Raw genomic sequence first — 41,905 nt, forward strand, 5'->3', positions numbered from 1 at the left:
TCGTCCAGCGTGGCCTTGGGCACGGTGGCGATCACCTCGCCGGTGTACGGGTAGGTGACCTCGATGGTGCGGTCGCGATGGACTTTCTCACCCGCGATGCGCAGGGCTTCGCGGTACACGGTGCCGGGCTTCAGGGCGGCATGGTCAGACTTGCTCATGGAATGCTCCGTCAAATAAGTTCAGGCGGCGGCCACCAGTGGGCCTTGGGCGTGGTTCAGTGCGAGGTCGAGCGCGTCGAAGTTGCGCAGCCGGCGCGTGCTCGCCACGCCCGCGACGGGGCGGTTGCAGATCAGCGGCACCTTCTGCTCCGACACGCCGCCGTGCGAGCGCAGCGGCACTTCGAGCGCCGTGAGGTCGTGGCGCGTGGCCGAGGTGCCGATGACGCTGCTTTGCTCGCTCACCACCACGATGTCGCCGATGCGATCGGGCGGCAACTCGAAGCGCTGCGCGGCCTCCTTGCGCGAGAGCACGAGCTGCATGCCGGGGATGCGCTGGATGCGGTCGATCCAGCCGGGCACCTCGTCTTCGCTGGGCACGTACACGGTGGCGAACGAGCCGAGCGCGCCGTGGTGCACCACGTACGGATCGGTGATCGGCAGGATCACGCGCGCGCGGTCGGGGCCGTACCAGCCGTCGAGCACGTCCTGCAGGTAGATCACGTTCGGCGAACCGTCGGCGCCGTGCTTGTCGTTCATGCCGTGGTCGGCCGTGAGCACGATGGTGGCGCCGAGTGCATCCAGCTGTGCCAAGTAGCCGTCCATCATTTGATAGAAGGCGTTCGCCGCGGGGCTGCCCGGTGCGGCCTTGTGCTGCACGTAGTCGGTGGTCGACAGGTACATCAGGTCGGGGCGGCGCGACTCCATGAGCTTCACGCCGGCGGCGAACACGAACTCCGACAGCTCCGCGCTGTACACCGAAGGCACCGGCATGCCGACCATGTCGAGCACGTTGTCGATGCCGTTCTCTTCCATCGTCACCTGGTCCGACTTCTCGGACGAGAAGCAGATGCCCTTCATCTTGTGGCCCAGCAGCTTGCGCAGCTTGTCCTTGGCCGTGACCACCGCCAGCTTGGCGCCCGCATCGGCAAAGGCCGCGAGCACGGTGCCGGCGCGCAGGTACTTGGGGTCGTTCATCATCACTTCCTGGCCCAGCTCGCGGTCGAAGAAGTAGTTGCCGCAGATGCCGTGCACGGCCGGCGGCGCGCCGGTCACGATCGACAGGTTGTTGGGGTTGGTGAACGAGGGCACGACGCAGTCGGCGAGCAGGTCGGCGCCGCCCTTGCGCATGGCCTCGAGGTACGGTGCCACGCCGGCGGCAATGGCCGCGTCGAGGTACGCGGGCTCGCAGCCGTCGACGCAGACGACGACCACCGGGCGGACCATCCAGCGGTAGCTGCGGCCGTTCACTTCGAGTCGATCGGATTTCATGAAGAGATGCTCCTTGGCAAGTTGGGTGTGTCGGTGCGCGGGCTTCAGCGGCGGATGAACAGCGCGATGAAGGCACTGATGAGGCAGCTGGCCGCGACGATGGGGAACACCACCGAGGTGCTGCCCGAGTGGTCCAGCATCCGGCCGATCAGCGGTTCGCCCAGGCCGGCCAGCAGGTACGAGAAGAAGTTCATGACACCGGTGGCGGTGCCAGCGCGCTTGGCGCCCACGAGGTCGGGGCACAGGGCCCAGAACGAAGAGGCCGGGCCGTAGACGAAGAAGCCCGCCAGGAACAGCAGCCCCAGGCCGAGGATGCTGGTGGGCAGCAGGTACATGCCCATCGAGGCGATGGCGCCCAGCAGCATGTACAGCACGATGGCCTTGTAGCGCTTGGAGCCGAACACCTTGTCGGAGATCCAGCCGTTGGTGAGCGCGCCGAAGGCCATGCCCACGGGCAGCGCCACCGAGATCCAGGCCGGGTCGATCATGCCGTCGGCGGCCTTGGCCCAGTCCTTGCCCAGGAAGTGCACGGGCACCCAGACGATGAGGCCGTAGCGTGCGGCGTTCTGGAAGCCGATGGCCAGCGCGGCGATCATCAGCTTGGGGTTGCTGAGCACGGCCTTGTAGCGCGACCAGGAGCTTTCCTGCGGCTCGCCGTCGGCCACGCCGGCCTTCTCGGCTTCCTGCGGGTTGTTGTTGGCCACGCCGGTGTCGGGCGACTTGAAGCCCAGGTCTTCCGGCCGCTCACGGGCGATCAGATAGAAGGCAATGCCGCCCACCAGCATCAGCAGCACGGGGAGCCGGAAGATCCAGCGCCAGTCCAGGTGCAGCACGTTGACGACGATGATCGAGGTCACGAACGACAGCACCGAGGCGCAGCCGGCGGCGAACACGTAGAAGCCGTAGACCTTGCCGCGCTCGCCCGCGCCCCACCAGTTCGACAGCAGCCGGCTGCCCGGCGCCCAGCCCAGGGCCTGGAAGTAGCCGTTGATGCCCCAAGGAATCGCCAGGCTCTTGAAGCCGACCGCGAAGCTCACAACCCAGTTGGCGGCGCACGAGAGGATGGCGCCGGCGGTCATCACGCGGCGTCCGCCGAACTTGTCGCCCAGGTTGCCGTTGATGGCCTGCCCGACGGCATAGCACCACAGCAGCGAGGTCGAGGCCCAGCCGAGCATTTCCTTCGAGAGGCCGAACTCCTTCTGGATGCCCGGGATGGCGAAGCCGAAGGTCTGGCGCCCCGTGTAGAAGAAGAAGTAACAGAACATGGCCGCCAGCAGCATCCGCCACTGCGCCTTGCGGAACGAATTGTCGAGGGGGCGTGCGTAGGTGCCCGCCTGCAGGATGGGATTGGCCGCTTGCATGGTATGTCTCCTTGTCTTGACGGGCGTGGGGCCCGTGGGGCCGGCTCGATGGCCGGCATGCTGTCTGTCTTGTCTGGCTGTCTTGTCTGGCTGTCTCTGTCTTTTCTCGCTGCGCAGTCCCTGCCTGTCAGGCCAACGCCGCCGCGCCGATGAAGTTCTTGCCGCGCGCCCCGTCCATGGCGCGCGCGATCATGGCCGCCGCTTCGCTGTCCGCCACGCCATAGTCGGCAAACTCGGTCTTCACGCCAAGCCCCTGCAGGAAAGCCCGCAGTCGCTGCGTGGCGGTCGCCAGGTCGGCGCCGAACAGCAGCTGCAGCGTCCGGTCGCGGTCGGGCGAGCGAGCCCAGGCTTTCTCCAGCACGAGGGGCAGCGTGAACGAGCACGCGATGCCGTGGGCCAGGCCATGGCGCAGCGTCATCTCGTAGGAGATGGAATGCGCCAGTGCCGTCTTGGTGTTGGAGAACGCCATGCCGGCCTTCAGCGCGGCCAGCGCCATGCGCTCGCGCAGGTCGAGGTTGCCCAGGTCTTTCAGCAGTGCCGGCAGGCAGTCGAAGATGTCGCGCACGGCCGAGACGGCGAAGGTGTCGGAGACCGGGTTGGCATTCACGTTCCAGATCGCTTCGAGCGCGTGCGACAGCGCATCGAGCCCCGTCGAGACGGTGGTGCCCGCCGGCACCGAGAGCATGAGCTCGGGGTCGACGATGGCGGCCTCGGGCCAGGTGGCGTCCAGGTGCAGCGAGTATTTCTTCTGGTTGCCGGCGTCCCAGATGGTGGCCCAGGGCGTCACCTCGCTGCCGGTGCCGGCGGTGGTCGGCACGGCGATCAGCGGCTTGACGCTGGCGGGCACGAAAGGCTTGCCGGTGGCCAGCAGCGCAACGAGCTCGTCGAACTGCCCGTTGGCCGTGCCCACCATCAGCGCCTTGGCCGTGTCGATGGCGCTGCCGCCGCCGACCGCCACGATGGCGTCGCAGGGCGCGTCCGATTGCCAGAAGCGGTTGTACAGGTCGCGCAGGTGGGCGACGTCGGGGTTGGGACGCACGTCGTCGATCACGGTGACGAGCGCGTCGCCCAGCAGCGCCTGCAGGCGATCGACCAGGCCCAGCCCGCGGGCCTCGGGGAAGGTGACGAGCGCGACGCGGCGGCCCGCCAGGAGCGCGGGCAGCCGTGCGAGGCTGCCTCGCCCGGAATGAATGGACACGGGGTTGCGGTAGGCGTGGGGCATGTTTTTTGTCTCCGGTTTCTGTCTGGGCCGCAGTGTCGAAGCGGCGCACCGGGGCGTCCAATCGCATTTCGCGCGTGCACTCGGTCCAAAACCGATGGATGCCTTCGGGAAAGCCTGCATAGGCGCCGGCGCCGCATCTGAGGGAGGCTCGGCGCACGCCCCTCACGATCGACCCATGTTTCACCAGTACTACAAGTGGATCCGCTGCTTCCACGCCGTCGCCAAGACCGGCGGCTTCACCACGGCCGCGCGCTACCTGCACATCGGCCAGCCCACCGTGACCGACCAGGTCAAGGCGCTGGAAGAGCGCTTCAACGTCGAGCTGTTCCTGCGCAGCGGGCGCGCCGTGCGGCTCACGGCCGCGGGCGAGCAGCTGTATGCGATCACGCAGGGCCTGTTCGGGCAGGAGGAAGAGGCGATGCAGTTCCTGCAGCGTGCCCACAAGCTGCGCACGGGGCTGGTGCGCGTGGGCGCGGTGTCGCCGCCCATTGCGCTGGAGCTGGCGCGCAGCTTCAAGCGCAGCCACGCCGGGCTCGACCTGACGGTGTCGATCGGCTCCGAGGCTTCCACGCTCGGCGGGCTGCAGGACTTCGACATCGACGTCGGCATCCTCGTGGAGCCGCCCGAGATCGAAGGCCTGCACCAGGTGCCGTACCGCGTGGAGCGCATCGTGGCCGTGGTGCCCGCGAAGCACCCGTGGGCCCGCAAGCGCACCATCGCCACGCGCGACATCGCGGGCGAGCCGGTGATCCTGCGCGAGCCCGGCTCCAAGACGCGCCACCGCGTGGAACGCGCCTGTGCGCAGCAGGGCGTGCAGATGAATTGCGTGATGGAGATCAACAGCCGCGAGGCCATCCTGCACGCCGTGGCCAACGGCATGGGCGTGGGCTTCGTGACGCAGATCGAGTGCATTCCGCTGCCCGGCCTGAAGATGGTGGAAATCGATGACGACGAGCTGTCGATCAGCTACTCGCTGTGCTGCCTGGCGGTGCGCAAGGACCGGCCGCTGATCCGCGCGCTGTTCGAGGTGGCGCAGCAGGGCGACGACACGGCCGACTGAGCAGGGTTTCGTCGCGGGCGGCACACCCCGCGGCGGGCTTCTTCGCTATCCTGCCGTCTGGCCTCAGACGAAGGATCGACCTTGAACTTGCACCCCGCCCTCCAGGACGCCGCCGCGCGCGACTTCGGCACCCTTGCCGACCTGGTCCGCCTCCACGCCCAGCACACCCCCGAGCGCCCCGCGCTGGCCGATGCCCAGCAGACGCTGGACTACCGCGCGCTCGACGCGCTCATGGACCGCATCGCCGCCGCCCTGCAGCGCGACGGCCTGCGCGCGGGCGACGCCATCGCCGTCTGCGCCGCCTCGTCGGTGCCCTACGCCGCCGTGTTCCTGGGCGCACTGCGCGCAGGCGTGGCGGTGGCCCCGCTGGCCCCCGGCTCGGCGCCCGCCAGCCTGGCGCGCATGATCACCGACGCCGACGCGCGCCTGCTGTTCACCGACGCCTCGGCCGCCGAAGTGGTCGGCGCCGCGCAGGCCACGGGCCTGCCGCACATCGCGCTCGACGGCTCCAACGTCGGCCGCGCGCTCGACGACTGGCTCGCGGCGCCCGGCACGAAGCCGGAACCCGTCGAGGTGCAACCCGACTGGGCCTTCAACATCATCTATTCGTCGGGCACCACCGGCGAGCCCAAGGGCATCGTGCAGGGCCACGGCATGCGCTGGTCGCACATCCAGCGCGGCGCCAAGTACGAGTACGGGCCCGAGACGGTCACGCTGCTGTCGACGCCGCTGTACTCCAACACCACGCTGGTCGTGTTCTTCCCCACCCTCGCCTTCGGTGGCTGCGTGGTGCTGATGCCCAAGTTCGACGCGCTGGGCTACCTGCAGCTGGCCGAGAAGCACCGCGTGACGCACACCATGCTCGTGCCGGTGCAGTACCAGCGCCTGATGGCGCACCCGCGCTTCGACGCGCACGACCTGTCGACCTTCCGCCACAAGTTCAGCACCAGCGCGCCCTTCAACGCGGCGCTCAAGGCCGACGTGCTCAAGCGCTGGCCCGGCGGGCTGGTCGAGTTCTACGGCATGACCGAAGGCGGCGGCACCTGCATCCTGGAGGCGCACCTGAACCCGACCAAGCTGCACACCGTGGGCCAGCCCGCGCCGGGCAGCGACATCCGCCTGATCGACGAGGAAGGCAACGAGCTGCCGCGCGGCGACACCGAGGTGGCCGGCGAGGTGGTCGGCCACTCGGCCGGCATGATGACCGGCTACCACCGCCAGCCCGCGAAGACGCGCGAGGCCGAGTGGTTCGACGCCACCGGCAAGCGCTTCATCCGCACCGGCGACGTGGGCCGCTTCGACGCCGACGGCTTCCTCACGCTGTTCGACCGCAAGAAGGACATGATCATCAGCGGCGGCTTCAACATCTACCCCAGCGACCTCGAAGGCGTGCTGCGCGGCCATGCGGCGGTGGCCGACGTGGCGGTGGTCGGCATTCCGTCTGAGCAGTGGGGCGAGACGCCCGTGGCCTTCGTGGTGCGCCGCGAGGGCGACGCCACCACCGAAGAGGCGCTGCTGCAGTGGGCCAACGCGCAGGTCGGCAAGACCCAGCGGCTGGCGCGCCTGCGCTTCATCGACGAGCTGCCGCGCAGCGCGATCGGCAAGGTGCTCAAGCGCGAGCTGCGCGACCTGAGTGCCTGAGTGAGCGCATCGCCGGTTGCTGACAATGCCGCGCCGCCCGAACACGGCGGCGGCAACGGCCTGCTGTGGGTGCTCGTGGCCGTCGCGATCGTGTTCGCCTTCGTGCGTCCGCGCGCGCCGATGGACTGGCTGCGGCTGGTCGACTGGCAAACGGTGGGCGCGCTCGCAGGCCTGCTCGCCATCACGCAGGGCGTGGAGAAGAGCGGCATGCTGCAGGCCGCCGCGCGGCGCCTGCTGGCGCACACGCACAGCCAGCGCGGGCTGGCGATGGCGCTCACGGCCACGGCCGCGCTGCTGTCGGCGCTGGTGACCAACGACGTGAGCCTGTTCCTGCTGGTGCCGCTCACGCGCGTGCTGGCCGTGCAGGCGCACCTGCCGCTGGCGCGGTTGGTGGTGCTGCAGGCGCTGGCCGTGAACGCGGGCTCGGCGCTCACGCCCATCGGCAATCCGCAGAACCTGTACCTGTGGCACCGCTCGGGCGAGAGCTTCTTCGGCTTCATGGCCATGATGGGTCCGACCGTGGCGATCATGCTGTTCTGGCTCTTCGTGGCCGTGTGGTGGCTGGTGCCGCGCACGCCGATCGCGCTGCGCGAGGAGACCGAGGCCGCGCCCGTGCAGCCGCGCCTGCTGGCGCTGGCCGGCGTGCTGTTCGTCGGCTTCGTGGTCGCGCTCGACCGCCACTGGCTGCTGCCCGGCCTGGGCGCGGTGTTCGGCGTGCTGCTGCTCACCTACCCGCGCGTGCTGCGCGGCATCGACTGGGCCTTGCTGGCCATCATCGCGCTGATGTTCGTCGACCTGCGCCAGGCCGCCGAGCTGCCCGCCATCGCGGCGCTGCTGGGCCACTGGCCCATCGGCGAGGGCTGGCGCGCCTACCTGGCGGCCATTGCCGCTTCGCAGGTCATCAGCAACGTGCCGGCGGCGATCCTGCTCGACCGCTACGTGCACGACCTGCCCGCGCTGGCGGCCGGCGTGAGCGTGGGCGGCTTCGGCTGCGTGCTGGGCTCGCTGGCCAACCTCATCGCGCTGCGGCTGGCCAAGCTGCCGCACGGGCTGCGCGAGTTCCACCGCATCAGCATTCCGTTCCTGCTGGTGTGCGCGGCCTCGGCGCTGCTGCTGCGGCTGGGGTGATGACAGGCGGCGGGGCGGCGCGGACAATCGGTTCCGCCATGCACACGCCCGCCCCTGTCCTCTCGCTGCGCGACTACACGCCATCGCGCGGCAGCCACGCGCACGACCACTTCCAGGTGCTGCTCGGGCTCGACGGCGTGCTCGAGATCGAAGTCGAAGGCCGCGGTTCGGGCATCGGCACGGGCCAGGCCCAGGTGGTCGCGCCCGGCGACCGGCACGACTTCGAGGCCCGGCGCGGCGGCAGCGTCTGCCTCGTGCTCGACACCCCGCATGCCCCGTGGGCGCGTTGCGTCGAACAGCCGCCGGCCGATGCGCCCCGGCTGCACGCGCTGGCCCGCTACCTCGCGCACTGCCTGCAGCAGCCGCAGCACGCAGCGCTCGCCCTGCAGCACGGCCCCGCACTGCTGCTCGAGGCCTGGGGCGCCGTCGCCCCGTCGGTCGCCGACACGCGCCGCCGCCGCATCGACTGGCCGGCCCTCGCGGCCTGGGCGCAGGCGAACTGGCACCGGCCGCTGGGCGTGGCCGACCTGGCCGAGGTCGCCTGCCTGAGCCCCAGCCAGTTCGCGCAGCGCTGCCGCGAGGAACAGGGCCGCAGCGCGATGCTGTGGCTGCGCACGCTGCGGCTGGCCCACGCGCGCGAACTGCGGCTCGAAGGCCTGAGCGTGGCCGAGACGGCGCGCCGCACGGGCTACCGGTCGCCGTCGGCGCTCACGGCCGCGCTGCGCCGCTGACACCGTCGTTGCGCGACGACGCACCGTCGGGCCGCGACGAGTGCTGGGCGTAGCCTCGACCGCCATGCCCGCCACCTTCTACGCCCTGCTCGCCATCGCGCTGTGGGCCACGCTCGCCACCTTCGGCACCGCGCTGTCGCACCTGCCGCCCTTCCTGCTGACCGGGCTGGCGCTGATCGTCGGCAGCGTGCCGAGCTGGCCGCTGGTGCTGCGCGACCGCCGCGCCTGGCGCGTGCCGCCGCGCACGCTGGCGCTCGGGGTGTACGGGCTCTTCGGCTTTCACTTCCTGCTGTTCATCGCGCTGCGACATGCGCCGCCGGTCGAGGCCAACCTCGTGAACTACCTCTGGCCGCTGCTGATGGTGGTACTGGCGCCGGTGCTGCTGCCGGGCGTGTCGCTGCGCCCGCTGCACGTGGTGGCGGCGCTGCTGGGCTTTGCGGGCGCGGCCATCGCGATCCTCGGTGCGCGCAACGGCAGCGCAGCACTTCCCGGCGCGCCCGCCACGTACTGGGGCTTCCTGCCGGCGGCCGGCTCGGCCTTCATCTGGGCCAGCTACTCGCTGTGGACGCAGCGCGTCACGCCCTTCCCGACCTCGGCCATCGGCCTGTTCGGGCTGGTGTCGGGTGCGCTCTCGCTGGCCTGCCATGCGCTGCTGGAGCCGTCGGTGGCGCTGTCGGCGAAGGACGGGCTGCTGGTCGCGCTGTGCGGCCTGGGCCCGCTGGGCGCGGCCTTCTTCGTGTGGGACATGGCGCTCAAGCGCGGCGACGCGCGGCAGATCGGCATCCTGAGCTACCTCACGCCGCTGGCCTCCACCGCGCTGCTGCTGGCCGTGACCGGCCGGGCGCTCACGGCCAGCATCGCGCTGGCGGCGGCGCTGATCATCTCGGCCGCCGTGATGGGCACGCGTGCGAAATGAGACAAATCAGGGCGATGCCCGACAGAGCTTGTCGTTTTTTGTGGCTAGAGTGGAGGCTCAGGAAAAAGGAGTCACCCCCATGGATCAGAAGAACAACAAGACCGAGGATTTCGAGATCACGCCCAAGCTGGTGTTCGACATGAACCTGGCGCTGTACCTCGACCTGGTGGCCGCGCTGGAGGGCGCGGGCGCCGTCACCTACCGGCAGATGGCGGCACGGGTCCTGAACATCAGCATGGACGCCCGCACCGACGGCGACACCAACCTGTCGACCGTGCTCGAAGGCATCGCCCAGGGCTTCGCAGGCCACGGCGACGGCCTCTCGATCGAACTGCTGAAGGCCGCGCGCGGCCTGCGCGAGGACGATGCGATGGGCGACATTCCGATGCGGCCCAACCTGGACGATTGAGGTCCGGGGCGCCGAGGCGCCCCTTTTTTGTTACTCCTCGGCGACTTGAAGTACGAGCTTGCCGAAGTTCTCCCCCGCGAACAGCTTGTTCAGCGACTCGGGGAAGGTGTCGAGGCCCTTCACGACGTCTTCCTTGCTCTTCATGCGGCCGTCCTTCAGGTAGCCGGCCATCTCGGCGATCGCGATCGGGTAACGGTCGGCGTAGTCGAACACCACGATGCCTTCCATGCGCGCGCGGTTCACCAGCAGGCTCAGGTAGTTCTTCGGGCCGGCGGCCGGCATGCTGTTGGCGTTGTTGTACTGGCTGATGGCGCCGCAGATGATCACGCGGGCCTTGCGCGCCAGGCGTGCCAGCACGGCGTCCAGGATGTCGCCGCCGACGTTGTCGAAGTAGATGTCCACGCCCTTGGGGCAGTGGGTCTTGAGGCCTTCGCGCACGGCGCCCGCGCCGGCCTTGTAGTCGATGCAGGCGTCGAAGCCCAGCTCCTTCACCACCCAGTCGCACTTGGCGGCGCCGCCGGCGATGCCGACCACGCGGCAGCCCTTGATCTTGGCCAACTGGCCCACGGTCTGGCCCACGGCGCCGGCCGCGCCCGAGACGACGACGGTTTCGCCGGCCTGGGGCATGCCCACGTCCATCAGGCCGAAGTAGCCGGTCATGCCGGGCATGCCCAGCACGTTGAGCCACTGGGTGATGGTGCCCACGCGCAGGTCGACCTTCACGAGGCCGTTGCGCTTGATCTGGTCCTGCGGGATCAGCATGTATTCCTGTACGCCGAGCGTGCCGTACACGGTGTCGCCCACGGCGAACTGCGGGTTCTTCGAGGCCACCACGCGGCCGATGCCGCCGGCGCGCATCACCTCGTCGATGGCCACGGGCGGGATGTAGCTCTTGGCGTCGTTGAGCCAGCCGCGCATGGCGGGGTCGAGCGACAGCGACAGCGTCTTGACCAGCACGCCGCCCTCGTCGGGCTGGGCCACGGGCTCGGTGCTGAAGCGCCAGTGCTCGCGCGTGGCCGTGCCCTCGGGGCGCTTGGCAAGACGGACCTGGTGGTTGGTGAGGGCGCTGCTCATGGTGTCTCCTTGATGGGTGAATGTGCCGGGCATCGGCGACGCAGCCGCATCGTAGTCGCGGGCCAAGACCCCGCGCGTAGCGCAGGCGACAGCCCGCGCGCACCCTTCGGGCGCCCTGCTATGGAAGCAGGAGCAGCCCGTACGCCGCCGCCGTGGCGACGCCCAGCACAGAGGCCACGGCGCCGACGCGCCGCGCCCAGCCGGGCCGGTAGCTCACGAGGCCGACCACCACGAGCGCGGCGGCCGTGAGGGCGCCCAGCCACAGCACCCAGCCCATGGCCGGCCCGCGCAGGCGCAGCGCGGCGACCAGCGACAGCCCCAGCAGCGCCGCCCCGCCCAGCTGCTGCCAGGGCCGCGACGGGCCCGGCGTGCGGCCGCGCCCGTGGGCGTCTTCGTAATGCCGGTCCATCGCCAGGCTCAGCGTGACGAAGCCGCCGAGCGCGGACGCGAACAGGGCGCACACCAGCGCGAAGGTGCTCATGGGCAGCACCCCCGCGCCGGAAGCCCCACCCTCACCGGACGACGAAGCTCAGCGTGGCGACGTGGCGCGTCTGCGTGTAGGGCTTGCCGTCCCAGGTGCCCTTGCCGTCCTTGTCGGTGTGGTTCACCTCGACCACGTACTGGCCGGGCCAGGGCGTCTGCAGCGTGACCTGGCCGGCGTCGTCGGTGGTGAACTTCTTCTCCCACTTGGGCGGGCCGAACACGACCACCTCGGCCTTGGGCAGCGGCTTGCCCGCCAGCAGCAGCGTGAAGCTGTTGCTGTTGGCGGCCTGCGGCACGAGCTCGAGCGTGTGGCGCGCGACGGTTTCGGTGCGACCGGTGCGCGCCTGGTAGAGGCTCGCCACGCCCTTGTCGCTGACGTAGGCGCCCACGAGGCGCGCGTCGCCGCTGGCGTCGGCCTTGACCACGAAGTGGTCGGCATGGCGCGTGGCGGGCGTCTGCTTGCCGTCGGCGGCGATGCCGCGCGGCGCGCTGACCAGCTTCAGGTGGCCGGCCTCGGTCTCGCGCAGGTCGTCGGCCCATTCGCCGAAGTAGGCCTTGGCCTCGCCGCCTGCGGCGGGTTCGAGCCAGACGAAGTGGGCGTGCGCGGCGCCCGAGAAAACGAACGCGGCCGCCGCGAGGGTGGCAAGGGAGAACAGGGGTTTCTTCATGGTCGATGCTCCAGGTGGTAGTGATGGCATGGTTGAGACGGAATGGGAGACGGCTTGTTCAGAACTTGGCGCGCAGGGTCAGGCTCACGTTGCGCGGCTCGCCCCAGAACACGCTGTCGTAGAAGCCCACGTTGCGGTAGTACTTCTTGTCGAAGACGTTGCGGATGTTCAGCTGCGCCGTGACGTTCTTGTTGATCTCGTAGCTGGCCATGAGGCTGAAGACCGCGTACGCCTTCTGCGAGATGCGCGGCAGCGGGTCCTTCATGCTGAACAGCGGCGGCTGCCCATACCACGACTCGCCGTAGATGCCGCTTTGCGCCGTCATGTCGCCGCCGACCTTCAGGCCGCGCCAGGCGCCACTGAAGCGGTAGGCGGTCGACAGGCGCAGCAGGTGCCTGGGCTGGTTGGGCACGGCACGCGCGCCCTTGGCGGTCTTGGCATCGAGGTACGTGTAGCCGGCGGCCACGTTCCAATCGGGCGTGATCTGGCCCGACACGTCGAACTCGAGGCCGCGCGCCGTTACGCCGTCGCCGCTGGCCACGTAGGCCTGGCCGCCGTCGGGCAGCCGGAAGCCGGCGGGCACGCTGCGGTCGAGCTCGGCGAGGTTCTTCTTCTTGACCTGGAACACGGCCGCCGACGCATTGAGCGCACCGCCGAAGTACTCGCCCTTCACCCCCAGCTCGGCGCTGGTGCCGGTCTCGGGCGCGAGGTACTGGTCGTTGCGGTCCTTCGAGCTTTGCGGGTTGAACAGCGTGGTGTAGCTGGCATACAGCGAGTGGCGCTTGTCCAGGTCGTAGACCAGGCCGACATACGGCGTGACCTCGTCCTTCGCTTCCGACTTGCCCGTGGTGCGCGTGTACTGCAACGCCGTGTTGTAGGCGTGCGTGTATCTGCGGTAGTTGCTCACGCGCGCGCCGACGATCACGCTCAGCGGGTCGGTGAGGCTGAAGCGGCCCGCCACGTAGCCGCCGTTGAGCTGCGTGAAGCCCACGGTCTTGGAGCCGTCGGCCAGGAAGATCGGGCGCGGGATGTTGCCGGTCCACGTGCGGTAGTCGGGAATCGACGCCGAATACGGCACGATCGAGCGGCCGCCCGGCGACGTGTAGGTCTGGTTGCCGCCGTTCCATCCGGCGATGAAGGTGTGACGCCGCCCGAACAGGTTGAAGGGGCCGGTGGCATAGAGGTCGAAGTTGTCGTTGACGTACTTGCCTTCGCCGTAGTTGCCGGTCCACAGCGACATGCCCTGGCCCGTGAAGCGGTTGGGGTAGCCGGCGCCGCCGTAGGCCACGGTGGTGTTGTTGGCGCTGGTGGTGCGCGCATAGCCCAGGTGCACCTTCCAGTCGTTGTCGAAGCGGTGCTGCAGCGAGACGAAGGTCGTGTGCTGCTTGTTGGCCCAGGTGCTCCAGGGCGTGCTCAGGCTGGTGTTGCGCGGCAGGTTGGCGAGCGAACCGTCGTGGTTCCAGTACGGAATGGCGCCCCAGGTCGCGCCCGTGGGCTTGTTGTCCTGGAAGTCGATGCCGGCGGTGAGCAAGGTGGAGCGCGTGAGGTCGGCCTCGACGATCACCATGCCCACGGTTTTTCGCTCGTGGTACAGGTCCATGTACGAGTCGCGGTCCTGCCAGGCCAGCGCGGTGCGCGCGCGGATGCGGCCGTCGGTGGTGAGCGGCACCGACAGGTCGACCTCGGCGCGCTTGTGGTTCCAGCGCCCGTAGCTGAGCGAGGCGCTGCCCTGGAACTCGCGCGTGGGGCGCTTGCGCACCGAGTTGATGGTGGCCGACGGGTCGCCCGTGCCGCCCATGAGGCCGGTGGCGCCGCGGATGACCTCGATGCGGTCGTACAGCACGGTGTCGGACAGCGGCGAATTCGGGCCGCGCGGCATGCCGTCGATCTGGAAGTTGTTGATCGAGAAGCCGCGCGCCGAGTAGTTCACGCGCTCGCTGTCGGCCTGCCCGACCATGATGCCGGTGGTCTGGCCCAGCACGTCGTCGATGCGGGCGCTGCCCAGGTCGTCCATGCGCTCGCGCGTGATCACGGTCACCGACTGCGGCGTCTCGCGGATCGACAGGTCCATGCGGGTCGCGGTGGAGGCCTGCTCGGCGGTGTAGGAGCGGCTGCCCTCGGTGCGACCGCTGCGGTCGCCCGAGACGGTGACCTCGGACAGCGCCGCGCCGCTGGCGGCGGGCTGTTGTTGCTGCTGCGCGCTGACGACGCCGCAGCAAAGCAGGGCGACAAGGGCCACGGGAGACCGCCGGAAGCGGGCGCGTGAAAACGAATGCTGGTTCATGGCATGAAGAAAGGGGGCGACCCGACCCGGGAGGTCGGCAACGCCCGTTGGCAAGAGATGGCTAGCGACGCACCCGCCCGCGAAGGGACCGGCAGCGACCTGGCTGCGGAGAAAAAACGCGGTGCGTCAGTAGGTGCCGCGCAAGGTCACGAGCAGGTGGCGCGGGGCGCCGTAGAAGCTGCTGCTGGTGCTGGTGCGGTAGCGCGTGTCGAAGACGTTGTTCAGCGCCACCGACACGGCGAGGTGCTTGTTGATCGGGTAGCGCGCCATGAGGTCGAGCGTGGTGTAGGCCCGCTGCGTGAAGCGCGCATGGCCCGAGGGACCCAGGCCTGTGCTGTAGGTGTCGCTCTGCCAGTTCAGGCCGCCGCCCACCGTGAGGCCGTTGCCGATGCTGGCGATGCGGTAGCTGGTGAAGAGCTTCAGCAGGTTCTTCGGCACCTGCGTGTTCAGGCGCCGGCCGGCCGCGTCGCGCGCCACGCTGTGCGCAAAGCCGCCGCCGACCTGCCAGCCGGGCAGCAGTTCGCCGGCAATTTCAAATTCGTAGCCGCGCGTGGTCGTGCCCTTGGCGGCGCGGTAGGCGGCCGAGCCGTCGGGCGCGAATTCGTTGTCCAGGCGCACGGCGAGGTTGTCCTGCTTCACCTGGAACACGGCGGCGCTGAGGTTGAGCCGGTCGTTGTGGAACGCGCCCTTCACGCCCGCTTCGTAGGCGTGTCCCTCGAGCGGATCGAGGTAGGTGCCGCTGCGGTCCTTGCTGGCCTGCGGCTTGAAGATGCTGGTGTAGCTGGCGTAGGCCGACCAGTGCTTGTCGAGGTCGAACACCACGCCCGCGTATGGCGTGACGACGCCCTTCTCGCTGCGCGTGGTGAGGGTGGCGGCGCGCTGCAAGGGGACGGTGCGCGTCACGTCCTTCCAGTCGCTCGCGCGCGCGCCGACGATGACCGAGAGCGCGTCGGTGGGCCGCAGCCGCACCGTGGCATAGGCGCCCGACTGGCGCGTGGCCGTTTCCTGGCGGCCGGTCACGGGCTGCTGCGGCTGGGCCGGCAGGTCACCGTTCCAGGTGTTGAAGTTCGCGATCCACGGATCGAAGCCCGCCACGTTCCAGCCCGCGTACAGCGGCGCGTCGCTGTGCGTGCGCGAGGCGTTGTAGCCCAGCACCAGCTCATGCCGCCGGCCGAAGAGTTCGAAGGGGCCGCTGGCGTACAGGTCGAATGCGTTCTGCACCGGCACCGCGTTCCAGCGGTTCGTCCACAGGCCGAGCCCCGCCCCCGTGGCGCGGTCCATGTAGCCGCGCAGCGCGTAGCCGATGACGTCGTCGTAGGCGCGGCGCGAGCGGTTGAAAGCCGCGTGCACGGCCCAGCCGTTGTCGAAGCGGTGGTCGAGCGCGGCGAAATACTGGCGCTGGTCCTGGTACGAGTGGGCCCAGCGCGCGGCGGCGCTGCGCGAGCGGCCGTAGTCGGCCTCGGTGCCGTCGCTGAAATGCAGCGGCAGGCCGGCGCGCGCCACGCCGTCGTTGTCGTGTCGTTGCAGCTCGAAGCCGGCGCTCAGGCGTGTGCTGCGCGCGAGGTCGGCTTCGACGATGCCGTAGAACAGGCGCTTGTTCTCGTGGTGACGCTCGATCCACGAGTCGCCGTCCTGCACGGCCGCGACCACGCGCGCGCGCACGCGGCCGTCGGCGGTGACGGGCCCGCCGATGTCGAGCTCGGCGCGCTGCCGGTTCCAGGTGCCCGCGCTGAACGAGGCGCTGGCCTGCAGCGCGTTGCCGGGGCGCTTGCGCACGAGGTTGACGGTGGCCGCCGGCGTGCCCACGCCGTTGAGCAGGCCGGTGGCGCCGCGCACCACCTCGACGCGGTCGTAGAAAGCCAGGTCACCCGTCTGCAGCAGCCAGGTGCCGGCCTGCGGGATGCCGTCGACCTGGTAGTTCTCGACCTCGAAGCCGCGCGCATAGACGGCGTTGGCGTCGGTGCCGGCGTTGCCGCTCTGCACGAAGCTCAGGCCGGGCGCCTGGCGCAGCACGTCGCTGATCTGGCCCAGGCCCTGGTCGTCGAGGCGGTCGCGCGTGAGCACGCTGACCGACTGCGGCGTCTCGCGCAACGAGAGCTCGAGCCGCGTCGCGGTGCCGATCGCGCCGTCGGTGGTGTAGGAGCCGGTGCCTTCGGTGACGGTGCCGGTGTCGCGCCCGCCGGTGACCGTGACCTCGGTGAGGGCGCCGCCGGCAGCGGGTGCTTCGGCCTGCGGCTTCGGGCCCGGCGGGCGCTGCGCCGCGACGCGCAGCGCGTAGCCGCCCGAAGCGCCGCGCACCGCTTCGAGGCCGCTGCCTTCGAGCAGCTGCAGCAGCGCCTCGCGCGCCGTGTAGCGGCCCTGCAGCGCGGGCGCGCGCTTGCCGCGCACGACCTCGGCATCGACACCGAGCAGCAGCCCCGTGCGCACGGCGAGCGCGGTCAGCGCGCTGCTCAGCGGCTGCGCGGGCTGGTGCCACTCGAAGGCCGCATCGGCGGTGGGCGCTTGCGCGGCGGCCGGCACGGCGAGCAGCACCAGGCTCGCGAGCGCGAAGGCGCGGCGCAGGCGATGCCAGCGCCGCACGCGGGCGTGCGCGGTCTCGGTCGGGTCTGCTGCAGGTCCTGTCATGGTGTGGTGAATCTCTTTTCACCACCTATGACAAGCGGGCACGGGAAACGGGTAGCGGCGCGCGCGGAAAAAGTTCGCCCGCCCGGTCACGGCGGCGCCGTGGTCGTCACGCGCACCAGCCACGGCGACAGCGTCGACACGCGCAAGCTCGGCAGCGCACTGGCGAGCAGCGCGAGCGCGGCGTCGCTCTGCTGGATCGGCAGCACGCCGGTGAAGCGCAGCGCGCCCAGGGCCTCGTCGTCGGCCAGCAGCAGGCCGGGCCGGTGCCGGCCGAGCTGGCGCAGCACCTCGGCCACCGGCGCGTCGTCGAATACCAGCCGGCCCTGCGGCCAGGCCAGGCCGCCGGGCGCGGCGGGCACGGTGTCGGTGGTGACGCCGCGGCGGTCGAAGCGCACCTGCTGCCCCGCCTGCACGTCGACCCAGCGGTCGTCGCCGCCGTCCAGCGGCTGCACGCGCACGCGCGATTCGGTGACGGTGACAAGCGTGTCGCTCGCCTCGCGCCGCACGGCATAGCGCGTGCCCAGCGCCTGCGCGCTGCCGTCGCGGTCGACCACGGCGAAGGGCTTGTCGCCGTGCGCGACCTCGACGAAGACCTCGCCGCGCAACAGCTGCACCCGGCGCACGCTGCCGGAGAAATCGATGTCGATGGCCGAGTCGCTGTTCAGCGCGACGCGGCTGCCGTCCTCGAGCGTGAGGTGGCGGATCTCGCCGGCGCCGGTGCGTTCATCCGCCAGCCAGGCCTGCCACGGCATCGCGGCGCCCGCCACGAGCAGGCAGGGCAGCAGCACGAGCGCGCCCAGCGCCTGGCGCGAGAGGCCGCGGCGCGCAGGCTGCGGCGCGGGGGTGTCGGGCGTGACCGATTCCCACATGCGGCGCATCTCGGCCAGGAGCCGCGCATGGCGCTCGTCGAGCGCGCACCACGCGGCGCAGGCGGCGCGCGTGGCGTCGTCCACGCTGTCGTCGGCGAGGGTCACGGCCCACAGCGCCGCCTCCTCGCGCAGGCGCTCGGCGGCCGCGTCAGGCATGGGCCGGGGCGTCGGCGCTTTCCGTCTCGGGCACGGCCGCGGCCATGCGGCCGTGGCAATGCGCCAGCACCTTCGCGAGGTACTGCTTCACGCGCGTCTCGGACACGCCCAGTTCGGCCGCGATCTCGCGGTACGAGCGGCCTTCGACGCGCGCCATCAGGAAGGCAGTGCGGCTCTTCACGTCGAGCTCGGTCGCCAGCAGCGCGAGCACCTGGCCCAGCAGCTCGCGCGCGCAGGCCTTGTCCTCGGCGCTGGGCGCGCAGGCGTCCTCGGCCATCAGCGCGACGGTGCGCAGCACCTCGGCCTCGACCTGCATGCGGCGAAAGCGATTGATCATCAGCCGGCTGGCCACCACCTGCAGGAAGGCGCGCGGCTGGCGCAGCACCGGCTGCTGGGGCAGCTCGATGAGGTTGAGAAAGGTGTCGTGCGTGAGATCGGCCGCGGTGAAGCCGCAGCGCAGGCGGCCCAGCAACCAGCTGCGCAGCCAGCCCTGGTGGTCGACGTACAGCTGCCGGACTTCCGGATGGGACATGGTGTGAAGGGGCATCGCGGGCAGCGACGCAATTGAGAGTTATTCTCATTATAGATTTGTAAAGTTTGTCCTGTCCCCCGAAACGTCTCATTCCGCATGAGGCACCGCGCGGGCTACCCGTTTCCGCGCCTCGCACGTCTTAGCAGCATGACCCTCGCTTTCTTCTGCAGGGACGCCCGGTGACGGCGCCCGCTTCCCGTTCGCGCGCCGGCACACGCCTGCGCATCGCCGCCTTCGCGGCGCTGGCCCTGGCCGCCGTCGCGGTGGCCTACGTTTGGGCGAGTCCGCGCGACCCCGGCTGGGACACCGCCGTGCTGCGCCGCGGCGACATCGAAAGCAGCGTGACCGCCATCGGCACGCTGCAGCCGCGCCGTTATGTGGACGTGGGCGCGCAGGTGTCGGGCCAGATCCTGCGGCTGCACGTGCAGCCCGGCGACGCGCTGAAGAAAGGCCAGCTGATGGTGGAGATCGACCCCAGCGTGCAGCAGGCCACGGTGGACGCCGGCCGCGCCTCGCTCGCGGGGCTGCGCGCGCAACTGGCCGACCAGCACGCGCAGCACCGCCTGGCGCGCCAGCAATTCGCACGCCAGCAGCAGATGGCCGCCGAGGGCGCCACGCGCGCCGAAGACGTGCAGACCGCCGAAGCCACGCTGGCCTCGGCGGCCGCGAAGATCGCGCACCTCGAAGCCCAGATCGCCCAGACCCAGGCCACGCTGAAGGCCGACGAGGCGCGCCTGGGCTACACGCGCATCTACGCGCCGATGGCCGGCAGCGTGGTCTCGGTGCAGGCGCGCGAGGGCCAGACGCTCAACGCCACCTACCAGACGCCCGACATCCTGCGCGTGGCCGACCTGTCGAGCATGACGGTGTGGACCGAGGTCTCGGAAGCCGACGTGCGCCGCGTGAAGCGCGACATGGCCGTGTACTTCACCACGCTCGGCGCCGACCGCCGCCGCTGGGAAGGCACGGTGCGCCAGGTGCTGCCCTCGCCGCCCGTGGCCGCGGGCAAGAGTGGCGGCGACGCGCCGCAGGCCCCGGCCGCCAGCAAGGTCGTGCTCTACACGGTGCTGTTCGACGTGGACAACGCCGACGGCGAGCTCATGCCGCAGATGACCGCACAGGTGAGCTTCGTCGCCGCCTCGGCGCGCAACGTGGTGGTGGCGCCACTGCCCGCGCTCACGGCCGTGAAGGGCCAGGCCGGGCGCTTCACCGCGCGCGTGCTCGGCCCCGACGGCCAGCCCGCGCCGCGCGAGGTGCGCATCGGCGTGCGCGACCGGCTCTCGGGCGAGGTGCTCGAAGGCCTGGCCGAAGGCGAACGCCTGATCACCGGCGAGCGCGCGGCCGGGGGCGGCACGCGGAAGTTCCAGCTGTGAGTGCGGCCGAGACAAAGACGCCCCCGCTGATCGCGCTGCACGACCTGCGCAAGTCCTACGGTGGCCACGACGGCGCGCCGGCCGTCGAGGTGCTGCGCGGCATCACGCTGGAGCTGCATGCGGGCGAGTTCGTCGCCATCGTCGGCAGTTCGGGCTCGGGCAAGTCGACGCTGATGCACCTGCTCGGCTGCCTCGACCGGCCGACCGGCGGGCGCTACCTGTTCGCCGGCCAGGACGTGGCCGGCATGGACGCCGACGCGCTCGCGCGGCTGCGGCGCGAGGCCTTCGGCTTCGTGTTCCAGGGCTACCACCTGATCTCCACCGAGTCGGCGCAGGAGAACGTCGAGATGCCCGCCATCTACGCCGGCGCGGCGCCCGCCGAGCGCGCCTCGCGCGCACGCGGGCTGCTCACGCGCCTGGGCCTGGGCGATCGGCTGGGCCACCGGCCGCACCAGCTGTCGGGCGGGCAGCAGCAGCGCGTGTCGATCGCGCGTGCGCTCATGAACGGCGGGCGCATCGTGCTGGCCGACGAGCCCACCGGCGCGCTCGACTCGCGCAGCGGCGAAGAGGTGATGGCGCTGCTCGACGAGATGGCCGCCGCCGGCCACACCGTGATCCTCATCACGCACGACCGCGAGGTGGCGCAGCGCGCACGCCGCGTGATCGAGATCCGCGACGGTTGCATCGTGTCGGACAGCGGGCGCGCGCCCGTTGAAGCGCTGCCAGAGCCGCGTCCCCGGCCCTCCCCTGCGAACACAGCCGACGCCGCCGACACCCCGCGCGCCCTGCTCTCCGAGCTGCACGAGGCGCTGCGCGCGGCCTGGCGCGTGATGTGGATCCACCGCTTTCGCACTGGCCTGACATTGCTGGGCATCGTGATCGGCGTGGCCTCGGTCATCGTGATGCTCGCGGTCGGCACCGGCTCGCAGGAGGCGGTGATGAAGCAGATCTCGCTGTTCGGTGCCGACAAGATGTACGTGGCCGCCATTCCCGACAGCGCGCGCGGGCGCGGCGGCAAGCTCACGCTGGCCGACGTCGACACCATCCGCGGCCTGCCCAACGTGCGCGTGGCCATGCCCTACATCGAGGGCTTCGTGGTCGCGCGGCGCGGCAACGTGGACCACCGCACCGAGGGCGGCGGCGCCACCACCGACTTCGAGCAGGCGCTGAAGTGGCCGACCGCGCGCGGCATCTTCTTCGACGAGAGCGACGAGCAGAGCCTGGCCAAGGTCGCGGTGATCGGCGAGCGCGTGCAGGCCGCGCTGTTCGCCGACGGCACCGACCCGGTGGGCCAGCGCATCCTGCTGGACAACGTGCCCTTCGACGTGCTGGGCGTGCTCGCCGCCAAGGGCGCGGGCGGCGGCCAGGCCAGCGAGGACGAGCGCGTGATCGTGCCCTTCTCCACCGCCGCCGCGCGGCTGTACGGCAGCAACCACCCGACCTGGGTGGCGGTGGCCGTGCACGACGTCGACAAGGCCTCCGAGACGGCGGCGGAAATCGTCGAGGTGCTGGCCGCGCAGCGCCACGTGCGCGACGTGCAGGTGTTCAACCAGACCGAGTCGATCAAGGCACGCGCGCAGACCCAGCGCACCATGACCGTGATGCTCGGGCTGATCGCGGCGGTGTCGCTGGTGGTCGGCGGCATCGGCGTGATGAACGTGATGCTCATGACCGTGCGCGAGCGCACGCGCGAGATCGGCATCCGCATGGCCACCGGCGCACGCCAGCGCGACATCCTTCGGCAGTTCCTCGTCGAGGCGGTGCTGGTCACCGTGACCGGTGGCGTCGCGGGCGTGGTGGGCGGGCTGCTCGTGGGCGCCGCGCTCATCGTGTGGAGCGTGCCGGTGATCTTTTCCCTCACGGCCATCGCGGGCGCCTTCGGCTGCGCCGTGCTCACCGGCCTGGTGTTCGGCTTCATGCCGGCCCGCAAGGCCGCCGCGCTCGACCCGGTCGCGGCCCTGTCTTCCGAATGACGACTGCCATGACGCGCCTTTTCTTCTCTCCCGCCGCGCTGGCCCTGGCGGCGCTGTTGCTCGCGGGCTGCGCGACGCCTTCGACCGATGCGCCTGCGCGCACACCGCCTGTCGCCGATCCGTGGTGGACCGGTTTCGGCAGCACCGAGCTGCCGGCCTTCGTCGCCGCGGTCGATGCCGGCAACCCCGACGGCGATGCCGCCGAAGCGCGTCTGCGCCAGGCCGAAGCGCAGGAACGCATCACTGGCGCCTCGGCCTGGCCCGAGCTGTCGGCCACCGCCGATGTGCAGCGCCAAGGCCGGCTCGGCGGCAATGCGAACGTGAGCGGCAACCGGCGCGCGCTCGGGCTCGATGCGCGCTACGAGGTCGACCTGTGGGGCCGCCTGCGTGCACAGCGCGACAGTGCCGGCGCCTCGCGACAGGCCAGCGCCTTCGACCGCGATGCGGTGCGGCTCGCACTGCGCGCAGGCGCGGGTGCGGCCTGGCTCGAAGCGCTGGGCCTGCGTGAGCGCACGGCCATCGCGCGGCGCAGCCTGGACGATGCCGAACGGCTGCTGCAGCTGGTCGAGGCCCGTGCGCGCGCGGGCGCGGCCTCGCCGCTCGAGCTTGCGCAGCAGCGCGGCATCGTCGCGTCGCAGCGGCGCACGGCCGCCACGCTGCACCAGCAGTCGCGCGCGGCGGACATCCGCATGGCGCGCTGGCTCGGCCAGGCCGGCAGTGAGGTGCGGATCGCGGCCACCAGCCTGCAGCAGCTCGCGCTGCCCGCGGTGGACGCCAGCCTGCCGGCCGACCTGCTCGCGCGCCGGCCCGACATCGCACGCGCCGAGGCCGCGCTGGCCGCGGCCGATGCGGACGTGGCGGCGGCGCGCGCGGCGATGTTCCCCACGCTCACGCTGAGCGCCGGCCTTTCGGCGGCGGGCCCGCGTTTCGGCACGCTGTTCGATCACCCGGTGTACAGCCTGGCGGCGGCGCTCGCGGCACCGGTCTTCGACGGCGGCCGGCGCGCGGCGGCGCGTGACCTGTCGGCTGCGCGGCGCGAGGAGCTGCTCGCGACCTACCGCGCCGCCACCGTGGCCGCCTTCACCGACGCGCTGACCGCGCTCGACGCCGTGGCCGCGCTCGACACGCAGCGCGCCGCACAGGACGAGGAACTGGCACAGGCCGAGCGCGCGCGCACGCTCGCCGAATCGCGCTACCGCGCGGGCGCCGAGACGCTGCTCACGCTGCTCGATGCGCAGCGCACGCTGTTCGCCGCGCAGGACGCACGCGCGCAGCTGCTGCAGGCACGCTTGCAGGCCAGCGTGGCGCTGTACCACGCGCTCGGCGGCGGCTGGTCTGCCGAAACGGCAGCCACCACGCGCCTCAGCCGAACCGCACGCTGATCTGCAGGCCCGGGTGCGCGTTGCGCACCGTGAGCCGGCCGCCGTGGGCTTCGGCGATGAGCCGGCACAGGTACATGCCCAGGCCGACACCGCCGGTGGCGCGCGCCCGCGCGCCGTCGGTGCGATAGAAGGGCTCGGTCAGGCGTTCGAGCTGCGCGTCGTCCACGCCGGGACCGAAGTCGCGCACCTCGAGCTCGGCACCGCCGTCGGCCGGCGCGCGCAAGCTCACGGTCGGTGGCTGCGGTGCGCCGGCGCTGTAGCGCAGCGCGTTGTCCAGCAGGTTGCGCACCATCAGGCGCACGCGCATGCGGTCGACGGCCTGCGGCACCAATCCGTCCGCGAGGTCGAGTTGCACGGCCTGTGCGCCGGGCATCTCGGCCACGATCTCGCGCACCAGCGCGGCCAGGTCGACCGGCTCGCGTTGCAACGCGGCATGCGGGCTCGCGAGGCGTTCGCTTTCGAGCAGGTCGCTGATCAGGTCGCGCATCTCGTTGAGGTCGCGCAGCAGTGCCTCGCGCTCGGCCTCGCCTTCGGGCGTGGCAGGCAGCAGCTCGGCGTTGAGCCGGGCCCGCGTGAGCGGCGAGCGCAGCTCGTGGCTCAGCGCCAGCAGCAGGCCGCGCTTGGCATCGAGCATGGCCTGGATGTCGCTGGCCATGGTGTTGACGCGCTGCGCGAGGTCGCCCAGGTCGTCGTTGCGGCGGATCGGAATGGGCTGCGTGAACTCGCCGCGGCCGAAGCGCTGCGCGCCCTCGCGGATGTCGATGAGCGGACGCAGCAGCCGGCTCACCAGCGCGTAGGCCACCACCACGAGCAGCAGCAGCACGCACAGCGTGGTCCAGCCCGCCGCGCGCGGCGCGAGCTGCCACAGCCGGGGCGCCCAGCCGAAGATGACCTTGTGCCCGTCGGCCGTGGGGCGCACGAACCAGCGCTCGGTGGAGAACATCGACTCCTCGCGGTCGCGGTCGTAGAACCAGCCGCCGCGCGCGTGCATGTCGTTGCCGGGGTTCGACTCCCAATTCACGCTGGGCCCGGTGATGCGGATGGTGATCGGCAGCCGGTCGACCAGCGCCTGCGCGCGCACCGTGTCGGGCGGCGTGCCGAGTTCGGCGACGAGGCGGTCGGCGTAGTCCATCAGCATCGGCTGCGCGGCCTCGGCCCAGGTGCTGGAGAACGAGCGCTTCATGCCGCCCACGAACACCGCCGCCATCACGAGCGCGAGCACCACGAACATCATCACGATGCGCACGCGCACCGAGCTGCGCCAGCGCTGCTGCATGTGCGCGTGCATGCGCGCGTGCCAGTGCCGGCGGCGCTCCTTGCCGGGGCACAGGCCTTCGTTGTCGGCGGGCACGGCGCCTGCGCGCCTGCGGGGAAATCTCATGAAGACGGCTCGCCCGGCGCCACGGCCAGCGCATAGCCGGCGTTGCGCAGCGTCTTGATGCAGTCGAGCGGCTCGAGCTTCTTGCGCAGCCGGCTCACCACGATGTCGACCGCGCGCGTGAAGAGCTCGGCCTCGTGGCCGCGCAGCCGGTTGAGGATGTCGTCGCGGCTGAACACCTTGCCGGGCTCGCCGGCCAGCAGCGCGAGCAGGTCGAACTCGGTGCCGGTGAGTTCCACGCGCTCGCCGTGGCGCAGCACCTGGCGCCGGTCGAGGTCGATCGAGAGGCCGTCGAACACGCGCAGTTGGGCGTTGGCGGCGGCGGCCGCCGGCGCGCTGCGCTGGCGGCGCAGGATGGTCTGCACGCGCGCCACGAGTTCGCGCGGCTCGAAGGGCTTGGGCACGTAGTCGTCGGCGCCGAGTTCGAGGCCGACCACGCGGTCCATCACCTCGCCGCGCGCGGTGAGCATCACGATGGGGATGTCGCTTTCCTTGCGGATCTCGCGGCACAGCTCGAAGCCGTCCATCTCGGGCAGCATGACGTCGAGGATGGCCGCGTCGTAGTGCCCCGCACGCAGCTTGGCGATGCCTTCGCTCGGGCGCTTGGCGCTGTCGAGCGTGCAGCCGAAGCGTGCGAAGTAGGTGGTCAGCGGCGCGGCGAGGTGTTCGTCGTCGTCGATCAGCAGGATGCGCGGCATGGCGGGATTGTGCCTCCTGGCAAAGAGAGCGCGAATGGCAAGGCTTGCAATCAATCCGGCCGGCATCGCACCGTCCAGACCAGGCCGGCGGCGAGGCCGGCGAGCAAAAGCACGTGGTAGACCACGTCGGGCACCGTGCGCGGGCCGATGCCCGCGACGATGGTGCCAAGGCCGACCAGCGTGCCCAGCAGGGCAAAGCCCTGTCCGGCGATCGCCGCCGTGCGGGCATGCGCGGGGCGGCGCCAGGTTTCGAGCGCCGCGAGCACCAGCACGGTGGCGATCACGGCTTCGGCGGTGCGCGCCTGCGGATGCGCGTGGCCGGCCCCGAGCCAGCCGCCGTGCACCGCCGATGCGACGGCGAGCGTGAGCGCCTCGCCCAGCATCACGGTGCGCGCGAGCGCAGGGCGCATCAAGGGACGCGAACGGGCCACGGCACTCACCACGGATCGGCGCGGCCGATGCGGCCGAGGTGGGTGGACGCAAAGCCCGTCGCGTACTTCAGGCCGAAGCCCAGCGCATGGTCGAGCCCGACGCGGGCCAGCCAGATCAGGCCGCCGGCCACCGCCCACGGCTGCGCAGCGAACACGCCCAGCGCCAGCAGCAGCACGGGCCCGATCAGCGCATGCGCCGCGTTGTACAGCGCGGCGCCGACACGCGGCCCCGCGAGGTAGCCGAGCAGCGAAAGGTCGGGCGCGAACAGCCAGAGCGCGAACACGCCCCAGCCCATGCCGAACTGGGCATAGCCGACCAGTGCCACCGCGAGCACCACCGCGCCTTCGAAGCGCAGCACGGTGCGCACGCCGTCCATGGCCGGCACTACCGCCAGTTCGCGGGACACCGCGGAACCCACGTGCTGCTGCGGCGCCCGCAGAGCGGGTCGATGCAGCGACACGAAGCGCCCCCAGCCCGGGGGCGAGCCCATTTCAGCCATGGCGGGACCAGCGGCGGCCGCCGCGCTCCATGAAGTCACGCACCTTCTGTTGCTGGGCGGGATTCAGGTGGTCGAAGAAGTCGGCCGCGGCGGCGATCACCTCGGGGCTGCCGGTGCGCACCACGGCGGTCTTCTCTTCGACCAGGCGCGCGGCGCCGGCCTGGTCGAGCGTGTTGCCCGCGAACAGCGCCTTGAACTGCGAGCGCGGATCGCCCGAGCCGCCCGCACCGCGCATCGCCTGGCGCTGTGCCTGCAGCTTCTCGGCCAGCACGGTGAGCTTCTGCTTCTGCGCGGCGTCGAGCTCGAGCTTGCTGCCGACACGTTCGACCATCTTGGCGCGGAACTCGGCGCTGTCGCCGCCCCAGCCGTGGCGATGGCCGGCACAGCCGGCGATGCTGCCGGCGACGACGGCCAGGCCGGCGAATCCGAACAGGGTTCGTTTGATCCAGTGCTTCATGGGGGTGCTCCTTCATGCGCCCCTGCGCGGGGCTGCTTCAGTGATGAACGTGGCGACGGCGGCGACGCATGCGCCGCAGTGGCTCAGAGGCGGTTGCCGCTGTCGCGCGCGGCGGCGGCACGCGCGTCGACGGGGTTCTGCATCGTCGAGATGACCTTGCTGTTCACGCGCGAGCCGGAGGTCACGTTCTGGTCGGGGGCGGCGGCGGTGCGCACGGCTTCGGCGATGACGCGGGCGCGGTCGGTCGACACGGCCACGGTCTCGGGGCCGCGCGAACCGCGCACGACGTTCTGGTCGGGGGCGGCGGCGGCACGCACGGCTTCGGCGTTGACATCGGCGCGGCTCATGGCCGACACGGGCGCGTGGACGCCCTCGTAGCTTTCAGCCTTGGCGCCGGCGGCGGCGAGCATGGCGAAGGAACCGACAGCGACGAGCTGCGCGAGGGAGAAGGACGACTTGACGATCATGATGCAGGCCTTTCTTTCAGGGGTTGGAAGAGGAGACCTGATGGTGCGCGTCAAGGCGCGGTGAGTCCTTTCACGCCCGTATCGCCGTATTTCGGTTTGTTTCATCCGCCCCGCGACCCACCGTTTTCACGGTGCATCACGAAGACGAAGGTATGCGAAAGCGCGGGCTCAGCCCGCGAGTGCGGCCGCGGGATCGTCCGCGTCGAGCACGCCCTGCGCCCAGGGCTCGAGCTTGCCGGTGTCGGCGCGCAGCACTTCCTGCTTCACGGCGAGGATGCGCGAGGGGTGCATCGAGAAGCTGCGCAGGCCCAGGCCCAGCAGCAGGCGCGTGAAGGCGACATCGCCCGCCATCTCGCCGCACACCGACACGCCCTTGCCCTGGCGGCGGCACTCGGTGATGGTGTCGGCCACGAGCTTGAGCACCGCGGGGTGCGCGGGGTCGTACAGGTGGGCGACGGCTTCGTCGGCGCGATCGATGGCCAGCGTGTACTGGATCAGGTCGTTGGTGCCGATCGACAGGAAGTCGAAGTGCTTCAGGAAGGTCTTGAGCGTGAGCGCGGCGGCCGGGATCTCGATCATGGCGCCGAGCTTGACCGGGCCGTACACGGCGCCGCGGTTGTCGAGTTCGGCGCGCGCGAAGTCGATCAGCGACAGCGTCTGGCGGATCTCGCTGGCGTGCGCGAGCATCGGAATGAGCAGGTGGATCTCGCCGTGCGCCGCCGCACGCAGGATGGCGCGCAACTGCGTGAGGAACATCGCCGGATCGGCCAGGCTCCAGCGGATGGCACGCAGGCCGAGCGCGGGGTTCAGGTGCTCCTGCTTGCTGCCCGACTTGCCGTCCAGCGGCTTGTCGGCGCCCACGTCGATGGTGCGGATGGTGACGGGCATGCCCTGCATGCCCTCGACCGCGCGCTTGTAGGCCTGGTACTGCTCTTCCTCGTCGGGCAGGCGCGTCTGGCGCGCCGAGTTCTCGCGGCCCATGAAGAGGAATTCGCTGCGAAAGAGGCCCACGCCCACGGCGCCGGCCTTGACGGCGCCGGCCGTGTCCTCGGGCATCTCGATGTTCGCCAGCAGGTCGACGCGCTGGCCGTCGAGCGTGACGGCGGGCTTGTGGCGCAGCCGCGCGAGCCGCCCCCGCTCGAGGTCGCCCTGGCGCTGCTTGAAGCCGTACTCGGCCAGGATGATCGGCGACGGGTCGACGATCATCACGCCGGCCTCGCCGTCGATGATGACCCAGTCGTCCTGGCGCACCAGCTGGCTCGCGGAGCGCGCGCCGACGATGGCCGGGATGTCCATGCTGCGCGCGACGATGGCGGTGTGCGAGGTGCGCCCGCCCACGTCGGTCACGAAGCCCGCGAACACGCTCTTCTTGAACTGCAGCATGTCGGCCGGCGAGAGGTCGTGCGCGATGAGCACCAGCGGCACGTCGAAGCCGTCGCCCGCGGTGGGGTCGTCGTCTTCGTCGTCGTGGTCATGATGGGCGGCGGCGCGCTTGCGCCGCGGCGGGCTCGGCGCGAGCACGGCGGCCGTGCCCTTCATGCGATGCAGCATGCGCTCGACCACCTGTTCGAGGTCGGCCTTGCGCTCGCGCAGGTACGGGTCCTCCATCTCGTCGAACTGGCGCGCGATGATTTCGAGCTGCGTGGTCAGCGCCCATTCGGCGTTGTACAACCGCTCGCTGATCCAGTGCTTCACGCCGCCGCTGAGCACGTCGTCCTGCAGCAGCATCTGGTGCACCTCGAGCAGCGCCGCAAGCTCGTGCGGCGCGTCGTTCGGGCCCATCTGCGCCACGCTGGCCTGCAGCTTGGTGAGCTCGTCGGCCACCGCGTTGCGCGCGGTGCGCACGCGGTCGATCTCGGTCTCGATCTCTTCCGGCTTGATGAAGTAGTGCGCCACGTCGATGCGGCTGGACACGACCAGCACCGCGCGGCCGATGGCAATGCCACGGGCGACCGGGAGACCGTGGACTGCGAAGGTCATGCGCGGGTCCTTATTCGCCTTCGCCGAACTTGTCGTCCATCAGTTGGACGATGGCGTTCATGGCTTCGTCTTCCTGCGGGCCGTTGGTCTCGAGCTCGACGGTCACGCCGAGGCCGGCGGCCAGCATCATGACGCCCATGATGCTCTTGGCGTTGATGCGGCGGTCGCCGCGCGACAGCCACACCTCGCAGGGGAAGCTGCCGGCGAGCTTGGTCAGCTTGGCCGACGCGCGTGCGTGCAGGCCCAGCTTATTGCTGATGGTCACGGATTTCTTGATCACTGTGCTTTCTTTTCGCCTGGTTCTGGGGAGCCGCCACCGCCACCTGCATCACGCCGGCGGTGCCGCCCGCGAGGGCCCGCTGCACCAGGGTGTCGAGCGGTTCGTGGCGGTAGGTGACGGCGCGCAGCAGCATCGGCAGGTTGACACCGGCCACGAGCCGCGAGCGCACGCCGTCCACCAGCTTCTGCGCGACGTTGCAGGGCGTGGCGCCGAACACGTCGGCCAGCACCAGCACCTGCGAGCGCGGGGCATGCAACTGCTGCGCGAGCGTGATGCGCGCGGCGGCCAGCGTTTCCTCGGGCGACACGTTGGGCAGCACGTCGAGGGCCACGACCGCCTGTTCGCAGTCGGGGAACACATGCAGCGCGCACTGCCGCAGCGCCTGTGCGAACGGGGAGTGGGCAATGATGAGGATGCTGTTCATGCGGCTCGGAGGACGACGCGTCGATTATGCGGGGGCGCCCAAAGGAAGTAGAGACATCGAGGACACAACGCGGCAACCGGGGAAAGCGGCCATGGCGGGCGCGTGGCCGGGGTGTAGGTTTGCGCCGCGGCAACAGCTATGAAAACGATAGCTGGCCCGTGCATCGCGGCCTGTCGGCCGGCCCCTGCTCATGGCAGGCGCAGGCCCTCGAAGAAGGTCTTGGTCGCCTCGGGCGAGGACGGCCGGCCGAGCACGGTGGCCTGGTAGAGCGACACGCTGCCGTCTTTCTGCGACTGCGCGAACCAGAGCACCTGGACCGGCGCCACGCCCTGCTGCGCCGATTGCCCGTCGAGCCGCCACGGTGCGGGAACGGCCGTGGCGCGCGGCAAGGTGGCCGGCCCCTGGATCACCTGCGCGACGCCCAGCTGGCCGTGCGTGGCCGTGCGCCAGGCCGTGAGCCAGGCCTCGGCCTGCGCCGGGCTGGTGGCGGCGGCATGGGCCACGGCGAAGGTCGCGCCGCCGGCTTCGCAGCCGGTCATGTCGACCTGCACCGACTCGGCGCCCAGCGGCACCGCGCGCTGGGCGCGGTCGGCCTTGCAGGGCAGCAGCGCGACCAGGCCGGCGTCGGCGATCGGCACTTCGCGCCAGTTGAAGGTGGGGCTGCAGGCGCCCAGCGCGGCGGCCAGGGCCAGCACGGGCCAGGAGGGGAAAGGAAGCGAGGGCATCGGAGGACGATTATCGAGCGGCCTTCGGGGAATGAAGCGCGTGCGCCGGCGCGTTCCGGCACGCGGAACTAAAATCGCGCCGCCTCTCTCCTTCAGGTGCCCATGAAAAAATACATCGCTGCCGCCGCCGTCGTGATCGCCCTGGCCGCCGGCGTGGGCGTGTACCTCGGTTCGGGCAGCACCGCCGCCCCGGCCTCGACCTTCGTGCTGCTCGACGGCACCACCAAGAGCACGGCCGACCTGAAGGGCAAGGTCACGCTGGTCAACTTCTGGGCCACGAGCTGCGTGACCTGCGTGGCCGAGATGCCCAAGGTGATCTCGACCTACGACAAGTACAAGGCCAAGGGCTATGACACGCTGGCGGTGGCCATGAGCTACGACCCGCCGAGCTACGTCGTCAACTTCGCCGAAACCCGCAAGCTGCCGTTCAAGGTGGCGATCGACAACACCGGCAGCGTGGCACAGGCCTGGGGCGACGTGAAGCTCACGCCGACCACCTTCATCGTCAACAAGAAGGGCGAAATCGTGAAGCGCTATGTGGGCGAGCCCGATTTCGCCGAGCTGCACAAGCTGATCGAAAAGCTCCTGGCCGAGGCCTGACCTTCGGCCCCAGAAAAGCAAAAGGCGCTCCAAGGAGCGCCTTTTTCGTGGCGAAAGCCCGCGGCTTACTGGTTGCGGAAGCTGTCGTGGCAGGCCTTGCAGCTCGCGCCGGTCGGGCCGAACTGGGCCTTGAGCGCGTCGATGTTGCCGGCCTTGGCGGCAACCACCAGCTTGCCGGTCTCGGCGATCACCTTGTCCTGGTGTTCCTTGAACTTCGCGGCTTCCTTCCAGACTTCGGGCTTGGCCTTGCCGCCTTCGGTGCCGGCGCCGAAGCCGGCCCAGGGCAGCTTGGCCATGTCGGCGACGATCTCGGCGTTGGCGGCGGCAGCGGCGGCGTCGTAGGGCGCCCGGCCGTTGGCCATGGCGCCCAAGCGGCCGAAGTGCTGGGCCATCACGAACAGCGCGCTCTGGCGGTACTTGATGGCATCTTCGGGCTTGGCAAACTGTGCCGCGGCGGGCAGGGACATCGCAGCGCAGGCGGCTGCAAGGGCGAACGAAGCAAAACGGGTCATCGTGGGTCCTTGTGTGGGGGTTTTGGGCACCGTCGAACGCGGTGCTGCAGGCAGTGTAGGGGCTGCCCGTGTCGGGCGCATAGCAACAACCCGGTGGAACGACCGGGCCGGACTTTGCTAATCTGCGCCTTCCGCAGCCTCGCGCCCCGGCGCCTTTTTCGATGACCGACACCCTCTCGGTGGCCCGCACACGCGTCTGGGACCTGCCGACCCGCCTCTTTCACTGGGCGCTCGCCTTCGCCGTGATCGGCCTGATCGTGACGGGCCTGAACGGCATCATGGAATGGCATTTCCGCCTCGGCTACACCGTGCTGGCGCTGCTGCTGTTCCGGCTGATCTGGGGGGTCGTGGGCGGGCGCTGGTCGCGCTTCGCGGCCTTCATCTATGCGCCGGGCTCGGTGATCGCCTACCTGCGCGGCAAGTCGCACCCCGACCACCTGATCGGACACACGCCGCTGGGCGCGCTGTCGGTGTTCGCGGTGCTGGCGCTGTTGATTCTGCAGGTCGCCACTGGGTTGATGGCCGACGACGAGATTTCCGCCTCCGGGCCGCTGACCCGCTTCGTGTCGGGCGCGATGGTGAGCCTGGCGACGGGCTGGCACAAGGCGCAGGGCAAGTGGATCGTGATCGCCCTGGTGAGCCTGCATGTGCTGGCGGTGCTGTTCTACGTGCTGGTCAAGCGGCACCGGCTGGTCGGGCCGATGCTGTCGGGCGACAAGCTGGTGGTCGCGGGCGCGGCCCCCAACGGGAATGGCAATGGCAACGGCGTGGCTCCGAGCCGCGACGATGCGGTGTCGCGCACGCTGGCGCTGGTGCTGTTCGCGCTGTGCGCGGGCGTGGCGTTCTGGGTGGCGTCGTTGCGCGTATGAGCGGCTTTTCCGTCTCCCGCCCGTTACCACTGTCGGACATGCCGGCCGTGGTGCTGCTCACGCCCGACGAACCGCACGAAGTCGACGCCGTGCGCGCCATCTTCCGCGACTACGCGGGCTCGCTGGCCATCGACCTCGACTTCCAGGACTTCGACGGCGAGCTGGCCGGACTGCCCGGCGAGTACGCCGAGCCGCGCGGCACCTTGCTGCTGGCGCTGGTCGATCCCGCCCATGTGAACGAAGACGCCGGCCGCGCCGCGCCCACGCTGAAGCGCGCCGACGGCACGCTCGCCCACGTGGCGGGCTGCTGCGCGCTGCGCCCGATCGACAGCACGGACTACGCGAACGCGGCGGAAATGAAACGGCTGTATGTGCGCCCCGGGTTCCGGGGGCTCGGGCTCGGCCGGCAACTGGCCGAGGCCATCCTCGATGCGGCCCGCAGCGCAGGCTATGCCTGCGTGCTGCTCGACACCCTCGACGACATGGAGTCGGCGCGCGCCCTCTACGAAGACCTGGGCTTCGCGGAGGTGCCGCCCTACTATCACAACCCCGTCGCCGGGGCTCACTACCTCAAGGTAGACCTCTAGACTCGCCCCCAGGCTGCGCGCACTTCGTGTCGCTTCGCCAACCCCCTACCGGGGGCGGGCCGGCCGCTTCGGGCGGCCGTGCGCGGCGGCCCCCACGAAAGAGCCAGGTTCAGCCGCGGGCTTGTGCGAGCAGTGTGTCGGCGTCGCTCACTTCGAACTTGCCCGGGCCTTCGACGTTCAGCGTCGCGACCTTGCCGTCCTTCACGAGCATCGAGTAGCGGTTGCTGCGCAGGCCCATGCCGCGGCCGGTCAGGTCGAGCGTGAGGCCGGTGGCCTTCGCGAAATCGGCACTGCCGTCGGCCAGCATGCGCACCTTGGCGCCAGTCTTCTGGTCGCGCGCCCAGGCGCCCATCACGAACGCGTCGTTCACGCTCACGCACCAGATCTCGTCCACGCCGGCGGCCTTGAAGTCGTCGAAGTGCTGCACGTAGCCCGGCACGTGCTTGGCCGAGCAGGTGGGCGTGAAGGCGCCCGGCAGTGCGAACAGCGCGATGGTCTTGCCCGCGGTGGCCTTGGTCACGTCGACCGGGTTCGGGCCGATGCTGCAGCCCTCGCCCTCCACTTCGGAATATTCCTGCAGGGTGGCCGAAGGAAGGGTGTCGCCGACTTTGATCATGTGAATTGCTCCTGAAAAAGAAAAACGGCCCACATTGTGGGCCGTTTCCGGATGGGTTGCCTCAAGGGCGACCGAGTGCCTGATCAGACCAGGACGGCCTTCTCGACCAGACGGGTCACGACCCAGTTCTTGGTCTTCGAGATCGGACGGCTTTCCGTGATCTCGATGGTGTCGCCGAGGTGGTACTCGCCCTTTTCGTCATGGGCGTGGTACTTGCTCGTCTTGGCCACGATCTTGCCGTAGAGCTCGTGCTTCACACGGCGCTCGACCAGCACGGTCACGGTCTTGGCACGCTTGTCGCTGACCACCTTGCCGATCAAGGTGCGCTTGAGGGATTTTTTAGCTTCCGTCATGTTCACTCCTTACTTGGCGGCTTGGGTCTCTTGCTCTTTCTGAGCAAGAATGGTCTTGGCGCGAGCGATGTCGCGACGCGTCACGCGCAGCGTCGTGGTGTTCGACAGCTGTTGCGTGGCCTTCTGCATGCGCAGGCCGAAGTGGGCCTTCTGCAGATCCTTGATTTCGGCTTGCAGGCCTGCGACGTCCTTCGTGCGCAGGGTTGCGGCCTTCGTCACCTTGGCCGAAGCCGCGGTTTCTTTCTTCTTACGTGTTGCCATGGATGTTCTCCTCTCAGGCGCCGAGCTGGCGAGCGACGAACGTCGTGCGCAGCGGAAGCTTGGCGGCGGCCAGGCGGAACGCTTCGCGGGCGAGTTCTTCGGGCACGCCGACGATCTCGAACACGATCTTGCCAGGCTGGATTTCAGCGACGTAGTACTCGGGGTTGCCCTTACCGTTACCCATCCGCACTTCAGCGGGCTTGGTAGAGATCGGCTTGTCCGGGAACACGCGGATCCAGATACGGCCACCGCGCTTCACGTGACGCGAGATCGCGCGACGAGCGGCTTCGATCTGGCGCGCCGTGAGGCGACCGCGGTCGGTGCATTTGAGACCGAAGTCACCGAACGCAACCGAGTTACCCGTGGTTGCGATGCCGGTGTTGCGGCCCTTTTGTTCCTTGCGGAACTTTCTGCGTGCAGGTTGCAGCATGTTTTGTTACTCCGTGAGGGCCCCAGGCACTTGCGTGCCCGGGAGCGACCGATTACTCGGTCTTGGCACCGTCCGCTGCTGCAGCGGGCGCGGCTTTGCGGACGCGCTTAACGGCGGGTTTCGAGTCTGCACCGGCACCGCCGGTTGCTTCTGCGGGCTTGTCGCTGCCATCGGCCGGAGCGGTGTTGCCACCGATCGGACCACGGGCACCGGCACGGGGGCCGGGACCACGACGGTCGCCACCCGGACGGTCGCCAGGGCGACCATCACGGCGGGGACCACGCGGGCGGCGCTCTTCGTCCGGACGCGGCGTTTCGACGGCCGGCAGGTCGTTGCGACCCAGCGTGTCGCCCTTGTAGACCCAGACCTTGACGCCGATGACGCCGTAGGTGGTCTTGGCTTCCGAGGTGCCGTAGTCGATGTCGGCGCGCAGGGTGTGAAGCGGCACGCGGCCTTCGCGATACCACTCGGTACGTGCGATTTCGATGCCGTTCAGGCGGCCAGCCGACATGATCTTGATGCCCAGGGCACCCAGACGCATGGCGTTCTGCATGGCGCGCTTCATGGCGCGGCGGAACATGATCCGCTTTTCGAGCTGCTGCGTGATGCTGTCGGCGATCAGCTGCGCATCGATTTCGGGCTTGCGCACTTCTTCGATGTTGACCGCAACCGGCACGCCGAGCTGCTTACCCAGTTCGCGCTTGAGGTTCTCGATGTCTTCGCCCTTCTTGCCGATCACGACGCCCGGACGAGCCGAGTAGATCGTGATGCGTGCGTTCTTGGCGGGACGCTCGATCATGACGCGCGACACCGAAGCGTTCTTCAGCTTCTTCTTCAGGTATTCGCGAACCTTGATGTCTTCGGCCAGCATGCCCGCGAAATCGCGGTCGCTTGCGTACCAACGGCTGGACCAGTTACGGGTGACCGCAAGGCGGAACCCGGTTGGGTGGATTTTCTGTCCCATATTTCTTCCAGGCCTTCTTAGTTGCCAACCGTCACGTACACATGGCACGTGGGCTTGCTGATGCGATTGCCGCGACCCTTGGCGCGCGCCGTGAAGCGCTTGAGCGTTGCACCTTGCTCGACGTAGATGGTCTTGACCTTCAGCTCGTCGATGTCGGCACCGTCGTTGTGCTCGGCGTTGGCAATCGCCGACTCGAGCACCTTCTTGATGATCACAGCGGCCTTCTTCTGCGTGAATTGCAGAACGTTGAGCGCTTGATCGACCTTCTTGCCGCGGATCAGGTCCGCGACCAGACGGCCCTTGTCGACCGACAGGCGGACACCGCGGAGGACTGCACGTGTTTCAGACATGGTCGTTCCTTACTTCTTCTGGACTTTTTTGTCCGCGGGGTGCCCCTTGAACGTGCGCGTGAGCGCAAATTCGCCGAGCTTGTGGCCGACCATCTGGTCGGTGATGTACACGGGCACGTGTTGCTTGCCGTTGTGCACAGCGATGGTCAGACCGATGAACTCGGGCAGAACCATCGAGCGGCGCGACCAGGTCTTGATCGGCTTCTTGTCCTTGTTCGTCACGGCCTTGTCGGCCTTGGCCACGAGGTGGTGGTCGACGAAAGGACCCTTTTTGAGAGAGCGAGTCATTGGCTATCCCTTACTTCTTGCGACGCGACACGATGAAGACCTGCGTGCGCTTGTTGTTACGGGTGCGATAGCCCTTGGTCAGATTGCCCCACGGGTCGACAGGATGGCGGCCTTCGCCAGTCTTGCCTTCGCCACCACCGTGCGGGTGGTCGACCGGGTTCATCACCACGCCGCGAACGGTCGGGCGAATACCCATGTGACGCTTCACACCGGCCTTGCCGAGCTGGCGCAGGCTGTGTTCTTCGTTGGCCACTTCACCGATGGTCGCGCGGCATTCGATGTGAATGCGACGGACTTCGCCCGAACGCATGCGGACCTGGGCGTACACGCCTTCACGGGCCAGCAACGTTGCCGAGGTACCGGCCGAACGTGCGATCTGCGCGCCCTTGCCGGGTTGCAGTTCGATGCAGTGGATCGTCGAACCCACGGGGATGTTGCGGATCGGCAGGGTGTTGCCGGCGCGGATCGGGGCTTCGGCGCCCGACATCAGGGTTGCACCAGCTTCCAGACCGCGCGGGGCGATGATGTAGCGGCGCTCGCCGTCGGCGTAGCAGACCAGAGCGATGTGGGCGGTGCGGTTCGGGTCGTACTCGATGCGTTCGACCTTGGCCGGGATGCCGTCCTTGTTGCGCACGAAGTCGACAATGCGGTAGTGGTGCTTGGCACCACCGCCACGATGGCGGATCGTGATGTGACCGTTGTTGTTACGGCCGGCCTTCTGGAACTGGGGTTCCAGCAGGGCTGCGTGAGGCGCACCCTTGTGCAGGTGGTCACGCGAAATCTTCACCGCGCCGCGTTGGCCCGGCGAAGTGGGTTTCATCTTGATGACGGCCATGATTAAGCGCCTTCCCCGACGAGGTTGAGCTCTTGACCGGCCTTCAGCGTCACATAAGCCTTGCGCACGTTGTCGCGGCGGCCGATGGACTTGCCAAAGCGCTTGGTCTTGCCCTTGGTGTTGAGCACCGACACGCCCTGGACTTCGACCTTGAACATCAGTTCAACAGCGGCCTTGATCTCGGGCTTGGTGGCGTCTTGCAGCACCTTGAAAGTGACAGCGTTCGACTTCTCGCCGACCATCGTGGCCTTTTCGGACACGATCGGTGCGACCAGCACGTTCATGAGACGGCCTTCGTCGAACTTACGTTGTGCAGGGGTGGGGTTCACGCGGCTCATGCGAACATCTCCTTGAGCTTGTCGACGGCACCCTTGGTGACCAGCACCTTCTTGTAGTGAACCAGCGACACCGGATCGGCGTAACGGGGTTCGACCACGAGGATGTTGACCAGATTGCGCGAGGCAAGGTACAGGTTTTCGTCGACTTCTTCGGCGATCACGAGCACGGACTCGAGATTCATTGCCTTGAAACGGGCTGCCAGCGGCTTCGTCTTGGGCGAATCCACGGTCAGCGAATCGACCACGGCCAGACGGCCTTCGCGAGCGAGCTGCGAGAAGATGGAGGCCATGCCGGCGCGGTACATCTTCTTGTTGATCTTCTGCGAGAAGTTTTCGTCAGGCATGTTCGGGAAGATCCGGCCGCCTCCGCGCCACAGGGGCGAGGACGTCATACCGGCGCGGGCGCGGCCCGTTCCCTTTTGCTTGAAAGGCTTCTTGGTCGAGTGCTTGACCTGTTCGCGGTCCTTCTGGGCGCGCGTGCCTTGACGGGCGTTGGCCTGGAATGCAACGACGATCTGGTGGACCAGGTCTTCGTTGTAGTCACGGCCGAACACGGTCTCGGGGGCGTCGTACTTCGACGCGGCCTGGCCTTGTTCGTTCAGGAGTTCGAGTTGCATTACTTCGCTCCTTCAGCCGCTTGCGGCTTGGCCTTGATGGCGGGACGCACGGTGACGAAGCCACCCTTCGAACCCGGGATCGCGCCCTTGATGAGCAGCAGCTGACGTGCTTCGTCGATGCGGAACACGTCGAGGTTTTGCGTCGTGCGGGTGACGTCGCCGAGGTGGCCCGTCATGCGCTTGCCGGGGAACACGCGACCGGGGTCTTGTGCCATGCCGATCGAGCCGGGCACGTTGTGCGAACGGCTGTTACCGTGCGACGCGCGCTGCGAGCTCATGTTGTGACGTTTGATCGTGCCGGCGTAGCCCTTGCCGATGGTCGTGCCTTGCACGTCCACCTTCTGGCCCACGGAGAACACGCTGCTTGCCGCGATCACGCCGCCAGCCTTGTGCTGACCTGCGGTATCGGCGGTGACGCGGAATTCCTGGATGATTTCACCAGCTTCGACACCTGCCTTGGCAAGGTGGCCGGCTTGGGGCTTGGTCACGCGCGATGCTTTGCGCGAACCGAACGTCACCTGCAGGGCGACGTAGCCATCGGTCTCTTGGGACTTGATCTGGGTCACACGGTTGTTGGACACATCCACCACCGTGACGGGAACTGCGTCCCCGTCATCGGTGAAGAGACGCATCATCCCCACCTTGCGGCCCAGCAACCCGAGGGAGTTGCTCAGACTCATTTGTTTTCTCCAAAAATGGAAGACTTCCTTCGCCGCTGCCACTTCAATTGGCGACAGCGTTTGGCTGGTTTCCCGGCCTGCGAGAGAAGGTTGATAAATCTCTGCCAGAACGGCGCCCGAACGGACGCAACAAGGGCAGAGCCAGAGATTATAGCCCGCAGTTGAACCGGGGCGCAAGTGGCCCTTTTCGGGCCGGATTCAGGGGGTTCCGGCCCCGTTTCGGGTGGCTTTCGGGCCTATTTCGCGGGCAGCGAGATGATGTTGTCGCCGCCTGGCAGCGACTTGATCTCGCCATTGGCCTTCATGGCGGGCGCCGCCGCGCCGGTCTGGATCGGGATGGAAATGGCACTGGTCCGACCAGCCTGCTTGATGAACACATTCAGGTAGGCCAGACCGTCACCCTGGCTGATCACCGTGACGGAAGTGTCGGAGCGCTGTCCCGGCGGCAGACTCAGCGACGCGTTGCCGGACAGCGTCAGGCCCGCATCGACCGTCAGCGTCACGCTGGCGCCCGCGGGGTCGCTGACGCCGTCGAACTGCAGAACGACGACAGTCGGCTTGCCGGCCTGAGGCGCGCCGTCCAGCCGGTACTGCAGCTTGACACCGGAGTCATTGGGTTTTCTCGATGCGGTCACCCAGGGGGTGGCCGCATCCTTCGAGGTTGCAGCCGACAGCTTCGCAGTGGTGCGCGCCGGCGGCATGCCGTCGGCCAGGGCAGAGACCGGGAGCGCGGACAGTGCAAGTCCCGCCGCCAACGCGGCAGCCAAAGAGAGGCGAGTGTTCAGGATCATCGCGAGCCTTCCCTTCCTATTGAACAAGCACGCTGAGGCACAGCGGCGAAGCAGAGGAGCTCGTCATTGCGGCATCCCGCACTGCCAGAACGTACTCACCCGCGCTCAGGCTGACCCGGTTGCCCGACCGGGCGATCTCTCCGCCCCGGAAGACGTCGAAGTCCGGCAGCGTGGCGCCCCCGACCGTGACCTGGTAGTCCCGGTTCGCCGGCGCGGTGAAGCGCAGGTAGGCAATGCTGCCGTGCTTGTTGCCGGTACCCGCCGCATTGGAGACGCAGGCACTGCTCGGCGCCGGACCAACCGTCAAGGCTCCGTACATCGGCAGCGCTCTTGGCACCCCGCCGTCGTTCGATTCGCCCGTGCCGAATGCATCGCTGGAGGTGATGCCCTGCGCGGTCAGCAGGCTGTTCAGCGCCGAGGCGTTGCCAGGCGACGTCGCATTGAACGCGGCGGCGAACGCGTGGATGGACGTGACCGGCGCGCCGCTTCGGAACTGGAAGCCGGTCAAGGTGTCGTGGATGGGCTTGAAGCCGGCTTGCCGGTTGAGGTTCCACAGGATGGCCTGGACCGACAGTTCGCGGAACCAGCCCGGGTTGCCGGTCGGGGGCCCGGCGGACAGATCCAGCCGCCCACCTTCGCCCTGCTGCGCACCCGTCGAGTCCACGTAGTTGCTCCGGTTCAGCGCGATGCCCGACCATGCATTGCCCCAGCCTTCGGAAAAAGCGAGCCGCCGGTCGAGACGATCCGTTCCGTCATGCTCGCCCCCCATCGAATCGTCGCGGCTGAACGCCGACTGGTAATAGTGCCCCCACTCATGCGCGATCACCGGTGCGTCGAACTCGTCGGTGTCGACGTTCTCCTTGCCCAGCACATAGATCTGCCGACCGCTGCTTCCGTTGTTGAAGAAGAAGGTCGTGCCGATTTGCCCTGTCGCGAGGTTGATCGACGTGGACGGCGTGTTGTCGGCACTCCAGAAAACCTTCAGCACAGGAAACGCCGAAGCCGGCGCCACCGACAGCACCTTCTGCATGGAGGTGTAGACCGTGTCGAGCACGGCGAACGGCGCCGCGACGCGCGTCCCACTGTAGCCAGAACCTCCCCAGCCGCTGTCCGCACGCAGGTCGCGCGTCAATGCCACGCTTCCCGACGAAAAGCTCGCCGACTGCATCGAGTACAGCGCGTCGCTGCGGGTGTTGTCGCGCACCGTGACATCCCAGGTCGCGCCCGGACCGGTCCGGGTCAGCTGGGCCCGGACGCGCACGGTGATGTTCGTGTTCGCCGGCACCGAGACCGCGTAATTGCCACCGTCATCCGTGGTGGTCAACGCGAGCTGCGCCGATGTGTTGGCATCGAGCACCTCCACCGTGGCGCCGCGCACAGGCTTGGCCGTGGTGCTCGCGTACAGGAGGGGCCCGTTGTTGTTTGGCACCGAGTCGTAAGTGGCTTTCCCGCTCAGGGCGACCGGGTTCAGCACGATCGGCAGGCCGATGGGAAACCCACCGCCGCCTCCGCCACCACCACCTCCCCCACCGCAACCTGCCAGCAATGCCGCTGCGATGCACGCCGCACCGAATGCAAAAGAGAACTTCTGGCTCATCACGTGTGCTGCCCTCGTTTCAGCCCCGGCGCACTGCGTCCCGCAGGCCGGTGCGCGAGGATGCCACAGTTGAGAAACAAACGTGAAGCACAAAAAAGCCCGCCTGCATTTCTGCAGGCGGGCTGTGCTCGGAATGCGACGCGAGGTCGAATTACTGCAGCTTGATCTCGACGTCGACGCCGGCCGGCAGGTCGAGCTTCATCAGCGCGTCCACGGTCTTGTCGGTGGGGTCGACGATGTCCATCAGGCGCTGGTGCGTGCGGATTTCCAGCTGGTCGCGCGACGTCTTGTTGACGTGCGGCGAACGCAGGATGTCGAAACGCTTCATGCGGGTCGGCAGGGGCACGGGGCCCTTGACGATCGCGCCGGTGCGCTTGGCGGTGTCCACGATTTCAGCGGCCGACTGGTCGATCAGCTTGTAGTCGAATGCCTTCAGGCGGATGCGGATCTTTTGCTTGGTAGCCATGGTGATTCCTTTGCGTCCGACTTAGATGTCGAGGATCTTGGCCACGACGCCCGAACCCACGGTACGGCCGCCTTCACGGATGGCGAAGCGCAGGCCT

General features: G+C 69.3%; 48 protein-coding genes. 12 read left to right on the forward strand and 36 right to left on the reverse strand.

The features are described 5' to 3' along the window. Positions 1-179 precede the first annotated feature (179 nt). The 3 genes from phnA to psrA form a co-directional block, all read right to left on the reverse strand. Entirely contained in the window at positions 180-1,427 is a 1,248-nt protein-coding gene (phnA, locus tag AC1RL8_RS30785) for a phosphonoacetate hydrolase (RefSeq protein WP_492687387.1), read from the reverse strand. Positions 1,428-1,471: 44 nt separating this feature from the next. Beyond that, positions 1,472-2,788, reverse strand: a complete 1,317-nt coding sequence (locus tag AC1RL8_RS30790) for an MFS transporter (protein WP_095747023.1) — start codon at positions 2,786-2,788, stop codon at positions 1,472-1,474. A 127-nt stretch (positions 2,789-2,915) separates the two neighbouring features. Next, the gene (psrA, locus tag AC1RL8_RS30795; protein ID WP_492687388.1) at positions 2,916-4,010 is read right to left on the reverse strand and encodes an iron-containing alcohol dehydrogenase PsrA; all 1,095 of its coding nucleotides are present in this window, start codon (positions 4,008-4,010) and stop codon (positions 2,916-2,918) included. 175 nt (positions 4,011-4,185) lie between these two features. Between psrA and AC1RL8_RS30800 the strand changes: the two genes are divergently transcribed. The 6 genes from AC1RL8_RS30800 (at position 4,186) to AC1RL8_RS30825 (ending at position 9,895) form a co-directional block, all read left to right on the forward strand. Then, positions 4,186-5,070, forward strand: coding sequence for a LysR substrate-binding domain-containing protein (locus AC1RL8_RS30800; RefSeq protein WP_492687389.1), 885 nt, complete (start codon positions 4,186-4,188; stop codon positions 5,068-5,070). A gap of 87 nt (positions 5,071-5,157) precedes the next feature. Then, positions 5,158-6,711, forward strand: coding sequence for a class I adenylate-forming enzyme family protein (locus AC1RL8_RS30805; RefSeq protein WP_492687408.1), 1,554 nt, complete (start codon positions 5,158-5,160; stop codon positions 6,709-6,711). Next, positions 6,712-7,839: an SLC13 family permease gene (locus AC1RL8_RS30810; RefSeq protein ID WP_492687390.1), complete on the forward strand. Its 1,128-nt coding sequence runs from the start codon at positions 6,712-6,714 to the stop codon at positions 7,837-7,839. Positions 7,840-7,877: 38 nt separating this feature from the next. Then, on the forward strand, positions 7,878-8,570 hold the full coding sequence (locus AC1RL8_RS30815; protein ID WP_492687391.1) for a helix-turn-helix domain-containing protein: 693 nt from the start codon (positions 7,878-7,880) through the stop codon (positions 8,568-8,570). A 64-nt stretch (positions 8,571-8,634) separates the two neighbouring features. Next, positions 8,635-9,486, forward strand: a complete 852-nt coding sequence (locus tag AC1RL8_RS30820; protein WP_492687392.1) for a DMT family transporter — start codon at positions 8,635-8,637, stop codon at positions 9,484-9,486. Positions 9,487-9,565: 79 nt separating this feature from the next. Beyond that, a complete protein-coding gene (locus tag AC1RL8_RS30825; RefSeq protein ID WP_095747028.1) occupies positions 9,566-9,895 on the forward strand; it encodes a hypothetical protein in 330 nt (109 codons plus the stop codon). Positions 9,896-9,925: 30 nt separating this feature from the next. On the opposite strand, the gene AC1RL8_RS30830 is transcribed toward AC1RL8_RS30825, so the two are convergent. From AC1RL8_RS30830 to AC1RL8_RS30860, 7 genes are all read right to left on the reverse strand, one after another. Continuing rightward, the gene (locus AC1RL8_RS30830; protein ID WP_062482728.1) at positions 9,926-10,969 is read right to left on the reverse strand and encodes an NADP-dependent oxidoreductase; all 1,044 of its coding nucleotides are present in this window, start codon (positions 10,967-10,969) and stop codon (positions 9,926-9,928) included. A gap of 118 nt (positions 10,970-11,087) precedes the next feature. Then, entirely contained in the window at positions 11,088-11,450 is a 363-nt protein-coding gene (locus AC1RL8_RS30835; RefSeq protein WP_447747628.1) for a DUF3325 domain-containing protein, read from the reverse strand. Between the two features lie 31 nt (positions 11,451-11,481). Further along, entirely contained in the window at positions 11,482-12,120 is a 639-nt protein-coding gene (locus tag AC1RL8_RS30840; protein ID WP_307588223.1) for a DUF4198 domain-containing protein, read from the reverse strand. Between the two features lie 58 nt (positions 12,121-12,178). Then, positions 12,179-14,359, reverse strand: a complete 2,181-nt coding sequence (locus AC1RL8_RS30845) for a TonB-dependent siderophore receptor (RefSeq protein ID WP_492687393.1) — start codon at positions 14,357-14,359, stop codon at positions 12,179-12,181. Positions 14,360-14,530: 171 nt separating this feature from the next. Next, positions 14,531-17,029 (reverse strand): TonB-dependent siderophore receptor, encoded by a 2,499-nt coding sequence (locus AC1RL8_RS30850; protein WP_492687394.1) that lies wholly within the window; start codon positions 17,027-17,029, stop codon positions 14,531-14,533. Positions 17,030-17,115: 86 nt separating this feature from the next. Beyond that, a complete protein-coding gene (locus tag AC1RL8_RS30855; protein ID WP_492687395.1) occupies positions 17,116-18,054 on the reverse strand; it encodes a FecR family protein in 939 nt (312 codons plus the stop codon). Beyond that, positions 18,047-18,586 carry a sigma-70 family RNA polymerase sigma factor gene (locus AC1RL8_RS30860; protein ID WP_174543711.1) on the reverse strand — a complete coding sequence of 180 codons (540 nt, stop codon included), beginning with the start codon at positions 18,584-18,586 and terminating at the stop codon, positions 18,047-18,049. The genes AC1RL8_RS30855 and AC1RL8_RS30860 overlap by 8 nt, the downstream gene beginning before the upstream one ends. Before the next feature lie 179 nt (positions 18,587-18,765). Here AC1RL8_RS30860 and AC1RL8_RS30865 point away from each other — a divergent pair, with 179 nt between their 5' ends. From AC1RL8_RS30865 to AC1RL8_RS30875, 3 genes are read left to right on the forward strand one after another with little or no spacing between them, the layout of a single operon-like run. Continuing rightward, entirely contained in the window at positions 18,766-19,959 is a 1,194-nt protein-coding gene (locus tag AC1RL8_RS30865) for an efflux RND transporter periplasmic adaptor subunit (protein ID WP_492687396.1), read from the forward strand. Continuing rightward, positions 19,956-21,932 (forward strand): MacB family efflux pump subunit, encoded by a 1,977-nt coding sequence (locus AC1RL8_RS30870; RefSeq protein WP_492687397.1) that lies wholly within the window; start codon positions 19,956-19,958, stop codon positions 21,930-21,932. The genes AC1RL8_RS30865 and AC1RL8_RS30870 overlap by 4 nt, the downstream gene beginning before the upstream one ends. 8 nt (positions 21,933-21,940) lie before the next feature. After that, positions 21,941-23,314, forward strand: a complete 1,374-nt coding sequence (locus AC1RL8_RS30875; protein WP_492687398.1) for an efflux transporter outer membrane subunit — start codon at positions 21,941-21,943, stop codon at positions 23,312-23,314. Here AC1RL8_RS30875 and AC1RL8_RS30880 read toward each other — a convergent pair. The 10 genes from AC1RL8_RS30880 to AC1RL8_RS30925 all read right to left on the reverse strand — a co-directional run bounded on the left by AC1RL8_RS30880 (position 23,295) and on the right by AC1RL8_RS30925 (position 30,654). Further along, positions 23,295-24,695, reverse strand: coding sequence for a sensor histidine kinase (locus AC1RL8_RS30880; protein ID WP_492687399.1), 1,401 nt, complete (start codon positions 24,693-24,695; stop codon positions 23,295-23,297). The genes AC1RL8_RS30875 and AC1RL8_RS30880 overlap by 20 nt on opposite strands. Then, on the reverse strand, positions 24,692-25,390 hold the full coding sequence (locus AC1RL8_RS30885; RefSeq protein ID WP_062478915.1) for a response regulator transcription factor: 699 nt from the start codon (positions 25,388-25,390) through the stop codon (positions 24,692-24,694). The genes AC1RL8_RS30880 and AC1RL8_RS30885 overlap by 4 nt, the downstream gene beginning before the upstream one ends. Before the next feature lie 50 nt (positions 25,391-25,440). Continuing rightward, the gene (locus tag AC1RL8_RS30890; RefSeq protein ID WP_492687400.1) at positions 25,441-25,800 is read right to left on the reverse strand and encodes a hypothetical protein; all 360 of its coding nucleotides are present in this window, start codon (positions 25,798-25,800) and stop codon (positions 25,441-25,443) included. Between the two features lie 26 nt (positions 25,801-25,826). Continuing rightward, a complete protein-coding gene (locus AC1RL8_RS30895) occupies positions 25,827-26,321 on the reverse strand; it encodes a DUF4260 domain-containing protein (protein WP_492687401.1) in 495 nt (164 codons plus the stop codon). Further along, positions 26,314-26,778 carry a Spy/CpxP family protein refolding chaperone gene (locus AC1RL8_RS30900; RefSeq protein ID WP_369630460.1) on the reverse strand — a complete coding sequence of 155 codons (465 nt, stop codon included), beginning with the start codon at positions 26,776-26,778 and terminating at the stop codon, positions 26,314-26,316. Before AC1RL8_RS30900 ends, AC1RL8_RS30895 begins: the two co-directional genes overlap by 8 nt. 83 nt (positions 26,779-26,861) lie before the next feature. Next, complete coding sequence (locus AC1RL8_RS30905; protein WP_062478905.1) at positions 26,862-27,245, reverse strand: hypothetical protein; 384 nt, start codon at positions 27,243-27,245, stop codon at positions 26,862-26,864. A gap of 168 nt (positions 27,246-27,413) precedes the next feature. After that, complete coding sequence (ptsP, locus tag AC1RL8_RS30910; protein ID WP_492687402.1) at positions 27,414-29,225, reverse strand: phosphoenolpyruvate--protein phosphotransferase; 1,812 nt, start codon at positions 29,223-29,225, stop codon at positions 27,414-27,416. 10 nt (positions 29,226-29,235) lie between these two features. After that, positions 29,236-29,505, reverse strand: coding sequence for an HPr family phosphocarrier protein (locus AC1RL8_RS30915; protein WP_062478901.1), 270 nt, complete (start codon positions 29,503-29,505; stop codon positions 29,236-29,238). Continuing rightward, positions 29,474-29,929: a PTS sugar transporter subunit IIA gene (locus AC1RL8_RS30920; protein ID WP_062478898.1), complete on the reverse strand. Its 456-nt coding sequence runs from the start codon at positions 29,927-29,929 to the stop codon at positions 29,474-29,476. Before AC1RL8_RS30920 ends, AC1RL8_RS30915 begins: the two co-directional genes overlap by 32 nt. A gap of 188 nt (positions 29,930-30,117) precedes the next feature. Next, positions 30,118-30,654 (reverse strand): hypothetical protein, encoded by a 537-nt coding sequence (locus AC1RL8_RS30925; RefSeq protein WP_492687403.1) that lies wholly within the window; start codon positions 30,652-30,654, stop codon positions 30,118-30,120. Positions 30,655-30,756: 102 nt separating this feature from the next. Between AC1RL8_RS30925 and AC1RL8_RS30930 the strand changes: the two genes are divergently transcribed. Next, complete coding sequence (locus AC1RL8_RS30930; protein ID WP_101493873.1) at positions 30,757-31,254, forward strand: TlpA disulfide reductase family protein; 498 nt, start codon at positions 30,757-30,759, stop codon at positions 31,252-31,254. A 65-nt stretch (positions 31,255-31,319) separates the two neighbouring features. On the opposite strand, the gene AC1RL8_RS30935 is transcribed toward AC1RL8_RS30930, so the two are convergent. Beyond that, positions 31,320-31,766 carry a c-type cytochrome gene (locus tag AC1RL8_RS30935; RefSeq protein WP_062478890.1) on the reverse strand — a complete coding sequence of 149 codons (447 nt, stop codon included), beginning with the start codon at positions 31,764-31,766 and terminating at the stop codon, positions 31,320-31,322. A gap of 161 nt (positions 31,767-31,927) precedes the next feature. On the opposite strand from AC1RL8_RS30935, the gene AC1RL8_RS30940 reads away from it, so the two are divergent. Further along, on the forward strand, positions 31,928-32,635 hold the full coding sequence (locus AC1RL8_RS30940) for a cytochrome b/b6 domain-containing protein (protein ID WP_492687404.1): 708 nt from the start codon (positions 31,928-31,930) through the stop codon (positions 32,633-32,635). Continuing rightward, positions 32,632-33,222, forward strand: coding sequence for a GNAT family N-acetyltransferase (locus AC1RL8_RS30945; protein ID WP_492687405.1), 591 nt, complete (start codon positions 32,632-32,634; stop codon positions 33,220-33,222). The genes AC1RL8_RS30940 and AC1RL8_RS30945 overlap by 4 nt, the downstream gene beginning before the upstream one ends. A gap of 109 nt (positions 33,223-33,331) precedes the next feature. Here AC1RL8_RS30945 and AC1RL8_RS30950 read toward each other — a convergent pair whose 3' ends face one another. From AC1RL8_RS30950 to AC1RL8_RS31020, 15 genes are all read right to left on the reverse strand, one after another. Continuing rightward, the gene (locus AC1RL8_RS30950) at positions 33,332-33,838 is read right to left on the reverse strand and encodes a peroxiredoxin (protein ID WP_070061892.1); all 507 of its coding nucleotides are present in this window, start codon (positions 33,836-33,838) and stop codon (positions 33,332-33,334) included. 83 nt (positions 33,839-33,921) lie between these two features. Then, on the reverse strand, positions 33,922-34,191 hold the full coding sequence (gene rpsQ / locus AC1RL8_RS30955) for a 30S ribosomal protein S17 (protein WP_062478880.1): 270 nt from the start codon (positions 34,189-34,191) through the stop codon (positions 33,922-33,924). Positions 34,192-34,200: 9 nt separating this feature from the next. Then, complete coding sequence (gene rpmC / locus AC1RL8_RS30960; protein ID WP_056577224.1) at positions 34,201-34,410, reverse strand: 50S ribosomal protein L29; 210 nt, start codon at positions 34,408-34,410, stop codon at positions 34,201-34,203. 55 nt (positions 34,411-34,465) lie between these two features. After that, positions 34,466-34,882, reverse strand: coding sequence for a 50S ribosomal protein L16 (rplP, locus tag AC1RL8_RS30965; protein WP_007838137.1), 417 nt, complete (start codon positions 34,880-34,882; stop codon positions 34,466-34,468). 52 nt (positions 34,883-34,934) lie between these two features. Then, complete coding sequence (gene rpsC / locus AC1RL8_RS30970) at positions 34,935-35,846, reverse strand: 30S ribosomal protein S3 (RefSeq protein WP_062478877.1); 912 nt, start codon at positions 35,844-35,846, stop codon at positions 34,935-34,937. A gap of 17 nt (positions 35,847-35,863) precedes the next feature. Next, entirely contained in the window at positions 35,864-36,196 is a 333-nt protein-coding gene (gene rplV / locus AC1RL8_RS30975; protein WP_007838134.1) for a 50S ribosomal protein L22, read from the reverse strand. Between the two features lie 9 nt (positions 36,197-36,205). Further along, a complete protein-coding gene (rpsS, locus tag AC1RL8_RS30980) occupies positions 36,206-36,484 on the reverse strand; it encodes a 30S ribosomal protein S19 (RefSeq protein WP_062478874.1) in 279 nt (92 codons plus the stop codon). Between the two features lie 10 nt (positions 36,485-36,494). Beyond that, positions 36,495-37,319 carry a 50S ribosomal protein L2 gene (rplB, locus tag AC1RL8_RS30985; protein ID WP_056576555.1) on the reverse strand — a complete coding sequence of 275 codons (825 nt, stop codon included), beginning with the start codon at positions 37,317-37,319 and terminating at the stop codon, positions 36,495-36,497. A 2-nt stretch (positions 37,320-37,321) separates the two neighbouring features. Beyond that, entirely contained in the window at positions 37,322-37,657 is a 336-nt protein-coding gene (gene rplW / locus AC1RL8_RS30990) for a 50S ribosomal protein L23 (RefSeq protein WP_056576559.1), read from the reverse strand. Beyond that, entirely contained in the window at positions 37,654-38,274 is a 621-nt protein-coding gene (gene rplD, locus AC1RL8_RS30995) for a 50S ribosomal protein L4 (protein WP_062478869.1), read from the reverse strand. Before rplD ends, rplW begins: the two co-directional genes overlap by 4 nt. Beyond that, positions 38,274-38,954 carry a 50S ribosomal protein L3 gene (gene rplC / locus AC1RL8_RS31000; RefSeq protein WP_062478866.1) on the reverse strand — a complete coding sequence of 227 codons (681 nt, stop codon included), beginning with the start codon at positions 38,952-38,954 and terminating at the stop codon, positions 38,274-38,276. Before rplC ends, rplD begins: the two co-directional genes overlap by 1 nt. A 236-nt stretch (positions 38,955-39,190) precedes the next feature. Continuing rightward, the gene (locus AC1RL8_RS31005) at positions 39,191-39,745 is read right to left on the reverse strand and encodes a hypothetical protein (RefSeq protein ID WP_492687406.1); all 555 of its coding nucleotides are present in this window, start codon (positions 39,743-39,745) and stop codon (positions 39,191-39,193) included. Positions 39,746-39,761: 16 nt separating this feature from the next. After that, positions 39,762-41,342 (reverse strand): hypothetical protein, encoded by a 1,581-nt coding sequence (locus tag AC1RL8_RS31010; protein ID WP_492687407.1) that lies wholly within the window; start codon positions 41,340-41,342, stop codon positions 39,762-39,764. A gap of 151 nt (positions 41,343-41,493) precedes the next feature. Then, positions 41,494-41,808 (reverse strand): 30S ribosomal protein S10, encoded by a 315-nt coding sequence (gene rpsJ, locus AC1RL8_RS31015; RefSeq protein WP_007838118.1) that lies wholly within the window; start codon positions 41,806-41,808, stop codon positions 41,494-41,496. A gap of 21 nt (positions 41,809-41,829) precedes the next feature. Then, positions 41,830-41,905 (reverse strand): EF-Tu C-terminal domain-related protein (locus AC1RL8_RS31020; protein WP_492679784.1); only part of this gene is annotated, 76 nt, incomplete at its 5' end.

This window comes from Variovorax sp. GW822-FHT04E09 (assembly GCF_058800845.1).

Bases quoted from the DNA above. Each gene is read 5' to 3' on its own strand.
- phnA (WP_492687387.1), bottom strand. From the start codon at position 1,427: ATGAAATCCGATCGACTCGAAGTGAACGGCCGCAGCTACCGCTGGATG.
- AC1RL8_RS30790 (WP_095747023.1), bottom strand. From the start codon at position 2,788: ATGCAAGCGGCCAATCCCATCCTGCAGGCGGGCACCTACGCACGCCCC.
- psrA (WP_492687388.1), bottom strand. From the start codon at position 4,010: ATGCCCCACGCCTACCGCAACCCCGTGTCCATTCATTCCGGGCGAGGC.
- AC1RL8_RS30800 (WP_492687389.1), top strand. From the start codon at position 4,186: ATGTTTCACCAGTACTACAAGTGGATCCGCTGCTTCCACGCCGTCGCC.
- AC1RL8_RS30815 (WP_492687391.1), top strand. From the start codon at position 7,878: ATGCACACGCCCGCCCCTGTCCTCTCGCTGCGCGACTACACGCCATCG.
- AC1RL8_RS30820 (WP_492687392.1), top strand. From the start codon at position 8,635: ATGCCCGCCACCTTCTACGCCCTGCTCGCCATCGCGCTGTGGGCCACG.
- AC1RL8_RS30825 (WP_095747028.1), top strand. From the start codon at position 9,566: ATGGATCAGAAGAACAACAAGACCGAGGATTTCGAGATCACGCCCAAG.
- AC1RL8_RS30830 (WP_062482728.1), bottom strand. From the start codon at position 10,969: ATGAGCAGCGCCCTCACCAACCACCAGGTCCGTCTTGCCAAGCGCCCC.
- AC1RL8_RS30835 (WP_447747628.1), bottom strand. From the start codon at position 11,450: ATGAGCACCTTCGCGCTGGTGTGCGCCCTGTTCGCGTCCGCGCTCGGC.
- AC1RL8_RS30840 (WP_307588223.1), bottom strand. From the start codon at position 12,120: ATGAAGAAACCCCTGTTCTCCCTTGCCACCCTCGCGGCGGCCGCGTTC.
- AC1RL8_RS30850 (WP_492687394.1), bottom strand. From the start codon at position 17,029: ATGACAGGACCTGCAGCAGACCCGACCGAGACCGCGCACGCCCGCGTG.
- AC1RL8_RS30855 (WP_492687395.1), bottom strand. From the start codon at position 18,054: ATGCCTGACGCGGCCGCCGAGCGCCTGCGCGAGGAGGCGGCGCTGTGG.
- AC1RL8_RS30860 (WP_174543711.1), bottom strand. From the start codon at position 18,586: ATGTCCCATCCGGAAGTCCGGCAGCTGTACGTCGACCACCAGGGCTGG.
- AC1RL8_RS30875 (WP_492687398.1), top strand. From the start codon at position 21,941: ATGACGCGCCTTTTCTTCTCTCCCGCCGCGCTGGCCCTGGCGGCGCTG.
- AC1RL8_RS30880 (WP_492687399.1), bottom strand. From the start codon at position 24,695: ATGAGATTTCCCCGCAGGCGCGCAGGCGCCGTGCCCGCCGACAACGAA.
- AC1RL8_RS30885 (WP_062478915.1), bottom strand. From the start codon at position 25,390: ATGCCGCGCATCCTGCTGATCGACGACGACGAACACCTCGCCGCGCCG.
- AC1RL8_RS30890 (WP_492687400.1), bottom strand. From the start codon at position 25,800: ATGCGCCCTGCGCTCGCGCGCACCGTGATGCTGGGCGAGGCGCTCACG.
- AC1RL8_RS30895 (WP_492687401.1), bottom strand. From the start codon at position 26,321: ATGGCTGAAATGGGCTCGCCCCCGGGCTGGGGGCGCTTCGTGTCGCTG.
- AC1RL8_RS30900 (WP_369630460.1), bottom strand. From the start codon at position 26,778: ATGAAGCACTGGATCAAACGAACCCTGTTCGGATTCGCCGGCCTGGCC.
- AC1RL8_RS30905 (WP_062478905.1), bottom strand. From the start codon at position 27,245: ATGATCGTCAAGTCGTCCTTCTCCCTCGCGCAGCTCGTCGCTGTCGGT.
- ptsP (WP_492687402.1), bottom strand. From the start codon at position 29,225: ATGACCTTCGCAGTCCACGGTCTCCCGGTCGCCCGTGGCATTGCCATC.
- AC1RL8_RS30920 (WP_062478898.1), bottom strand. From the start codon at position 29,929: ATGAACAGCATCCTCATCATTGCCCACTCCCCGTTCGCACAGGCGCTG.
- AC1RL8_RS30925 (WP_492687403.1), bottom strand. From the start codon at position 30,654: ATGCCCTCGCTTCCTTTCCCCTCCTGGCCCGTGCTGGCCCTGGCCGCC.
- AC1RL8_RS30930 (WP_101493873.1), top strand. From the start codon at position 30,757: ATGAAAAAATACATCGCTGCCGCCGCCGTCGTGATCGCCCTGGCCGCC.
- AC1RL8_RS30935 (WP_062478890.1), bottom strand. From the start codon at position 31,766: ATGACCCGTTTTGCTTCGTTCGCCCTTGCAGCCGCCTGCGCTGCGATG.
- AC1RL8_RS30940 (WP_492687404.1), top strand. From the start codon at position 31,928: ATGACCGACACCCTCTCGGTGGCCCGCACACGCGTCTGGGACCTGCCG.
- AC1RL8_RS30945 (WP_492687405.1), top strand. From the start codon at position 32,632: ATGAGCGGCTTTTCCGTCTCCCGCCCGTTACCACTGTCGGACATGCCG.
- AC1RL8_RS30950 (WP_070061892.1), bottom strand. From the start codon at position 33,838: ATGATCAAAGTCGGCGACACCCTTCCTTCGGCCACCCTGCAGGAATAT.
- rpsQ (WP_062478880.1), bottom strand. From the start codon at position 34,191: ATGACGGAAGCTAAAAAATCCCTCAAGCGCACCTTGATCGGCAAGGTG.
- rplP (WP_007838137.1), bottom strand. From the start codon at position 34,882: ATGCTGCAACCTGCACGCAGAAAGTTCCGCAAGGAACAAAAGGGCCGC.
- rpsC (WP_062478877.1), bottom strand. From the start codon at position 35,846: ATGGGACAGAAAATCCACCCAACCGGGTTCCGCCTTGCGGTCACCCGT.
- rplV (WP_007838134.1), bottom strand. From the start codon at position 36,196: ATGTCTGAAACACGTGCAGTCCTCCGCGGTGTCCGCCTGTCGGTCGAC.
- rpsS (WP_062478874.1), bottom strand. From the start codon at position 36,484: ATGACTCGCTCTCTCAAAAAGGGTCCTTTCGTCGACCACCACCTCGTG.
- rplB (WP_056576555.1), bottom strand. From the start codon at position 37,319: ATGGCCGTCATCAAGATGAAACCCACTTCGCCGGGCCAACGCGGCGCG.
- rplW (WP_056576559.1), bottom strand. From the start codon at position 37,657: ATGAGCCGCGTGAACCCCACCCCTGCACAACGTAAGTTCGACGAAGGC.
- rplD (WP_062478869.1), bottom strand. From the start codon at position 38,274: ATGCAACTCGAACTCCTGAACGAACAAGGCCAGGCCGCGTCGAAGTAC.
- rplC (WP_062478866.1), bottom strand. From the start codon at position 38,954: ATGAGTCTGAGCAACTCCCTCGGGTTGCTGGGCCGCAAGGTGGGGATG.
- AC1RL8_RS31005 (WP_492687406.1), bottom strand. From the start codon at position 39,745: ATGATCCTGAACACTCGCCTCTCTTTGGCTGCCGCGTTGGCGGCGGGA.
- AC1RL8_RS31010 (WP_492687407.1), bottom strand. From the start codon at position 41,342: ATGAGCCAGAAGTTCTCTTTTGCATTCGGTGCGGCGTGCATCGCAGCG.
- rpsJ (WP_007838118.1), bottom strand. From the start codon at position 41,808: ATGGCTACCAAGCAAAAGATCCGCATCCGCCTGAAGGCATTCGACTAC.